The sequence below is a fragment of the Corynebacterium sp. HMSC064E07 genome (assembly GCF_001815745.1).
Taxonomy (GTDB): Bacteria; Actinomycetota; Actinomycetes; order Mycobacteriales; family Mycobacteriaceae; genus Corynebacterium; species Corynebacterium jeikeium_D.
Window position 1 is genome coordinate 1 of sequence record NZ_KV821796.1, and the last position, 57,671, is coordinate 57,671.

General features: G+C 58.1%; 50 protein-coding genes (1 of these 50 running past the window's edge). 25 read left to right on the forward strand and 25 right to left on the reverse strand.

What is annotated here, in order from left to right:
• Positions 1–188: 188 nt before the first annotated feature.
• Positions 189–1,466, reverse strand: coding sequence for an MFS transporter (locus tag HMPREF3053_RS00935; RefSeq protein ID WP_049193091.1), 1,278 nt, complete (start codon positions 1,464–1,466; stop codon positions 189–191).
• Positions 1,467–1,727: 261 nt separating this feature from the next.
• Between HMPREF3053_RS00935 and HMPREF3053_RS00940 the strand changes: the two genes are divergently transcribed.
• Both HMPREF3053_RS00940 and HMPREF3053_RS11245 read left to right on the forward strand, forming a co-directional pair.
• Positions 1,728–3,296, forward strand: a complete 1,569-nt coding sequence (locus HMPREF3053_RS00940) for an NYN domain-containing protein (RefSeq protein ID WP_070549570.1) — start codon at positions 1,728–1,730, stop codon at positions 3,294–3,296.
• A 29-nt stretch (positions 3,297–3,325) separates the two neighbouring features.
• Positions 3,326–3,451, forward strand: coding sequence for a hypothetical protein (locus HMPREF3053_RS11245; RefSeq protein ID WP_255456202.1), 126 nt, complete (start codon positions 3,326–3,328; stop codon positions 3,449–3,451).
• 44 nt (positions 3,452–3,495) lie between these two features.
• Here HMPREF3053_RS11245 and HMPREF3053_RS00945 read toward each other — a convergent pair whose 3' ends face one another.
• A complete protein-coding gene (locus tag HMPREF3053_RS00945; protein WP_070429053.1) occupies positions 3,496–4,341 on the reverse strand; it encodes a PspA/IM30 family protein in 846 nt (281 codons plus the stop codon).
• 161 nt (positions 4,342–4,502) lie between these two features.
• Between HMPREF3053_RS00945 and HMPREF3053_RS00950 the strand changes: the two genes are divergently transcribed.
• Positions 4,503–5,804 (forward strand): serine hydrolase, encoded by a 1,302-nt coding sequence (locus HMPREF3053_RS00950; protein ID WP_070549571.1) that lies wholly within the window; start codon positions 4,503–4,505, stop codon positions 5,802–5,804.
• Between the two features lie 105 nt (positions 5,805–5,909).
• Here HMPREF3053_RS00950 and trxA (HMPREF3053_RS00955) read toward each other — a convergent pair whose 3' ends face one another.
• From trxA (HMPREF3053_RS00955) to HMPREF3053_RS10965, 10 genes are all read right to left on the reverse strand, one after another.
• On the reverse strand, positions 5,910–6,290 hold the full coding sequence (gene trxA, locus HMPREF3053_RS00955; RefSeq protein WP_016421700.1) for a thioredoxin: 381 nt from the start codon (positions 6,288–6,290) through the stop codon (positions 5,910–5,912).
• A gap of 142 nt (positions 6,291–6,432) precedes the next feature.
• A complete protein-coding gene (locus tag HMPREF3053_RS00960; protein WP_070602147.1) occupies positions 6,433–7,281 on the reverse strand; it encodes a fumarylacetoacetate hydrolase family protein in 849 nt (282 codons plus the stop codon).
• An 89-nt stretch (positions 7,282–7,370) separates the two neighbouring features.
• The gene (locus tag HMPREF3053_RS00965) at positions 7,371–8,567 is read right to left on the reverse strand and encodes an acyltransferase family protein (RefSeq protein ID WP_049189420.1); all 1,197 of its coding nucleotides are present in this window, start codon (positions 8,565–8,567) and stop codon (positions 7,371–7,373) included.
• Between the two features lie 142 nt (positions 8,568–8,709).
• Positions 8,710–10,302, reverse strand: coding sequence for a replicative DNA helicase (gene dnaB, locus HMPREF3053_RS00970; RefSeq protein ID WP_049170075.1), 1,593 nt, complete (start codon positions 10,300–10,302; stop codon positions 8,710–8,712).
• Positions 10,303–11,037: 735 nt separating this feature from the next.
• Positions 11,038–11,490 (reverse strand): 50S ribosomal protein L9, encoded by a 453-nt coding sequence (rplI, locus tag HMPREF3053_RS00975; RefSeq protein ID WP_005511982.1) that lies wholly within the window; start codon positions 11,488–11,490, stop codon positions 11,038–11,040.
• Between the two features lie 100 nt (positions 11,491–11,590).
• Positions 11,591–12,157 (reverse strand): single-stranded DNA-binding protein, encoded by a 567-nt coding sequence (locus HMPREF3053_RS00980; protein WP_005511984.1) that lies wholly within the window; start codon positions 12,155–12,157, stop codon positions 11,591–11,593.
• A gap of 121 nt (positions 12,158–12,278) precedes the next feature.
• On the reverse strand, positions 12,279–12,566 hold the full coding sequence (gene rpsF / locus HMPREF3053_RS00985) for a 30S ribosomal protein S6 (RefSeq protein WP_005511978.1): 288 nt from the start codon (positions 12,564–12,566) through the stop codon (positions 12,279–12,281).
• Positions 12,567–12,877: 311 nt separating this feature from the next.
• Positions 12,878–13,069, reverse strand: a complete 192-nt coding sequence (locus tag HMPREF3053_RS00990; protein WP_016421704.1) for a hypothetical protein — start codon at positions 13,067–13,069, stop codon at positions 12,878–12,880.
• Positions 13,070–15,547: a transglycosylase domain-containing protein gene (locus HMPREF3053_RS00995; protein WP_049170079.1), complete on the reverse strand. Its 2,478-nt coding sequence runs from the start codon at positions 15,545–15,547 to the stop codon at positions 13,070–13,072.
• An 11-nt stretch (positions 15,548–15,558) separates the two neighbouring features.
• Positions 15,559–15,930 (reverse strand): DUF5318 family protein, encoded by a 372-nt coding sequence (locus HMPREF3053_RS10965; RefSeq protein WP_224783765.1) that lies wholly within the window; start codon positions 15,928–15,930, stop codon positions 15,559–15,561.
• A gap of 258 nt (positions 15,931–16,188) precedes the next feature.
• On the opposite strand from HMPREF3053_RS10965, the gene HMPREF3053_RS01000 reads away from it, so the two are divergent.
• The 4 genes from HMPREF3053_RS01000 (at position 16,189) to HMPREF3053_RS01015 (ending at position 19,838) form a co-directional block, all read left to right on the forward strand.
• Positions 16,189–17,274: an inositol-3-phosphate synthase gene (locus tag HMPREF3053_RS01000; protein ID WP_016421706.1), complete on the forward strand. Its 1,086-nt coding sequence runs from the start codon at positions 16,189–16,191 to the stop codon at positions 17,272–17,274.
• 521 nt (positions 17,275–17,795) lie between these two features.
• Positions 17,796–18,287, forward strand: coding sequence for a MarR family winged helix-turn-helix transcriptional regulator (locus HMPREF3053_RS01005; RefSeq protein WP_016421708.1), 492 nt, complete (start codon positions 17,796–17,798; stop codon positions 18,285–18,287).
• Between the two features lie 158 nt (positions 18,288–18,445).
• Positions 18,446–19,378 carry a universal stress protein gene (locus HMPREF3053_RS01010; protein WP_070767129.1) on the forward strand — a complete coding sequence of 311 codons (933 nt, stop codon included), beginning with the start codon at positions 18,446–18,448 and terminating at the stop codon, positions 19,376–19,378.
• 46 nt (positions 19,379–19,424) lie between these two features.
• Complete coding sequence (locus HMPREF3053_RS01015; RefSeq protein ID WP_049170083.1) at positions 19,425–19,838, forward strand: hypothetical protein; 414 nt, start codon at positions 19,425–19,427, stop codon at positions 19,836–19,838.
• Between the two features lie 155 nt (positions 19,839–19,993).
• Here the strand turns inward: HMPREF3053_RS01015 and leuS are convergent, their stop codons facing one another.
• Positions 19,994–22,912: a leucine--tRNA ligase gene (gene leuS / locus HMPREF3053_RS01020; protein ID WP_070767130.1), complete on the reverse strand. Its 2,919-nt coding sequence runs from the start codon at positions 22,910–22,912 to the stop codon at positions 19,994–19,996.
• Positions 22,913–22,972: 60 nt separating this feature from the next.
• On the opposite strand from leuS, the gene HMPREF3053_RS01025 reads away from it, so the two are divergent.
• The 4 genes from HMPREF3053_RS01025 to HMPREF3053_RS01040 all read left to right on the forward strand — a co-directional run bounded on the left by HMPREF3053_RS01025 (position 22,973) and on the right by HMPREF3053_RS01040 (position 26,781).
• Positions 22,973–23,584, forward strand: a complete 612-nt coding sequence (locus tag HMPREF3053_RS01025) for an SdpI family protein (RefSeq protein WP_049193099.1) — start codon at positions 22,973–22,975, stop codon at positions 23,582–23,584.
• Between the two features lie 72 nt (positions 23,585–23,656).
• Positions 23,657–24,640, forward strand: coding sequence for a bile acid:sodium symporter family protein (locus tag HMPREF3053_RS01030; RefSeq protein WP_049193100.1), 984 nt, complete (start codon positions 23,657–23,659; stop codon positions 24,638–24,640).
• 108 nt (positions 24,641–24,748) lie between these two features.
• A complete protein-coding gene (locus tag HMPREF3053_RS01035) occupies positions 24,749–25,879 on the forward strand; it encodes a DUF695 domain-containing protein (protein ID WP_016421714.1) in 1,131 nt (376 codons plus the stop codon).
• Between the two features lie 14 nt (positions 25,880–25,893).
• A complete protein-coding gene (locus HMPREF3053_RS01040; protein ID WP_049170092.1) occupies positions 25,894–26,781 on the forward strand; it encodes a serine hydrolase family protein in 888 nt (295 codons plus the stop codon).
• Positions 26,782–26,832: 51 nt separating this feature from the next.
• Here HMPREF3053_RS01040 and HMPREF3053_RS01045 read toward each other — a convergent pair whose 3' ends face one another.
• The 4 genes from HMPREF3053_RS01045 to HMPREF3053_RS01060 all read right to left on the reverse strand — a co-directional run bounded on the left by HMPREF3053_RS01045 (position 26,833) and on the right by HMPREF3053_RS01060 (position 30,058).
• Entirely contained in the window at positions 26,833–27,183 is a 351-nt protein-coding gene (locus tag HMPREF3053_RS01045) for a branched-chain amino acid transporter permease (RefSeq protein WP_070767131.1), read from the reverse strand.
• Positions 27,180–27,863, reverse strand: a complete 684-nt coding sequence (locus HMPREF3053_RS01050; protein WP_049193116.1) for an AzlC family ABC transporter permease — start codon at positions 27,861–27,863, stop codon at positions 27,180–27,182. Before HMPREF3053_RS01050 ends, HMPREF3053_RS01045 begins: the two co-directional genes overlap by 4 nt.
• Before the next feature lie 111 nt (positions 27,864–27,974).
• Positions 27,975–28,616: a YqgE/AlgH family protein gene (locus tag HMPREF3053_RS01055; RefSeq protein WP_016421725.1), complete on the reverse strand. Its 642-nt coding sequence runs from the start codon at positions 28,614–28,616 to the stop codon at positions 27,975–27,977.
• Positions 28,616–30,058, reverse strand: coding sequence for a CCA tRNA nucleotidyltransferase (locus HMPREF3053_RS01060; protein WP_016421726.1), 1,443 nt, complete (start codon positions 30,056–30,058; stop codon positions 28,616–28,618). Before HMPREF3053_RS01060 ends, HMPREF3053_RS01055 begins: the two co-directional genes overlap by 1 nt.
• A gap of 160 nt (positions 30,059–30,218) precedes the next feature.
• On the opposite strand from HMPREF3053_RS01060, the gene HMPREF3053_RS01065 reads away from it, so the two are divergent.
• The 7 genes from HMPREF3053_RS01065 to HMPREF3053_RS01095 all read left to right on the forward strand — a co-directional run bounded on the left by HMPREF3053_RS01065 (position 30,219) and on the right by HMPREF3053_RS01095 (position 41,467).
• The gene (locus HMPREF3053_RS01065) at positions 30,219–31,076 is read left to right on the forward strand and encodes an NUDIX domain-containing protein (RefSeq protein ID WP_172954592.1); all 858 of its coding nucleotides are present in this window, start codon (positions 30,219–30,221) and stop codon (positions 31,074–31,076) included.
• Positions 31,077–31,082: 6 nt separating this feature from the next.
• Positions 31,083–33,620, forward strand: a complete 2,538-nt coding sequence (locus HMPREF3053_RS01070) for a hypothetical protein (protein ID WP_049170095.1) — start codon at positions 31,083–31,085, stop codon at positions 33,618–33,620.
• 27 nt (positions 33,621–33,647) lie between these two features.
• Positions 33,648–37,256 carry a murein biosynthesis integral membrane protein MurJ gene (locus tag HMPREF3053_RS01075; RefSeq protein WP_049170098.1) on the forward strand — a complete coding sequence of 1,203 codons (3,609 nt, stop codon included), beginning with the start codon at positions 33,648–33,650 and terminating at the stop codon, positions 37,254–37,256.
• A 235-nt stretch (positions 37,257–37,491) separates the two neighbouring features.
• The gene (locus tag HMPREF3053_RS01080; protein WP_224783764.1) at positions 37,492–38,055 is read left to right on the forward strand and encodes a sigma-70 family RNA polymerase sigma factor; all 564 of its coding nucleotides are present in this window, start codon (positions 37,492–37,494) and stop codon (positions 38,053–38,055) included.
• Positions 38,056–38,219: 164 nt separating this feature from the next.
• A complete protein-coding gene (gene trxB / locus HMPREF3053_RS01085; protein WP_049170102.1) occupies positions 38,220–39,158 on the forward strand; it encodes a thioredoxin-disulfide reductase in 939 nt (312 codons plus the stop codon).
• 393 nt (positions 39,159–39,551) lie between these two features.
• Positions 39,552–39,872: a thioredoxin gene (gene trxA, locus HMPREF3053_RS01090; protein ID WP_016421730.1), complete on the forward strand. Its 321-nt coding sequence runs from the start codon at positions 39,552–39,554 to the stop codon at positions 39,870–39,872.
• Between the two features lie 410 nt (positions 39,873–40,282).
• Entirely contained in the window at positions 40,283–41,467 is a 1,185-nt protein-coding gene (locus HMPREF3053_RS01095) for an N-acetylmuramoyl-L-alanine amidase (RefSeq protein ID WP_048733139.1), read from the forward strand.
• Positions 41,468–41,493: 26 nt separating this feature from the next.
• On the opposite strand, the gene HMPREF3053_RS01100 is transcribed toward HMPREF3053_RS01095, so the two are convergent.
• From HMPREF3053_RS01100 to rpmH, 8 genes are all read right to left on the reverse strand, one after another.
• The gene (locus tag HMPREF3053_RS01100) at positions 41,494–42,447 is read right to left on the reverse strand and encodes a hypothetical protein (protein ID WP_049170104.1); all 954 of its coding nucleotides are present in this window, start codon (positions 42,445–42,447) and stop codon (positions 41,494–41,496) included.
• Positions 42,448–42,458: 11 nt separating this feature from the next.
• Positions 42,459–43,736, reverse strand: a complete 1,278-nt coding sequence (locus tag HMPREF3053_RS01105; protein ID WP_049170106.1) for a ParB/RepB/Spo0J family partition protein — start codon at positions 43,734–43,736, stop codon at positions 42,459–42,461.
• 21 nt (positions 43,737–43,757) lie between these two features.
• Complete coding sequence (locus HMPREF3053_RS01110; RefSeq protein WP_048733133.1) at positions 43,758–44,714, reverse strand: ParA family protein; 957 nt, start codon at positions 44,712–44,714, stop codon at positions 43,758–43,760.
• A 278-nt stretch (positions 44,715–44,992) separates the two neighbouring features.
• A complete protein-coding gene (rsmG, locus tag HMPREF3053_RS01115) occupies positions 44,993–45,628 on the reverse strand; it encodes a 16S rRNA (guanine(527)-N(7))-methyltransferase RsmG (RefSeq protein WP_224783766.1) in 636 nt (211 codons plus the stop codon).
• 320 nt (positions 45,629–45,948) lie between these two features.
• Positions 45,949–47,097 (reverse strand): membrane protein insertase YidC, encoded by a 1,149-nt coding sequence (yidC, locus tag HMPREF3053_RS01120; protein ID WP_049170108.1) that lies wholly within the window; start codon positions 47,095–47,097, stop codon positions 45,949–45,951.
• A gap of 86 nt (positions 47,098–47,183) precedes the next feature.
• Positions 47,184–47,516 carry a membrane protein insertion efficiency factor YidD gene (yidD, locus tag HMPREF3053_RS10815; protein ID WP_080969543.1) on the reverse strand — a complete coding sequence of 111 codons (333 nt, stop codon included), beginning with the start codon at positions 47,514–47,516 and terminating at the stop codon, positions 47,184–47,186.
• Positions 47,476–47,856, reverse strand: coding sequence for a ribonuclease P protein component (rnpA, locus tag HMPREF3053_RS01125; RefSeq protein WP_049170110.1), 381 nt, complete (start codon positions 47,854–47,856; stop codon positions 47,476–47,478). The genes yidD and rnpA overlap by 41 nt, the downstream gene beginning before the upstream one ends.
• Before the next feature lie 20 nt (positions 47,857–47,876).
• Positions 47,877–48,014, reverse strand: coding sequence for a 50S ribosomal protein L34 (gene rpmH, locus HMPREF3053_RS01130; protein ID WP_005511646.1), 138 nt, complete (start codon positions 48,012–48,014; stop codon positions 47,877–47,879).
• 694 nt (positions 48,015–48,708) lie between these two features.
• Between rpmH and dnaA the strand changes: the two genes are divergently transcribed.
• The 7 genes from dnaA to HMPREF3053_RS01165 all read left to right on the forward strand — a co-directional run.
• The gene (gene dnaA / locus HMPREF3053_RS01135) at positions 48,709–50,457 is read left to right on the forward strand and encodes a chromosomal replication initiator protein DnaA (protein WP_049170112.1); all 1,749 of its coding nucleotides are present in this window, start codon (positions 48,709–48,711) and stop codon (positions 50,455–50,457) included.
• A 502-nt stretch (positions 50,458–50,959) separates the two neighbouring features.
• Positions 50,960–52,150, forward strand: coding sequence for a DNA polymerase III subunit beta (gene dnaN, locus HMPREF3053_RS01140; protein WP_048731377.1), 1,191 nt, complete (start codon positions 50,960–50,962; stop codon positions 52,148–52,150).
• Positions 52,151–52,159: 9 nt separating this feature from the next.
• A complete protein-coding gene (gene recF / locus HMPREF3053_RS01145; RefSeq protein ID WP_049170115.1) occupies positions 52,160–53,359 on the forward strand; it encodes a DNA replication/repair protein RecF in 1,200 nt (399 codons plus the stop codon).
• Positions 53,360–53,364: 5 nt separating this feature from the next.
• Complete coding sequence (locus HMPREF3053_RS01150; RefSeq protein ID WP_049170117.1) at positions 53,365–54,027, forward strand: DciA family protein; 663 nt, start codon at positions 53,365–53,367, stop codon at positions 54,025–54,027.
• A gap of 289 nt (positions 54,028–54,316) precedes the next feature.
• A complete protein-coding gene (gene gyrB / locus HMPREF3053_RS01155) occupies positions 54,317–56,356 on the forward strand; it encodes a DNA topoisomerase (ATP-hydrolyzing) subunit B (RefSeq protein WP_016421743.1) in 2,040 nt (679 codons plus the stop codon).
• A 74-nt stretch (positions 56,357–56,430) separates the two neighbouring features.
• Positions 56,431–57,327, forward strand: coding sequence for an alpha/beta fold hydrolase (locus tag HMPREF3053_RS01160; protein WP_370449400.1), 897 nt, complete (start codon positions 56,431–56,433; stop codon positions 57,325–57,327).
• A gap of 47 nt (positions 57,328–57,374) precedes the next feature.
• On the forward strand, positions 57,375–57,671 hold the start of the coding sequence (locus tag HMPREF3053_RS01165) for an alkaline phosphatase family protein (protein WP_070767132.1). The gene runs 1,656 nt beyond the window's last position; 297 of the gene's 1,953 nt are visible here — the first part of the coding sequence; the start codon lies at positions 57,375–57,377; its stop codon lies off the right edge, out of view.

Consider the following 57,671-nt stretch of genomic DNA (forward strand, 5'->3'; position numbering starts at 1 on the left):
ACATCAGCCAACCAAACACATAAACTGCCTGGCCACGCTGACCTCCAGATACATTACACACATGCCCCCATTTAAGCGAATCCGCTGGTAGAACCTGGAAAACGAATCACTTTAGTTAACTCTGTACGCCAGATTTGAGCCTTCCTACGGCTCGGGCGCTACTTTTCAGCAACTCAGAAATCGACCAATTACTTAGTCAGAGCCGCCTTGTCACCTGCGAGTCGTCGCCAAGCAGTGGCAGACGCGACCCCCATCAGCGCACCCGCACCCAGAAACACGCTGCCTGCACCCATCGCGGTAGCACCCAAACCAGCAACCGGCGGCAGGATGACCTGCGCCAAGCGGTTACCCATCAGTCGGATGGATAGCGCCTGAGCGCGCACCTCGGCATCCACCAGGGAGCTCACCCACGTCATTGACATGGGCATGACAAAACCCCATGCCAAGCCACAGATACCAACCGCGACAACCATCAGCCACGCACTCTGTAGCCACGGCATTGCCAAAAGCGGCAGGACACCGGCACAAACTGCAATGATAAGGACTCGATTGCGATTAGCTCGGTGCAAAACAGTCGGCATGAGGGCTCGGGAAATAATCGCGAGGCCACTACGCGCACCAAGGATTGCCGTCACCTCGGCAACACTAAAGCCCAGTTCGCGTCCCAGCACCGGCACATATGCCGTCAACAGGTCAATGGCTACGATGACCGCAATTGATACAACCATGGCGCTGGACATGCCGTCGATACGCAGGATGCTTAGGACCGATGCGCCGCTGGCTTCGGCCTGCGCCGGCCGCCTCTTGTCCATCCGGCTGCGGTCGCTAACAGTCGACGCCGGGGATTGCTCAGTTGAGCTAGCAGCTTGCACTTCGGCGGCTGCATTCGCTTCGTGCCGTCGATAAGCAGTTGCGACCGGCCAGCCGATGATCAGGGCGACCGCGCCGATTCCCGTCATCGTCCAGAGTGCGGAAGTGGTGGCGGTCATGGCGCTGCCGTCGTGGTTGGGAGTGAGCAGACCTGCACCGACGATGCCGAGGAACTGCCCGACGGAGATCCCGAGCGTGAAATAAGCAAAGAGGCTATCGAGCCCGGCGACGCCGCCACGCAGGTGCGAAACCATGCCTTGAGCGGCGATGAGCGTGGTCATGTGGGCAAAACCCAGGGCCACGTAGCCGAGCAGAAGAATAGGTAGGTTGGGCGAGAGCGCCATTACTGCTGCAGCAATGACAGTGGCGACGAGACCGGAGTACATGACTTCGGTGGCGCGATGACTGTCGACAAGCTTGCCGGCGGGAAGCGCAATAATAAGAGGTACAAGTGAAAATGCGGCAGTGAACCAGCCGACGGTGGCGGCGGAACCGCCAAAATCGAGGACTCGCCAAGAAAGCAGCACGCGACCGCCGTTGAAAACCGCTTGTCCCAACACAGTAATGAGAACCAATAGGCCGAACCAGCGTCTCATACCTGTTTGTAACTCCCCTTCTCCTGTGTGGTCGTACTCTTCGCGGGGCGATTTCTTTGCACGTCAATACCTAAATTGATCGGTGCCTTCTCGTCGACTCGCACTCCTGCCAACCCGCGAAGAGCGGTCAAAGTGATGCGGCTTATTAAGAATAGTCCCTGAAGTTAAACATGTTTAGCGCATAGAATGAATTATTCGGGCATCCTTGTCGATGTAACCGGTTTGCTTATTTAGTTAATAAAGAATCAGGAATTAGGAGCCATGCTTGAACGCACATTGGTGTTCGTCGATACGTCATATTTATTGGCGAGCTTTTACAACTCGTGGGAAACCGGAGCCCGCGGGCAATTAGAAATCGACCTTAGAGAAGTAGTTAGTGTCCTTGACCGAATGATTAACCAGCAGCTGAACCAGCCAGTTCAGCGGCAACTTTGGTACGACGGCATCCCGGAGTCGGGGCCGCATCGTTACCAGCGCTCACTGCGCACGATCGATGGTGTGCAGCTGCGCGCAGGTCAACTCATTGAATGGGGTGACCGACGGACGCAGAAGGCCGTCGATACTCGGCTCGTCGCAGACATGGTTGTCGCCGGCCTGCGCAACCAAGTTTCCGATATCGTGCTGGTCTCGGGCGATGCGGACATGCTGCCCGGCGTCGCCGAAGCTTCGGCTGCCGGTGTGCGCGTGCATCTCTACGGCTTCGGCTGGGACTCCATGTCCGGTGCACTTCGCCATGCCTGCGATTCGACGACAATCCTCGATCCCCGCGAGGACTTCGCCGACGCCATGCAGCTCAATGTCCTCGAAGGCCCAATCCCACCGGTCGTCCGCACGAATAAGCCGCTGGGCGATGCCGAACCAATCGAAGATCTCGGCGCTACCTGCGTGCCGGATACGCGCATCACTCCTCCGGGCGAGGGCTCGCTTGACGACGGCACGGAGAACACTCCCTCCGCCGCCGACGGTGACGCTGCTTCGCCGGAGGCCGGAACTCCGGAGGTTCCGCAGGACCAGCGCGTTGTGCCATCCCCCACGGCTGACAGCGACTCCGACTGTCGCAGCGAAGACAATGCCGCAGCCACGCCGACGGCCAAGGCCGACTCGCCGAAGTTCAACGAGGTCGAGCACGCGGCCAAGATGGGTGCCCGGGAAATCCCGGCGCAGGCTGAGCACCGCGCTGAGGTAGAGCGCACCGGCGGTTCGGAAGCTACACGGGTGGATTCCGCTGCTTCGGGCGTTTCGGCTGCCTCACCAGCGCAGCCAACGCAGCCAGCACAGCCTTCTCCAGCGACCATGCCCGGCGCGACAGTCAACACTGGCAGTGGGGCTGGTAACGACACTGTGAACAACACCGGAGCCGAGCATGCAGGCGCGTCTGCCTCCGATTCCGCGTCGTCGACTGCAACCGGCAGTGGGGAGTCGGCGACGGAGTCGTCGACAAGCGAAGACGGTGCCAACACGAGTACGCCGAAACCAAGCCCGCGGCCGAATCCTTCGATGATGGCGCCAAGGAGGAAGCTGCGTAGTCGATACGTGCCCCTGCCGAACGAGGTGTGGGCATCCGCGGGTTTTCAGACGCCGTTCGATGTGGGACAGCAGTACGCGAACTGGTGGTACGAGAATATTGCAAACGAGCAGGCGCGCGATAGTGCCCACTTGCTCTCTGGTGGTGGGCTGCCACCGGACATTGATCGTCCGCTGCTGCAGTTTGCGTGCGAAACCCTGCACGAATACACGCTGACGGAGACGCAGCGCGTCAATCTGCGCGATGGTTTCCACGCCGGTATCCGCGGAGTGCTGCTCGCGCGGAAGAACGGCGAATTGGAGTAATAGCGCGCCTCACGGATTCGGCAGTTTCGGTGGCTTCAGCACTGCTGGCGCTACTGTCGCTGCTGGCGCTACTGTCGCTGCTGGCGCTGCTGGTGCGAGAAAGTGTCGGGGTTTATGTCAGTTTAGGGTGGTTTTTCCCGCTCAAACTGACATAAACCCCGACACTTTCTTGTTGACGATTGTTGGCAACTGGTGAACGCTACTTCGCTTCGTCTGCGTCCGTTGTGGTGTCCTCAACGGCCTCAACGGACTCGGCGGACTCGGCGGCCTCCAGCTCGCCGGCGTTATCCTTCGCGGCAGAACCGGATTCGAGAGCAGCGTTTTCATTATTCATCTGGGCACGAATTTCGGCCAGACGCATGTCAGCAGCGGCATCGCGAGTCGAAGTCTCGATCTCAGCCATACGACCTGCCTGTGAGGATTCCGCGAGCTCCTGAGCGCCCAACGCATTGGCGTAGCGGCCTTCAATCTTCTCACGGACCGAATCCAAAGTCGGCACATTCGGATCCTCGGAAATACCCTGCATGCTCTGGAGAGTCTTCGACGCGGTCTCTTGCATCTTGGCCTGATCGGCCTGCGACTCCAGCTTGCGGATATCCTGCTTAATCTGCTCGTAGCGAGCCTGCGACTGCTGCGCCTGACGCTGTGCCTCCTCAGCAGCAGATACGGCCTGCTGGTGGAGCTGCGTAGTATTTTCCAGCTCCTTTTCAACATTCACCAGCTGGGTGGCAAACACCTCAGCAGTGCTTTCCATCTTCTGTGCAGTGGCCTCATCGCCCTTGGCACGAGCTTGATCCGCATTGGCGAGTGCCTGCCGGGTGTTCTCGGTAATCTTGTCACGCTCAGAGGTCAACCGCCCCAGCTGCATTTCCAGCTGATTGCGGTTGCCGATGATAGCCGCAGCCTGACGCTGAATCTCCTGATGGCGCTGACGCTCGGCCTCAGCTGCCTGTGCAATCTGAACCTTAGGATCCGCATTGTCCTCGATCTTCTTATCGAACGAAGACATCATGTACTTCCAGCCCTTGGCAAATGGATTAGCCATGCAAATCCAACCTTCCTCAACATATGCGGAATAACTAATCGGAACCGAGAAGATTCCATCTCTTAAAAAATTGTACGTGAGCTAGCTCGCTCTCTCTCGGCAAACGGAAAGAGCTGGTTACCGACAAGCAAGACTCCCCCAGAGTTGTAAACTCTCTAAACATGGTTCATTGCCCTCAACGCACGTACCGCGGACTGGCCGCGAGTCTCGCCGCGGTAATTACTCTGTCAGCAACTGCGCCGCTGGCTAACGCGACAGTCACCGCAACTGCTGACTCCACCGATACCGGTGCATTTTCGCAGGTAGTCGTAGCAGCTCCATCGTCAACGGAGCCGGCTAAGCCCTCCGACGCAAAAACCAAGAAGACCACCGAAAAGCCAACTGAAAAGGCTCCCGAGAAGAGCACAGGGCGAACCGCAGAGAAGTCGGCGGAACAGTCGGCTGAGAAGTCGACCGAGAAAACCTCTTCACCGACATCGGAAACGTCCTCGACGGAGCCGTCGGAAAGCACTGTGAAAAGTGAGCCGAAGGAGTTTCCCCCACTTGTGCCAGGGGCGAAGACCCAGTGGGGCCTTGGCGTGCAAACTCGTCTCGACGAAGTGACTGAGAAGTTCGACGCTAAGGGCGGCATGCTCGGCATGGGCATTCTGGATCGCCAGACCGGTGAGTTCATCTGCAACTCACACTGTGATGATGTTTTTCGCCTCGCCAGCCTGATGAAGGTATTCGTCGCCGACGTTGTGGCCTATTCCAACTACACGCAGCCGAAGAAGGGCGAGATTGTCGCTGGCCAGGGTGATATGCCGGTTGAGGGCAACCCCGACGCCATGCTGCGCGACGACATGATTCGATACTCCAACAACGAAGCAACTGACGAGCTGTGGGATTCCTACGGCGGTGTACGCATCGTTGACAATGTCCGACAGCGCTACGGCCTCTCGGATAAGACTGTCGGCTCACCTATGTGGGGAGCCACCACCAGTACGCCAGCCGACATGGTTGCCTACTTTGACCGGATGCTGAGCGAAGAAGGCGGGCTGAGCGACACGGAGACCAAATACATGCGTCAGCTGATGTACTCACTGCCGCGCTACTCCTACGGCGATGCAGACCAGAACTTCGGTCTGCGTGCAGCGCTACCGAAGGAAACGATTGCCAACAAGTCCGGTTGGTACGAAGAGCAGCACACCACTGCCGGATTCCTTGGCGACGATGACCGTTACGCTATCGCGGTTCTGGGCAAAAACCTGACCGCCAACGAACTCACCGAAGCTGTCAAGCACGTGTTCCCAGACGGGCAGGTTCTGCCAACAGGTGAGAAGGAGACAAAGCACGCCCGCACCAGCGCACCACTGTCGATTGAGGAGGACTCAAACAAAGTCGCTCCAGCCCTGTGGGCGCTAGTAGCAGCACTCGCTGGCTTTGGTATTGGCTGGCTCATTCGTGGCCAGCGCGCGGACTAGATACAAAAAGCCCCCCGCGCGCTTGAGGGCTAGTTCAGGCGCGGGGGCTTACGCGGAAGTGCTCCAAGTCGGAAAACGCACAGTATGCGGGCTGAACCGCAGAGTTTACTCGGTAGCGCTATCCTGTGCGGCCTGCTCGGCAATTTGCGCACGGACATCATCCATGTTCAGCTCCGAAGCCTGGCCAACCAGATCGCTCAGGGCGGCCTCCGGCAGCACACCAGAGTGCTGGAACAGCAGAATTCCCTCGCGGAAAACAAACAGCGTCGGAATCGACTGAATGCCCAGGGCGGCCGAAACCTCCTGGTTGGCATCGGTGTCCAGCTTTGCGAACACTACCTCTGAGTGCTTCTCGGAAGCCTTCTCATAAATCGGGGCGAACTGGCGGCACGGACCGCACCAGGATGCCCAGGCATCAACGAGCACAATGTCGTTGTTCTGAATGGTCTCGGCGAAAGTCTCGTTCGTAATATCAACAGTTGCCATGGGTCTAACTCCTCTTACTCTTTAACGTCGTGTTCTAACTTCACGTTCTTTACGTAGGTTTTTACCCGTTAGTCTCCCACAACGCACGCGGGGGTCGTTTCATTCCCGCCGGGTTCGCGGGAACGTCGTAAAGCGGCGCGTGCTAGTGGTTGATGCGGACAGTGTTGGCCTGTTTACCCAGGCCATCGATGGTGATGACCATTTCCTGACCATCCTGAAGGTAGGTCTGCGGGCTCATGCCGTGGCCAACACCCGCCGCCGTTCCCGTGGAGATGACATCGCCCGGGTTTAGCTGCACGAACTGTGAGATGTAGGCGATCAACTTTGCCGGGGAGAAAACAAGGTCCGCAATCGGTGCATCCTGGCGCAGCTCTCCGTCGACGTATGTGCGCACCCGCGCGGAGTCCGCATCGAAAGCATCGGCCGTGAGCATCCACGGCCCGAAAGCACTGGCGCGCTGCAACGTCTTCCCCTGTAGCCACTGCGCGGTAGCGTACTGGAAATCGCGCTGAGTGAAGTCATTCATAATCGCGTACCCAGCGATAGCGTCCTGTGCCTGCTCCTCCGACACCCGCAGGCAGGTCTCGCCGACGATAACCGCGAGCTCGCCTTCGTAATCGAGCTTCTCCGCGCAGGCCTCCGGCACTCGGATATCATCCTTCGCACCGGCGACGGCATCGGCAAACTTCGCAAATAACGTTGGCACCTCGGGGCGCTGGTGCCCCATCTCGTCGATGTGCGCGGCATAGTTCAAGCCGACGCAGACGATTTTGCCCGGCCGCGTAATCAGCGGTGCGAACGCCCACGCGCTCTCCGCCATGACGTTGTCAGGGTTGTTCCCCGCCTCCGCCAAGAGTTCTTCCGCTTCACGACGCCACGTTGGCCGCGCTAACACATCTCCGAGACAGTGGTCATCAAAAAGGACCGCTACGCCGTCGCCGAGAACAGCGGCGCGGGTTGCACCCTGGTATCGCAACGTTGCTAGACGCATGGCTTTCTCATTTCTTCATGGCTATTCTCTGTGTCACTTCTGCCGCCTGATCGGCTCCCGGTTCCACGCTACCGCCTTGTTGAGCTGAATTAGGAAGCAGGTTCGCTCTTAGGCTGCCGCGGAGCCTCGCCTTCAGGCAGGGAAGAAGGATTCTGACTGCGCTGAAGGGCACGCTGCCCCGGCGTAGTCATGCGCACTACCCACGCAGGACGGACAAAGAGCCACCCGGCACCGATGGCAAGCAGCAACCTGTGCAGACCAAGACACAGCATCGCCGCAATGATAGTCACCAGCGGCGTCATGATGACCAAATGTGGGTCCTTCGGCAGAATGAGGTCACAAATAATCATGACCACAACCAACATTGGAATGTGCATGAGGAAGATAGGCAGCGTTCGGCCGCCAACCTTTTCAAAGGGCACAACTAGGCGAGTGTTCTGCAGCATCGCCATAATATTGATTGCAGCCAGTGCGCCAGTGGTGGACAGGTACACGCGGGTGAAGCCGACGTTGCCTTCGTTAAAGCTCGAGTAGGTCGCCTGCACCCAGATCGCCACCGACAGGAACGCCGTCAGCGTCACTAGCAGTGAGAGGCCGCTGCGACGCTGTGCCATCCGGAAAATCCAGGGCGCACCGTACATGCCCAGCACGTAGAAGAACAGCATCTTGGTGACAAAGTCCCACGACCAGCTGGACGAGGCAAAAGGTGCCCATGCACTAATGAGGCCTGTAACGATGAGCTGAATCACCGGATGTACCCAGCGAAATGCTCGTGTGAGAATTGCGAACAGCGCCAGCGCCCACAGGAACCAAAGGTAGGAAGTTGGTTCGATGATCGCGTGAAGCGTGTTGTAAATTCGCGGCCCCCACGCGCTGTGGTCCGTGATCGGCGGCGGAGATACTATGCCATCGGCATCCACGTGCGTATACGGCATGAGGAAAAGCACGAAGTCACGCAGTGGAACCCAAATCACGTAGAGATAGACCATCACCCAGATTCGGCGATTGGCTAACTTATGCCACGACTCCTTAAGTGCCTTGCCGGCGAACAGCCCAGATAGCAGGAAAAACAGCGGCATACGGATTGGTCCGAGGAAGAAGTTAATCCCCGCCCACTGCGCCGTGTAGTAACCGTGCGCTTGCAGCTCTGTGATGGCATGGCCAAGCACAACTAAAAGAATGCACAGCCCCTTAGCCGCATCTACCCAACCGACGCGCTGTTTCGGCGCACTCTTCTGCCTTTTCGCTTTGGCCTCCGCTGCCACGGGAGCGGCAGTTGGTGACATAGTGCTTCCCCGCTTCCCGACGACTCCGCGTAACCCTCAAAACCTTCAAAACCATCAACGCACGAAAACTCGCCCTATTGACTGTCACTCACCTTACCTAGCCACCCGGATTGCACTAATTCTGGGTGGCTAGGCCAGGCACCTAGAGAGAACCGCTGGGCTCCTCCGCCAGGTTGGCGAACCTGGAGTAATGCAGCTGGTGGGCCACAGCAATGCTTCCGGTCGGTCCACCACGGTGCTTTGCGACGATAATATCCGCCTCACCAGCACGTTCATGGTCAGCCTCCTGCGAGTCCGGCCGGTAAATCAGCATGACGATATCGGCATCCTGCTCCAGCGAACCCGACTCACGCAGGTCCGAGACCTGTGGCTTCTTATCTGTGCGAGCTTCCGGACCACGATTCAGCTGCGAAATTGCAATCAGCGGTACCTCGAGCTCCTTCGCCAACAACTTGAGCTGACGGGAGAACTCCGAGACCTCTTGCTGCCTGGACTCGACTTTTTTACCCGAGCTCATCAGCTGCAGGTAGTCGACCACGATCATCTTCAGATCGTGCTTCTGCTTCAGCTGACGTGCCTTCGCGCGAATTTCCATCATGGTCAGGTTCGGCGAGTCATCAATAAACAGCGGAGCATCACGAATCTTGTCGCCGACCTCGACCAGCTTTGTCCAGTCCCGCTCATCCAGGTCACCGGAGCGCAAAGATGCCATGTTGATCTTCGCCTCTGCGGACATGATGCGCATCATGATTTCGTTGCGCGACATTTCCAACGAGAAAATTGCGCTGGTCATGCCGTTGCGAATCGAGGCCGAACGCATGAAGTCCATTGCAAGCGTGGACTTACCCACACCCGGACGGGCCGCAATAATCACCATCTGACCTGGGTGAAGGCCATTTGTCAGCTTGTCCAGGTTGGTAATCCCCGTCGGCACACCCTGCGCCAGACCGCCGTTTTGGGTAATAAGATCCAGTTCCTCCAGCGTGTCATCCAGGACATCGGCGATGGGAACGTAGTCATTCTTCGTGTTCTCACGTCCAACGCTGAAAATGAGCTGCTGCGCCTCATCCACCAGCTGCTCCGGCTCCGTGTCCTCCGCGCCCGCATAGCCAATCTGGGCGATTTTCGTGCCGGCCTCTACCAGGCGACGGATTGTCGCCTTCTCCGCAACAATGCGGGCATAGAACTGCGCATTCGCCGCCGTTGGCACCAGGGAGGCCAAGGTGTGCAGGTACAGCGGACCACCGATGCGCTCCAGGTCTCCAGTTCGATCCAGACGACCTGCCAGCAAAATGGGGTCAATTTCCGAGGACTCACCGTAGAGGTGCAAAATCGCCGAGTAAATCGTCTGGTGCGCTGGCCGGTAGAAATCCTCCGGCGTCAGCTGCTCGTACACATCCGCAACGACCTCTGAGTTCAGCAGCATCGCGCCGAGCACACTCTGCTCCGCCTCGATATTGTGCGGCGGGGTGCGCTCAAAAGTCGCGCCCGCGACCGCACTCGCACGAGCGCCACGACCACGGTCTCGCTCCCAGTCCCGCGCCCCAGATCCGCTTGCCGACGATCCGTTGCCCGAGCTCTGCGAGAAGGAATACTCCTCCGGTGGCGCATCCTCTACCGGCGGTTCCGGGGGCAGCGGAACGTCATCGAAGGAATCATCGTGGGAATTTACCGAGTAGGAGGACGCCTCGTCCCCTGCTCCGGAATGACCACCATCACCTACAGGCTGACTCATCGTGAGCAGCTCCTCCCCTTCTGGACCACTTAGGTGCCTTTTCAACCCTGTTGCTGACTGACCGTCACACTCAATATGTCTGTTCCGACCGCCAGCAGTGGACACCTGACTACCTACCGCAGTTATACCTGTTCGAGCGGATTGATGGACCTGTAAAAGTACCCTTGGAGTCCCCAGAAAACAATCTTCTACGGTGTTTATCCCCGAAGTTATCCACAGCACCTGTGGATAAGCCTGGGGAGAACATGTGCACAATCAAGAAAAGTCCAGGTGAACGGTCCGTAACCCTAAACCGCCGCTTGAATGTTAACGGGGGTAGCGGAGTTTCAATCCGAAAATATTCTATCTACGCAGGTCAGTGCGTATTTGCCTTAATCCTGCACAAATGTAATCCTCTGCTACCCCTTTAGCATCGATGCTGCTCATGCGGAGATTATTAACGATGAATTAATAAAAATCTCGCGCTCTCCAGAAAAGTTATCCACGGCAGCCAGGCAAGTTACCCACAGGTCTATCCACAGCAATCGTCGTTAGCCTGTGGACAAGTCGTAGACGCTCTTTCCAGCACCTGCGTAAAAGGCTTTAAACCAGCCTTAAACCACGAAAAGCCCCGACCTTTCACTACGAAAGATCAGAGCTTCACGTGTGCTGTTGTCATTGGGCCTCAGAGCCCGCGCAGTCTTTAAACGCGGTGCTCGTCAGCCGCCGTCAAAGTAAAAACTCTAAACCGCGAACTTACGCGGCGACGACCTGTACGGAAACATGCGCGGTAATCTGCGGGTGCAGCGCGATGTCAACGGTGTGCTTACCAAGGGACTTGATCTGGCTCGGAGCAAGCACGACTGCGCGCTTGTCGATAGCCTGACCGGAAGCCTTACGAACTGCATCGGCGATGTCACCCTTGGTGACAGAACCGAACAGCTTGCCATTTTCCGAAGCCTTCACAGCAACGGAGACGTTGTCGAGCGAATCAATCTTCTGCTTGACTTCACGTGCATGGTCGAGGTCGCGGATAGCGCGAGCCTCCTGGGCACGACGAATGCCCTCGATCTGCTTTTCTGCGCCGCGGGTGGCAACAATTGCCAGTCCGCGAGGAAGCAGGTAGTTACGTCCGTAGCCGGCCTTGACCTCAACGATGTCGCCTGCGACACCGAGCTTGTCAACGTCGGCGGTGAGGATCAGCTTCATGATCCCTGCCTTTCGCTGGATATGTCTTTAAAAGATTTTGAGAATTGTGGATGCTAAATCTGCTGCAAACTAGTCACGTAGTGCCGTGGCTGGAAGGAGTTTAGAACGGAGGCTCATCGCCGCCGAAGCCGCCACCGGCCGGAGGAGCTGAGTTCCACGGATCTTCCGCAGGAGCTCCGCCACCAAAACCGCGATCGCTCTGTCCACCCTGGTTGCCCTGGTTTCCACCAAAGCCACCGCCGAAACCACCACCGGCATTTCCACCCTGGCCGCGGTTGCCGCCGCCAAAGTTTCCACCGCCGTTGCGTGGAGTGCGCGTGACCTGAGCTCGAGCGAACTTCAGGGACGGGCCCACCTCATCGACCTCAACCTCAAAGACGGTACGACGCTCGCCCTCGCGGGTCTCGTAACTGCGCTGGCGCAGACGACCCTGGACGATGACGCGCATGCCCTTGGAGAGACTTTCGACAGCGTTCTCCGCTGCCTCACGCCACAGGCTGCAGGTGAGGAACATGCCCTCGCCGTCAACCCACTGGCCATCTCGGTACACCCGCGGAGTCGACGCAACGCGGAAATTCGCCACGGCGGTGCCATTCTGGGTGTACTTAAGCTCCGGGTCAGCAACCAAGTTGCCAACCACCGTGATTTGTACGTCTCCCTGAGCCATGCTTCTTCTCCTCGGTTGTATTCTGTCGAGCTGATGATGGGGCTTTCGCCCGCTATCCTACGACTTTCGCATTACCGGTGTGTCCCATTCGAGCACTCTGGTTACGCAAATATGACGCAGATTAACGATCAACCCGCAGCACCTTGGTGCGCAGGATGCTGTCGTTCAGATTCAGACGACGGTCGAGTTCCAGCACGGTTGCGGACTCGCAGGTGAGGTCGACGACAACGTAGATGCCGTCTTCCTTCTTCTCGATCGGGTAGGCGAGGTGGCGCTTACCCCAGATGTCCACCTTCTCCACCTTGCCGTTCTCCTTGCGGACAACGTCGAGGTACTTCTCCAGGGACGGGCCTACGGTGCGCTCATCCTGAGACGGATCGATAATAATCATTACTTCGTAGTGACGCACGGACCTCATCACCTCCTATGGTCTAGTTCTTGTATTTCGGCTACACAGCGTGGTGCGCTGGCACTGTCTTTCATGCCAACCGCTATGCAGCAGGAGGATCGTTGCGTCAAGCAACCCTGCCAGGGTACCGCAGGCAGAGGTATATGTCCTAATCGCAGGCGCCATCGGCAAGCAGTACTGGCAAGCGGTGTCAGGGCGCCGAATAGAAAGAGACGCACACAGAGCTACTGCGTGCGCCTCTTTGAATTGTGAAGTTGTCGCGTGCTTGGTGGGCAGTTAACGCTCTAGCAACTGACTACCTGGCCTGCGTCCTACATTGATGTCGAGGAAGCATGTGCCAACGCAATAATCACCGGAATGACTGTCGCGAATAGGAAAGCTGCCAGGCACAGAGCCCAAATGATTGCCGGTTTCCACTTCTGCATGAAGCCCCAAAAGGCCGTGCCGAACATCAGGAAGCCAATCGCGACGCAGACGATGGTGAAAATCACCCACGTGTCCACTTACTGTCCACCTCCAGGGTTACCGGGGTCTCCGCCGCCTTCATTGCCACCGCCGAAACCACCGCCTCCCGGAATCGGGATGGGCAGTAGGTCAGCGATTCCGCCGCCACCGCCTCCGCCATCGCCACCCGGAACCGGAAGCGGTGCAGGCTGCTCCTCGGAGGACTCAGAGGTCGACTCCTCGGCCGACTCCTCTTCTGTGGTCTCCGGGGCATAGCCCTGGTCATAGCCAGAGTCAGAGGTCGACGGCGCCTGGTACTGCGGCGCACCTGCGACACCACCGATTGGCTCCGGCTTGGTGAAGTACTCAAAGTCCTCGTTAGACAGTGCGTTATCCATGGTGTACTTCCACAGATCGCCCGGGGTTTGCGAGCCGTACATGATGCCACCATAGGAGTTGTAGAGCGCCGAACCATCGACGTTGCCAACCCACACTGCAGTCGACAGCTGCGGTGTCGAACCGATCATCCACGCATCCTTGTTCTGGCCGGTGTCACCCAACTGCGTAGTACCGGTCTTGGCGGCCGACGGGCGACCACCACTCAAGGGCTTGTTGCTGTAACCGGCAATAGGCTCCATGGCCGATATCATATTGGTGGCCACTGCCTTGGAAACTCGACGGTCGCCCTTGTCAGCGTTGGACTCGTAAACAATCTCGCCCTTGGAGTTTTCGACCTTCTCTACGAAGTGAGTCTGCTGATAGACGCCATCGTTAGTCAGGGTAGCCAGACCAACGGCCATATCCAGCGGACGTGAGAGGTACTGACCCAGGGCGATACCGTCCTGCGAGTGACCGTTGTCATCCATCAGAGTCTTTTCAATACCCGGGATGGACTCAGCCACGCCCAGACGATGAGCCATTTTGGCGGTGTCATCCGGACCATTCTTCAGGTCGCGCTGCAGGCGAATAAACGGGGTGTTCAGCGACTGCTTCAGGGACTCATAAAGCGGAAGCACGCCACCGCCGGCACCGCCGTCGTTGTGCAGAGTGACGTTACCGGACTGCACAGGTGCCGAAGAGTACTGCGCGGTCAGTGGAATACCTTGATCGAGAGCTGCTGCCAGCGCAAAAATCTTGAAAGTAGAGCCGGTCTGCAGACCGCTGTTTGCGTAGTCCCAACCAGTCGGATCGTCGCCACCGTAGTAGGCGCGGACAGCACCGGTCTTCGGCTCCACCGAAACGATGGCGGCACGCAAACCCGTTGACTGATCGACGTAGTTTTCCATCGCATCCAGGGCAGCCTGCTGCACCGTCGGGTCAATGGTCGTCGTAATGCGTAGACCGCCAGTGTTGACCTCCTGCTCGGAGATACCTTCGCGCTCCAACTCAGCCAGAACCTGATTCTTAATCATGGCAGCCGGGCCGGGCTCCGGAGCCTGCTTCGGCGCCAACGCCGGATCGATGGTCTCCGGGTACTGCATTCCCGCGCGGTCCTGCGGCGAGACGATGTTCATCTCCACCAGGCCATCGAGGACGTAGTTCCAACGCTGCTCAGCCTCCGGGCGGTTAGTCCACGGATCCAGTGCAGATGGACGCTGAATCGAGGCTGCCAGCACAGCACCCTCTTCGGCATTCAGCTCACCGACTTCCTTACCGAAGTAGGCCTTCGACGCTGCCGCGATACCGTATGCGTTACGACCAAAGTAAATCGTGTTGAGGTAGGCCTCAAGGATTTCGTCCTTAGTCCACTCCCGCGCCATCTTCGCCGACATGACCAATTCCTTGGCCTTACGGGTCAGCGTGCGCTCATTGCCCACCACAGCATTCTTGACGTACTGCTGCGTAATGGTCGAGCCGCCACCGGCACTGGAATTACCAGTCACGACTCCCAGAGCCGCACGGGCATAACCAGTCAAGGAGAAACCCGGGTTGGTATAGAAATCACGATCCTCAGCTGCCAGCACTGCATTGCGTACAGCATCCGGCACCTTGTCGATAGTGATGTTGCTTCGGTTACCGCCCTCGGGGACGATGCGCGTGATTTCCTTTTCACCACTGCGGTCATAAATCACCGCAATCTGGCTATTGGCCAACTCCTCTGGCTCCGGCACGTCCGTTGTCGCATAAGCAACACCGAACACAACTACCGGCAACAGCACGACCAGCGCCACGGCTAGACCGAGCCACGCTAAAATTCGCCGCTTATTATCAGTCGGCTGTTCTTCTTGCGCCATCGAGCTTTCCTCTTCATGGTCATCTGGTTCATGGTCATCTGGGGCGTACTGCCCCTTCTCCGGGTCCGGCTCGCTTGCCGACGTCATCTCTGAACCGGTAGCCAGACCCTCGTCACTGCCACCGACCGAAACAGCATCAATGCTGTCGCTGGAATCGTCGTCAAGCGATGCGTCATCGGAGCGTGCGTGCGTATTGAAGGAATCAGCATCCGGCTGATCCCACCACTCGCCTGATGAATTAGAACCCTGGCCCTCGTGAGGGCTGTTAGGACCGCCTGGGCTATCGGGTCGATCATTGCTCACGGGTGCTCTCCCTAGTTTTCTGACTCTTCTCGAGCTGCCTGAAGTGTCCGGGTCAGGAAACTCCACTTGCAGTCGGGGCACACCTCAACTTCTTTGACGGTGCACGAACCATATTCATTAACTATTGCGGATAATTCGTTTTCAGTACAAGCAGAGCCGGAACGACGGCCCAAGTTTTCTCCGAACACCCAGAATACGAGTCGGAGGTCGAATTTGCGACATACTGGGCACTCTTCCTGGGACTTTCTGCCGTGAAAACGCGCGGCAGCGACCAGCCGAGCATCGGCATCACAGAGTGATTTTCGTGAAATCTCCCCTGCACGCCACTGCTCCAATAACTGCTTCTTGAGCAAGGAGTGATCGATCTCGCCCTGCCATGTCATCACGAAGACAGATTAGCAGGCGCGTGCGGGCTGATTTCACCCCCGCTTTATCGGTACACACATGCCCCCTCACGGTTCGGGCATCGGCAAAAAACGCATAAAGGTATAACGTCACGCTCGTTACCTCAATGCGTGCACCCACTCACGGCCGCACCGCTGGCGTAAGGCCCTGGTGCGGGTTCTGATGCGAGTTCCCGGTGTGAGTTCCCGGCGCGAGGTCAAAGCCTCCGAGCACATAGTTTCAAGGAGAATTACCAAATGAGTTCAATTCGCGTCGCTATCGTCGGCGTCGGCAACTGCGCCTCCTCCCTGGTGCAGGGTGTCGAGTTCTACCGCGATGCAAAGCCCGATGAGACCATTCCTGGCCTCATGCACGTCGTCTTCGGCGACTACCACGTCTCCGATGTCGAGTTCGTCGCAGCTTTCGATGTTGACGACAAGAAGGTCGGCAAGGACCTCTCCGAGGCCATTGTTTCCTCCGAGAACTGCACCATCAAGATTGCCGATGTCCCGACTCTCGGCGTTGAGGTTCAGCGCGGCCCGACCCTGGATGGCGTTGGCAAGTACTACGCGGACACCATCGACGAATCCCCGGCTGAACCGGTCGACGTTGTTCAGGCGCTGAAGGATGCCAAGGTCGATGTCCTGGTCTCCTACCTGCCGGTCGGTTCAGAACAGGCTGACAAGTTCTACGCACAGTGCGCCATTGACGCTGGTGTAGCTTTCGTCAATGCCCTGCCGGTCTTCATCGCTTCCGACCCGGAGTGGGCCAAGAAGTTCGAAGACGCAGGGGTTCCGATTGTCGGCGACGACATCAAGAGCCAGGTCGGCGCAACCATCACCCACCGCGTCATGGCCAAGCTATTTGAGGACCGCGGTGTCCGCCTCGAGCGCACCCTGCAGCTCAACGTCGGCGGCAACATGGACTTCAAGAACATGCTCGAGCGCGACCGCCTCGAGTCCAAGAAGATCTCCAAGACCCAGGCCGTCACCTCCAATCTCACCGGTCCACTGGCCGGCAAGATCGATGACCGCAACGTCCACATCGGCCCGTCCGACTGGGTGGACTGGCTGGATGACCGCAAGTGGGCCTACGTCCGACTCGAGGGCAAGGCCTTCGGCGAGGTGCCGCTGAACCTTGAGTACAAGCTCGAGGTCTGGGACTCCCCGAACTCCGCTGGCATCATCATCGATGCTGTTCGCGCTGCCAAGATCGCCAAGGATCGCGGCATCGGCGGCCCGGTCTACGCCGCTTCTTCCTACCTGATGAAGTCCCCGCCGAAGCAGCTTGCCGACGATGTTGCGCGAGCACAGCTCGAAGCATTCATCAAGGGCGAAGACTAAAAGGTACAAGCACTCAAAAGTACAAGCGAGCAGCTCCGAGAGCATGTGCCTTGAAAAGTGCCAGCCGGTTACCCATGCGGTAGCCGCTGGCGCTTTTGTGCTTCTCTCTCCCCTATCCTCCCCGCGTCTCTTCCACGCCTTCTCGCCCTACTCGCTGCTGCGCCCATCTCGTCCCCGCCATGGATGCGTGCGCTGCAGTCGTCGTAAAGCAGACAGCAATACACCCGCGAGGATGAATCTGCGAGACATATCACAAGCCAAAAGCATTCGCGAAAGTAGCCGTATGGCTACCTCCAACCCAACGTTCTAAGTACAGAAGAAGTGACACTTTAGGGGGTTTCTGCCAGCACCGAAAAACCTTATACGCAGATAGGTTTAATGTTTTGTACTGGGGTTTTAGATGTTTGGTGGAAAATTCCTGGTGATTTCATCGCCGAAATCACCAGTTGTAGAAAAATAAATAGCACCCCAAATAAATTTCGTATTGGCAACTAGCACTGTTCGCATATAACATCGTCGCTATGACATTATCTTCGGGCTCGATTGGCAATCCTGATGCCGTTACTCCTCTGTCGCTCGCTAAGCGCATTCGCCCTCTCCTGACTCGCGCTGAGCTGCTCTACAGCCGCCGCTCCTCGGAGTCCCAGCTCAGCCGCGCGCAGCTGTCCATCATGATGACCCTGGAGGCACTGGGCGCCTGCCGTATCAGCCAGTTGGCTGAGGCCGAGGCCATCCGCATGCCCACCGCCTCCAACGCCGTGCACCACTTGGAGGTCGCCGGCATGGTGGAGCGCGTCCGCGACAGCAAAGACCGCCGTGGCGTCCGCGTTGAACTGACCGACCGTGGCCGTGAAGAGCTGCACCGTGTTTCTGAAGAGCGCAATCAGCAGATGGCGGAGATGTTCAGCACGCTGACCCAGGAAGAGCTGGAATTTGGTGCTGGTCTTGAGACGATTCTGTCCAAGATCCTCGAAAACTACCCGGAGCACCCAAAGACAAACCCAAGCGTCTAGCCTCTTTTCCAGCTAGCCCTGCCCGCTTTAAGCCCACAGGCAGGATACATAGCTTTTACACGTCCTCGGTGCCGTTTTAAATATGCCCGCCTATCCACGTAGGCTATTACCCAGAAGCACCACTTGGATATTTCTGAGTAATCACAGGAGGATTAGCGATGGCTTCCCGCCCGCTTCGTATCATGATTGCGTGGCGTCCAGGCGAGTACGGCACCGAAACGCTTGCTTACGCCGCTTGGTTAGCTCGCACCACGAAGGTGCAGATTCGCGTTGTCAGCGCACTGTCGCGCGGCTGGCCGCTGACCTCACTGGCTCGGTTGAGCACCAATGACTCCTGGGTTTCCCACGAAACCGAGTCTCTTGAAAAAATCATCAAGGATGAGCTAAAGCTCGCTGGCCTGCGCAAGGGCATGCTTGACGACGAGGCCGTACGGATTATCGAATCCTCCAGCGAATCCACAACTATCTGCAACGAAGCCGAAGAATTCGAAGCCGATGTGGTTTTGCTTGGCACGCGCCGAAGCAATACCAAGGACTGGACCGCCAAGAACCGCAGTCGCTTTACCGCAGGATCGACCTCGGATGCGCTGCTGCATTACTCGCCAATCCCGCTGGGATTGGCGATCCCCGGCGCGAAGCTTTCTAAGCACGGTGTGACCCGTGTCAGCATTTGCTACATTGACACCCCACAGTCGCACCACGCATTGAATAAGGCTGCTGACCTGGCATATCGCTGGGAAGTTCCCCTGCGTTTGGTCTCGTTTACGCCGCGTGGTGCGACCATGTACCCGACGGAGAACGGCTACGGCCCCTCCTCTGACCTGATGATTGAGTGGCGCGAGCAGGCTATGGGCCTGCTCGACCGCGGTATCGACCGCGCGCATACCCGTTACCCAGACCTTTCCATTGATGCGGAAGTAGCCTCCGGCAACGGTTGGGAAGAGGCCATTCAGTCCATCAAGTGGAAAAAGGGAGACTTGCTCGTTTTGGGTTCGTCTACTCTTGGCCCATTCGGGCGAATTTTCATCGGCTCGTCGACTAACCACATCGTTCGCCACAGCCCAGTGCCAATGCTGATTACTCCGGCCTAGTATGGCAGGCACATCAGACGGCATTTAGAGGCGAGGGGAGCAGAAGGTGGATAATTCATCGGAACGCAGTACACCAGAGCGCAATGAGGATGAAATCTTCGACGAGCTTGAGCGCAAGATGTATTCCGGCAAGCGCGCCTACATCTACACCGCGGGTGTGATTCTTACGACGCTGCTCGCGGGCCTCATTATTGGCATCGCCGGCGCCATTGTCGGTGGCCCCACCTGTGATGCGGGTAAGTCCAGCTTCCTCTGCTCCCGCACTTGGGAGATCCTTTTCCCCGTTGTCCCGGGCGTAATCTCCCTGGTCGGCTGCCTTTTGGGCTTTTGGCAGACCTACGTGGAGTGGAAAAACTTCCGCAACTGGCGCGCGTGGCTCGCTATGTGCTGGGTGCTCATGCCCTTCACTTTGATGTGGATGCTCTCCACATTCGGTGTCCTGATTCTGGGCGTTAAGTAGGGGTAAGAGGCGGCCAGCTTCGGAGCCACCCCTTGAGGCTTTTGCGAGAAAGCCTCATGCGAGAAAGTGTCTGGGTTTATGTCAAATTCGAGCCGATTTTAGGCTTCAAACTGACATAAACCCAGACACTTTCTTGTATGCACTGGCCTCCCTGGCTACTTCTTCACAACCAGGTTGACCATCTTGCCCGGAACGACAATGACCTTCACGATATTGCCACCGGCGTTTTCCACAGCTGCGACAACCTTTTCGTCGGCACGCGCGGCGGCCTCGATGTCCTCGCGGGAAGCATCGGTAGCCACGTCAATGCGAGCGCGAACCTTGCCGTTAATCTGAACTGGCAGCTCGACGGTGTCGTCGACCAGCCACTTCTCGTCAACTGCCGGCCACGGGCCGTGTGCCAGGGACTCGGTGTGGCCGAGGCGGCTCCACAGTTCCTCCGCGATATGCGGCGCGACCGGACCAAGCATGAGGGCCAGCGGCTCCACGGCGGCGCGCGGTGCACCGGCCGAACCGTGGGTCTTAGTCAGGTAGTTGACGTACTCAATGAGCTTTGCGACGGCCGTGTTGTCACGCAGCTCTGCGTAATCGGAGGTAACCCCTTCCACGGTGCGGTTGAGGGCCTTGAGGTCGTCGTCGGAAAGCGCTGCGTCCGTGACGGCGAGCTCACCGGAGTCCTCATTGACCACCAGGCGCCAAGCGCGCTGGAGGAAGCGCTGCGAGCCGACCAGATCCTTCGTCGCCCACGGGCGGGAGGTGTCCAGCGGACCCATGGCCATCTCGTAGACGCGCAGGGTGTCGGCGCCGTAGTTGTCGCAGACCTCGTCGGGGGAGACAGCGTTCTTCAGGGACTTGCCCATCTTGCCGTACTCCTGGAAAACTTCCAGGTCAGAGCCGTCTTCGGCGCCGCCTGGGATGAGGAACTTACCATCGCGCTCAACAACCTGATCGGCCGGCTGGTAGACACCACGGGCATCGGTGTAGGCGTAAGCCTGGATGTAGCCCTGGTTGAACAGACGGCGGTACGGCTCCTTGGAGGTCACGTAGCCGAGGTCGAAGAGGACCTTGTGCCAGAAGCGGGAGTAGAGCAGGTGCAGCACTGCGTGCTCGACGCCACCGACGTAGAGGTCGACGCCGCCTGGGTCGTCCTTACCGTGAGTCTCCGGGCGAGGGCCGGTCCAGTAGCGCTCGTTTTCCAGGTCAACGAACTCCTCAGCGTTGTTCGGGTCGATGTAGCGCAGCTGGTACCAGGAGGAACCTGCCCAGTTCGGCATGACATTGGTGTCACGGCGGTACTTCTTCTTGCCATCGCCGAGATCGAGCTCGACATTGACCCAGTCAGTGGCCTTGTCCAGTGGAGCCTTTGGCTCGGTGTCGGCGTCGTCCGGGTCGAAGGTGACCGGCTTGTAGTCCTCGACCTCTGGCAGCTCGACCGGAAGCATGGACTCGGGCAGCGCGTGGGCGTGACCGTCCTCGTCGTAGACGATGGGGAAGGGCTCGCCCCAGTAGCGCTGGCGGGCGAACAGCCAGTCGCGCAGCTTGTACTGGACCTTCTCGTGACCCGCACCTTCCTTCTCCAACCACTCAATGACGGTGGCGATGGCGGTGTCCTTGTCCAGGCCATTGATGTCCAGGCCGGAATCATTGGCGGAGTTCACGCACGTACCGTTACCGACGTACGCCTCCTTTGCAATGTCACCACCTGCGACGACCTCGCGGATTGGCAGACCGAAGGCAGTGGCGAACTCGTAGTCGCGCTCATCGTGGGCCGGGACAGCCATGATGGCACCGGTGCCGTAGCCAATCAGGACGTAGTCGGAAATGAATACCGGCACCTGCTCACCGCTCACCGGGTTGGTGGCGTAAGCGCCCAGGAAGACACCGGTCTTTTCCTTGTTCTCCTGGCGTTCCAGGTCGGACTTGGAGGCAATTGCGGCGCGGTAAGCGGCGACGGCCTCGGCTGGGGTTTCCTTGCCGAAGGTCCAGCGCTCATCCACGCCCTCGTAGGAACCGCTGCCGGCTTCAACCAGCTGATCCACCAGCTCGTGCTCAGGAGCGAGCACCATGTAAGAGGCTCCGAAGAGAGTGTCCGGACGAGTGGTGAAGACCCTGATCTTGGTGGAGACCTTCGGGCCGACCTCGGCTGTGAAGTCGACCTCGGCACCGCGGGAGCGGCCGATCCAGTTGCGCTGCATGGACTTGACCTTGTCCGGCCAGTCCAGCAGCTCCAGGTCGTCGACCAGGCGGTCAGCGTATGCGGTGATGCGCATCATCCACTGGCCCAGCCGCTTGCGGAACACCGGGAAGTTACCGCGCTCCGAACGGCCCTCGGCGGTCACTTCTTCGTTGGACAGCACAGTGCCGAGGCCCGGACACCAGTTGACCATCGAATTCGACTGGTAAACCAGACGGAATTCGTCGACTGCTTCGCGCTGCTCGGTCTCGCTGAGCTCAGCGTAGACGCGACCGTCCTTGGTATCCATCTCGCCCGACTCCAACAGTGGAATCAGCTCATCGATGCGACGGGCCTTCTTCTGATCCTCATCGAACCAGGCGTTGTAAATCTGCAGGAAAATCCACTGCGTCCACTTGTAGTAGTCCTGGTCAGTGGTCGCGAAAACACGGCGGCGGTCATGGCCAAGTCCCAGGCGGCCCAGCTGGCGCTCCATGTTGGCGATATTCGCTTCCGTCGTCACGCGCGGGTGCGTACCGGTCTGGATTGCGAACTGCTCCGCCGGCAGACCGAAGGCGTCGTAGCCCAGGGTGTGCAGCACGTTTGCGCCCTGCATGCGGTGGAAGCGCGCGAAGACATCGGTGGCGATGTATCCCAGCGGGTGGCCTACGTGCAGACCGACACCGGACGGGTACGGGAACATGTCCTGGACGAAAAGCTTGTCCTTCGGCGGAGTCGAACCGTCGGCAGCTGCCAAATCCCCCACCGGGTTGGGGGCGTAGAAGGTGCCGTTATCTTTCCAATACGCCTGCCACTTTCCCTCTAGCTGAGTCGCCAGCTCGGGGGAGTAGCGGTAGTCGGTGGCTTCTGCCGAGGACGAGGACTTTTCGCTGTTGGTCATGGTCTCACAGTCTAATAGGTGCGTTTGGCACGTGCTCAACCACCTATATAAATTGGAAGCATGATTGTCATCCCTGTAATTACCCTGGTTCTGGCTGTTTGCATAGCCGTTGTCGCTGGTTTGGCATGGTCGGCGAAGCTACCGGGTAATAACTGGATCGGAATTCGTGCGCCTGAGGCTCGAAAGTCCCAGGAAAACTGGGATATTACGCACCGCGTCGCCGGCCCGCCGTGGGCTGTGTCCGCTGTCGCTTTCCTCGGTGCCACCATGCTCGGCTTCCTCGCCATCCGCCCGGAGGCCTCTGGTTGGATGTGGCTGTGGTACGCCGTCGCTCTGCTCGCCGGTATCGCCATGCTCGGCATTGGTGCGGCTATCGGCTCGCACACCATCGCGCTTTACGACGCCAAGGTCTCCGCCGAGTCCGGCTCCGGTTGTGGGTGCGGCGACGGTGACAGCGGCTGTGGCTGTGGCTCCGCCGCCACTGATGCCACCGACACTGCGGCTGATGATGCCTGCTACTCCGACAACCCGGCAGCAGACTGCGGTGTCTCCGGTGGCTGCAGCTCCTGTGGTCTGGAAGGACTGTGCACGGACAAGGGCTCATCCGCGAATGCCACTTTCAAGCCTGTGGACAAGGATGCGCTGCGCAAGGCAGCTGAGCAGAAGAAGTAAGAAAATTATTGCAGAGAAAAGCTTCTGCAAAATAGTAAGACACCCTCTGGTTGCCCACTAAGCTATTTGTCCATGTGGCAACGAATTGTGAATTGGCGTCCAGATCCCCTCATCGTCGGTATCGTTGCTGCAGCGATACTGGCGATTATTTTTCCTGCAAGCGGCACTACCGCTGAGGTTTTCAGCTGGGCCACAAAGATCGCCATTGGCTTCTTGTTCTTCCTCTATGGCGCGCGCCTGAGCCCGCAGGATGCGTTGGCCGGTGTTAAGCATTGGCGGCTGCACATAACCATTCTGGCTTTCACATTCGTGCTGTTCCCAATCCTCGGCCTGCTGATGAAACCCCTGGATTGGATTCTTTCTCCTGGCCTCTACCTGGGCATTTTGTACATGACGCTGGCACCGTCGACGGTGCAGTCGAGTGTGAACTTCACCTCCATCGCCAAGGGCAATGTCGCCGGCGCAATCGTCAGTGCCTCGGCATCTAACCTGCTGGGCATTGTGGTCACACCGGTGCTGGTGATGCTGTTGATGGCCACCGGTGGCGGCGTTCATGTGGATTCGTCGGTGTTCTTGGATATTTCGCTGCAGTTGCTGCTGCCATTCGCAATCGGCCAGCTCACTCGCCGTTGGACCCTGAAGTTTGCCGCCGCGAAGACGACTAAGAACGTTGACCGCCTATCTATCGCAATGGTCGTTTACGCAGCCTTCTCCCAGGGCATGGTGCAGGGCATCTGGTCGAAGGTGCCGGCAGGGGACATTGTCATCCTGTGTGTGCTTTCGGTCGTGCTGGTGGAATTCGTTTTGCGGTTGTCCGGATTCATCGCAAACAAGTTGGGCTTCGACCGCAAGGACCGCATTGCGATTCAGTTCTGCGGTTCGAAGAAGTCCCTGGCCACCGGTCTGCCCATGGCTGCCGTTATCTTCGGTGCCGATGCCAGCCTCTACATTTTGCCGCTGATGATTTTCCACCAGATTCAGCTGATGATCTGTGCGGTCTACGCCGCTCGCTGGGGCAAGGAAGCAGAAGCTGAGCCGGAGCCACAACCCGCTTAACGCGGTCTAGCGCATGGACCCGAGGGGCGAATCCGGCTTGGCACATATACTGGGGCGCACAACATATGGTTCGGTTTTAAACGAGCAAACGAAAGTGTGAGATTCAGCATGGCTAACGAGAATCCGGCTCCGTTCTCCCCGGAACAGCGCGCCGCAGAAGAGACCGCAATCAACGAGTTCTGGTCGTGGTGGAACTCTTTTGGCGCCGATGCGCTCGACTCGATGTTTAGTGTCCAGCTCGGTATCGATGGTGCTCCGAACGCCGCCGATGTGGACATTATTGATGTCCAGAAGGAGGTCGGCGGCCGCATCGCCGCTATTAATGACCGGCTCATCTGGGGGTTTGAGGCTGGCGCTCCGTATTCTCGCCACCTTCTGACTGTTAGCGCTGCGGGTGACCCTGAGCTGCGTCCGGTCGCTCGCCGTTGGCTGGAGGCCGCGCCTGACGACGGCGCGGTGTGGTCTTTCACCGACCTCCGTCAGGCGGATCCGGCGATGAAGCTGTCGCTGGGGGATGTCGCGGCCACGTTGGTTGCACAGGGTGCTCTCGAGGCCGATGCTCCCGCCGAGGTCGATCCGGCAGACGCCCGCGTGGCTGTTAGCAGTGGTCATGGGGCAGTGGACGTTCGCCTATTCCACCCGCTGTTCCCGGCAATTGCTCAGTTGGAGGACGGTGAGCGCTTGGTAGCTCAGCTAGGTTTCACACTGCTGCAGCTGGCTCTGGGAGAGGAGGACTTCGGCCTGTGGCTGCGCGGTTTCGCCTTCGCTGGCGAGGAGCCGGAAGATGCTATCCCGCTACCGGAGCTGGGCGGTGTCGTCGAGCAGCTCGCGGAAGAGTGCCCGGAGTGGCTCACCATTGATGCCGAAGCCAACGGCCAGCCGCTCGTCGTCGCTACTCGCGCTCCGATTACGCAGCTGGTGAGCCCGACTATGACGCAGCATGTGCTGATTCAGCTCATGCTCGCTCACATTGACGACAAGGGCTTGCCGACGGACGAGTCGAAGGAATCCCTCTCCGAGTTCAATACCGCTGCCGCTGAAGCCATCGCTGAGGACAAGGGTATTTTTGTCGCAACTGAGCAGTCCGACGGTATGGCTCTGCTGCACTTCTTTATTGACCCGGCATCTGATGCGGAGGCGGGTCTGCGAGCTGTTGCGCAGACGTGGACCGACGGAGAGCACGTTGTCGACACCGCTTACGATCCAGCTTGGCAGCGCGTCGGCCACCTGCGCGTGTAGATTGGTTTTTTGTTATGAACGCTCGTCATCGTCTTACTCCACGGCCTTCCCGCGCGATTCGCATGGGTCTTACCGGTGTCATCGCTGTCACCAGCCTTCCGCTGGCAGCTGGAAACGTCGCTGCGGCTCCGCAGCCAAAACTGACTCCGCAGGGCACTATTGATGCTCCGGGGCGAACCCAGATCAGCTTTACCCACACCCCAAGTGGCACGCACTACGGTACGGCGAACGAGAATGAAGCTCGTCCGGGGCTTTCGATTGTCAAGCTCTACATTGCGGACTACGTCTTCAAACATGGCACAGAAGCGGACAAGGCGAAGGCCACAGAGATGATTCGCTACTCCGATGACAATATCGCCAGTGAGCTCTATGGCCGTTACCCGGATTCCATCAACGCCACTGCGCGTGAATACGGCCTCAGCAACACCCACGATGCAGGTCACTGGGGAAATTCAACTACGTCCAGCGCGGACACTGTGAAGTTCCTGGAGGCCAAGAAGCGTGAGAACACTTCTGACCCGGTTCTGGTTGCTATGAGCACCGCGTCACCTGTGGCAGCGGATGACTACCGTCAGGATTACGGCACCGCCACGCTGCCGGGTGTTATTGGCACAAAGTGGGGTTGGTCCGATGACCGCCAGAGCGTTCACGCCTCGGCATCCATTGGACCTGACTTCAGCGTCGCTGCTAACACCTACGGCACGAAGGAAACTCACACCAGCGATGTTCAGAATGCCTTCGACGGCACGCTGGGCACTCCATCGCTGCCGGACATCCCAGGCGTCCCGAACCTGCCCGAGAGCCCAAATCTCGGCGAACTACTGAATCTGCCGGAATCCCCGCAGCTGCCCCAGATTCCGGGACTACCGGACTTCACTGGTCAGGTACCGGCACAGTTCTAGCCACTGCCGCTAGCCACTGGTCCGCTGGCACCGTCCCACACACAGCGCACCTCACGCGACAAGGTTCACGAGGACCATATACAGCGCCGTGCCTACAAAAATCGAAATCACGGTGTTGCGCCGCCACCAGTGCAGGCCAACGGTGACGGCCAGCGCTACGGGCACGGCCCAGGCAGCGCCGGGGTCGCCACTCTCACCGCTGAGTCCTAGCCGCCCGAAGACGGTGTAGGCAACCAACGCCACCATGACTCCAACCGGCATGGTCGTGCCGAGGAACTCGAACAGGGGAGACCCCTTCAGAGTGCGCACGAACGCAAACGGCAGCGCACGCAGCGCAACTGTCACCGCTCCCATCGCAAAGAGCGCGGCAAGCACATAGCCGGAATCGGGCAACGCAGTCATGCTCGCTCTCCCTCCGTCGTACGCGGCTTGCTTGCCGACGTCATGCGCATCACCCGATCCACCCGCGGTGACCACACGCGCAACAGCAGCAGGCCGAAGTACATCAGCAGTCCGATAACCAGCATCTGGTTCGGGTTAATCAGCCAGCCCACCAGCGTGCAGACGATAGCGGACAGGGGCAGTGACCAATCCTTGGAAGTCTCAAACGCGTCCATGGCCAGCACCGTAAAGAGCGCCACCAGTGCGAACTCGGCACCGCGGATACCCTCGGGCAGTGCTGCGCCGGTTAGAGCCCCGACAATACCGGAGCCCACCCACAGTAACTGACAGAGAATCTGAATCGTCAGCAGTCGGTGGCCCGACATCTTTTCGTCCGCATTTGCCGCAGAGACGATGGCATACGACTCGTCGGTAAGCGCGTATGTGGAGTATGCGCGACCGAGACGAGACTGTATCCGGTCGCGTGGGAACGTCAGCCCATAGAAGACGTGGCGGAAGTTGACCATAAAGGACGTCACGGCACAGCCGAGCAGACCCGTATGCGCCATAACCAGGCCGACAGCGAGGAATTCCATCGACCCCGCGTAGACCACGAAGGAGAAGATGGGTGCCCACCACCAGCTAAAGCCAGTTTGTGCAATAAGCAGGCCGAATGCGAGCCCCAGCGGAATGAGGCCCATGCCCACAGGCAGTGTCTGCCGGATGCCGGCAGCTATGTCGCTGCGGTCGCTGTTTCCTGTGGCGCTACTTCCTTCAGCCCTGTTTCCTTCGGTATTGATGTGCTCACTCATCTAGTTGTCACGTACATCTACGGGATAGGTGCCATACAGTGGCAGCGGCCAGGGCTGACGGCGCATGCAATCACCCCAGATGTCCGCGGCAGCAGGCGCGAGTACATCTGAGGGCAGGGCAGGGGCGACGTACCAGTCACCGCGCTCGAGCTCGTCTTCCAGCTGCCCCGGATCCCAGCCTGCGTAACCGGCGAAGATGCGTGCGCCATCTATGCGGTCGCGTACGCCCTCCGGCTCCGCACCGAGGTTGACCAGCGCAAACCTGTGAGCGATGCGTTCCATCAGCGGGGCACCGGTAATACTGTCGGTCTCCTCTGGGAGGGTGGCACCATTTCGCACCACACCAATGCAGATTGGCTGTGTCTGGTTGACCGGACCCCCGACGTAGAGCACCGGCGGCTTGGCCATCAGCGGCGCCCAAGGCTCGAGCACATTGTGCACCGGCGTCTGCGAACGCTGTGTGAGATCGACACCAAGGGTGCCGTGTTCATCGTGCTCAATAAGGAAAATCACCGAGCGGGAAAACTCCGGCGAGAGCATGCCGGGTGCTGCGAGCAGCAGCATCCCGGCAGCCGGGTCGTTGCGCTCAAGGCTGGTAAAAAGCCGGTCGCCGTAGAGATTTTCCGGATTAATCGATGCCATTAGCTCTCACTTTCGCTTTCAGCCTGCTCACCGGACTGCTCGTACCACCATTTCTTCAGCGCCAAGATAGCATCCTCACGCTCCAACGGACCGGACTCCAATCGCAGCTCTTTCAGGTAATTCCAGGCCTGTCCGACTTCCTTGCCGGGCTTCAGGTCCAGAATTTCCATGATTTCGTTGCCATCCAGGTCGGGGCGGACGCGTGCGAGGTCCTCCTGCTCAGCGAGCTCCTTGATTCGCGCTTCCAGGCTGTCGCAGGCGCGTGCGAGGCGTGCTGCTTTACGACGGTTTCTTGTCGTACAGTCGGCCCGCACGATTTTGTTGAGTCGTTCCAACAAATCTCCGGCATCGTTGACATAACGTCGCACCGCCGAGTCCGTCCACTTGCCTTCGCCGTAGCCGTGGAAGCGCATGTGCAGGTAGACCAACTGCGAGATTTCGTGGTTGGTCTTCTTCGGGAACTTCAGTTTCCGAAGGCGGCGTCGCACCAGCTTCGCGCCGACAACTTCGTGCTGGTAAAAGGTGACGTTTCCCTGCTCGTTGTAGGCACGGGTAGCGGGTTTGCCGCAGTCGTGCAGCAGTGCCGCCCAGCGCAGTACGAGGTCCGGTTCACCGGGTTCTTCCTGGTCAATAGCTTGCCGCATGACCTGCAGAGAGTGTTGGTAGACATCCTTGTGCTGGCGGTGTTCATCCTGCGTCATGCGCATGTCGGAGATCTCCGGCAGCACGCGGTCGGCCAACCCCGATTCCACCATCAGGTCGATACCTCGGCTTGGGTCCGCACCCAGGATGAGCTTGTTCAGCTCGGTGGAGATGCGCTCGACCGTGATGCGGTCAATTTCGCTGGACATTTCCTTCAACGCCTTGAGCACACGCGGTGCCACGTCGAACCCCAGCTGGGATGCGAAGCGGCAGGCACGCAGCATCCGCAGGGGGTCGTCGCCAAAACTGACCTCCGGCGCCCCCGGGGTGTCCAACACACCCGCGACAAGATCCTCGAAACCTCCGAGCGGGTCGAGGAAGGTGCGGGTGCCGTCACCATGGAGCTCCACGGCGATGGCGTTACAGCGGAAGTCACGGCGAATTAGATCGCCCTCCAGCGTGTCACCGAAAGTGACCTCCGGATTGCGGCTGACCTGGTCATACGTATCCGCACGGAATGTGGTGATCTCCACCTGACGGCCATGCCGTTCCGCGGAGAGTGTGCCGAATTCAATGCCGGTATCCCAGACAATATCCGCCCAGTCATCGAGGATCGCGCGCGTCACTTCCGGGCGCGCGTCGGTGGTGAAATCGAGATCCACGCCCAGTCGCCCTAAGAGAGCATCGCGCACAGAACCGCCCACGAGGTACAGGCGATGGCCGGCTGCACTAAACGCAGCTGCCAGCGAATCGAGGATCTCAGACTCCTTGGCGATCGCCTGATCCGCCACTGCCAGCATTGCCGTCCTGCGCACCTTTGGGTCCGCGTCAGCAGCCGCCGGAGTAGCACCGGGAGGTGTAGTCCCCCCGGGCTGGTCACCATTTGTCGTTGAAGGAGTCGATTGTGTCACGACCGACACAATACCCGCTTATACCTATAAACCCGGTAGTCTAAGTGGAATGAACAACGTGGTACGCAATGACAACTCGGCGGCGAAGAGCCGTCGACGTCGTCGGCGACCGCGCAGAAGAGGTGGCGTTTCCTCGTCCACCAACACGAGCAACGCTACTACCAGCGGAAATTCTGCAAAACGTAGTGGCTCCGGTGCCAATGGCCCCCAAAAGGCCAAGCCAAACTCCGGTGGCGCCAAGAAAAATTCCAAATCACCGAAGTCGGCACGACCCTCGAAGCAGTCGAACAACCGCGGTGGCCGTAAGAACGGTCAGGATAGGAACAATCGCCGTCGTCACGCACAGACGAAGCGCACGAACAATCGCCGCGCGCACTCGTCGCGCGCGCAAAATGCAGCGCCGATGCAGACCTCGATTGAGACTTCGGCGGGCGGACTGGTCGTCTCGGGGCTTGCCGAGGCGGTCGGAGATGGCGGCAAGGTCAACCTGTCACGGATTTATGTCGCGCTCATTGGTCGGCACGATCGTCGCGGGCGCCTGCTGTGGTCGATGCCTAAGGGCCATGTCGAACCCGGCGAAGCTTTCGATTCCACCGCCGAACGTGAGGTGTGGGAAGAAACGGGCATTCGCGGCGAGGTCATCGAAGAGCTCGGTGTGATTGACTACTGGTTTGTCTCCGATGGCACGCGAATTCACAAGACCGTGCACCATCACCTTCTGCGCTACGTCGATGGCGATCTGAACGACGAAGACCCCGAGGTCACCCAAGTCATGTGGGTTCCTGTGGATACCCTGGTGGAACGGTTGGCCTACGCTGACGAACGCAAACTGGCCCGGCGCGCGCACAATCTGCTGCCCGATCTCGCCCGCGCGGAAAAGCGAGCAGGCCGGCAGACGCCGAGGTGATTGCGCATGTTCAGGTTGCAGTTGCCAAGAAATGTTGTTCGTAAAGTCACGGCCGCCACCGCAGCGCTCATACTGTGCTTGCCGACGACCGTTGCGCCCCCAGCTTTTGCGCAAGATGAGCAGTTGTGGGGCAGTGGCACCAATCGTGTCGGTGAACAGGGCCCCCTTCGGCTTTCGATAACCAGCTTCACTCCGCATGTCGCGGCTCTACATTCGACGCTGACCATCAAGGTGCAGGTGCACAACACCTCCGATGCGGATATCAGCAATGTTGCGCTGCGCCCACAGCGGGCCGGCGCACTGGCTTCCTCTGCAGATGCGCGGACGATTCTCGCTGAGCCTGAATCGGTGTTTGATGTGGCTGGGACCTTCAGTGCCCCCATCGAGCTGAAAGCGGGGGAGAAGCGTGAGGTTACGCTAAGTGTTCCTATCTCCGCACCGGCTCCAGAAGGACTCGACATCACGGAAGCCGGCACGTTTCCGCTGCTCATCAATGCTAACGGGCAACCGGCAGATGACATCGACCGCCTGCTGGCGGAAACACGCGCACTGCTTCCGGTGACGGATCCGCAAGCGGAAGGTGATGAGCCGGAACCGCCTGCCGGTGATCAGAACGACAACGATGAGACCGACAATTCCGATGCGCCCACCCGCCGCGACCCAGTGCCGTTTTCGCTGATTTGGCCCATCAGCCAGCCAGTGCCACTGGTCGGCGGTGAGACCGGTGACGCACCCTCGTCGCCGAATCTCATCCTCACCGACAATTCTTTGGCCGAGTCTCTCGAACGCGGTGGCCGCCTCGACGGTTTGCTCACCTCGTTGGAAAAGGGCTTTGCCGGCCCGGATGGGCAGAGGTTGCGGGAATCAACCTGCATCGCCATCGACCCGGAGACCCTCGACGCAATCTCCAGGATGACCCGCGACTACTGGATTGGCACCAGCCGCCCAAGTCCTGTGGAGTCCTCTCCGCGACTGCGGGATTCCTGGGGAAACGCGGATGACACCAATCTCACGCATATGCCCGCCAGTGACAATGCTGCCGCCTGGCTCAATCGGCTGCACGATCTCACACAGGACACCTGCACACTGTCACTGCCGTGGGGCGGCACCGATGCCAGCGCCGTGGCTCGCGTGGGGGATCACGAGCTTTCGATGGAGGCACTCGCCGCTGGTCGGCAGACTATCGCCAAGCATTTGGACGTTCAGGCACTGCCGGGCCTCTATTTGCCGGCCGAGGGATACGTGACGTCGGAAAGCGCCCCGCTGTACTCGGCGGCGACGGCCCTGAGCGGGACCGCCCCGGAGCGCGCATTCGAAGACCGCGTAGATACCGGCGAGGCGATGCCACCGTCGCCCACTCCACCCGAAGCCGCGCACGACACCACCGTGTTAGTCGCAGACAACACCGCCGTCACCGCCGATGGTCAGACACTGCGCCCCGGCCATAGTGGCGTGCTTGCCGACGGTAGCCGCGCCTTCGCCCTCCCTGGGGCACTGACAACCTCTCTGGCTGCAACAGGACGGTCTCCCCAGACTGTGGCGTATTCGAATCTGCTCGGACGCTACGATTTCCGAATCGACTCCGAAGCTGCACGGATGCAGACAGCGATTGGCACTCTGTTCCAATCATTGACTGATTCGGATGACCCTCGCGCGGCTGTGGTGGCAGCACCGCCGTCCGGTTGGGATCCACGCGCTAGCGACGCTGAAGATTTCATGGCTGCGGTCAGGAAAGCCGTGGACGATAACCTGGCTGAGCTGACTCCGCTGATGGACTCCATCACCGCTTCAGCTCACGACCTGGATGCGGGCTCGGTTACTCCAATTGACAAGCTTGCCGATCCCGCGCCAGTGAGTGAGACGCTCGTGGAGAAGGCTCAGACGGCCTCCCGCGAGATCACCGACCTGACCACAATCATGTCCAACGATCCCAATGTCGCGCTGACGCGGTATGAATTCACCCGTCCCCTGCGGCACGACTTGCTGCGCTCGTTTACAACTCTCGGCCGGCGAAATCAGCTGCAGTCAACTGACGTGCAGCGGCGGAGCGAAGAACTCAGCGACCAGGCACTGATTATGAATCGACGCCTGCGCAATTCGGTGACGTTGGTAGCTCCCGGCGGTGTCTACACCCGCGCAACGCAGCTGTCGCCGATTGCGGTGCTGGCTCGTAATGGCCTGCCGCTGCCGGTTCCCGCGTTCGTGCGCGTCGGCGCTGGAGATTCGGTGTTGGAGGAGAAGTATGAGGCCGCCATCCCCGCCAAGGGGTCGGTGACTGTTCAGTTCACTCCGAAGTCGGGTGATGATGCAGAATCCACTCCGGCGACCAATGCTCCAGAGGGAGACCGGCCACGGGATAGTGGAGACAACTCCCACAACCTGTTGCTGTGGCTCGAATCACCTGGCGGCACGCCGATTTCTCGATCAGTGAGTATTTCCGTGCAATCGGGCGCTTCGGTTGGGGTTTTGGCTATCGTGACCCTCGTCATCGTCACTGTTGGTGGGTTTTTTGCCGCAAAACGGTCTCAGTACTTTCGGAAATAGACCCCCTTTTAAGCAACAATAGGACATGTGACTGACTCAGACGCGCATAAATCTGGACTTCGAGGCCGCATTCGTCGCCCCGCGCCACCGGCCCCAGTTCCGGCGGCGCGGCCAACGGCTGAATCTCAGCCGGCCGAAGCGGCCCCGGACCTAACTCGCGTATCCGGCCATAAGGCAAATGCCGATACCGCCGCTGACGCGATGACGGAATCGGCATCACCATCGCCAGCAAAGGCGGCAACTGCGACAGCAACCGCTTCCAGCGATTCCTCCGCAGGCTCGACGGCGGACGCAAATCAGGGACAGTCGAACTCGGACATCGTCGCCTCCACGGGCTCGATGGCAATCGCTACCCTGATTTCGCGCATTACGGGTTTTTTGCGAAACCTGCTCATCGGCGCGACGCTGGGTCCGGCTGTGGCTTCAGCCTTCAACGTCGCCAACACACTGCCGAACCTGATTACGGAAATCGTCCTCGGCGCAGTGCTGACTTCTCTGGTGGTGCCAGTGTTGGTGCGCGCGGAGAAGGAGGATCCAGATCACGGTGCCGCCTTCATTAGACGTCTCTTGACTGTCTCTATGACGCTGTTGGCAGTGGTGACGGTGCTGGCGGTGATAGGTGCGCCACTGTTGACCAGATTGAGCCTTAACGAGGCCGGTAAGGTCAACGTTCCGCTGGCAACGTCATTTGCGTTCTTACTATTGCCGCAGATTATCTTCTACGGCATATTTGCGCTGCTCATGGCGGTGCTAAACACCAAGGGAATCTTTAAACCCGGTGCGTGGGCACCTGTCGCTAACAACGTCGTGGCCATTGCCACGCTCTTGCTATATCTGTTCCTGCCCGGCCAGTTGAGTCCGGATTCGGACGGTTCACTCTCCGATCCGCACATCCTGCTTTTGGGTCTTGGTACCACCCTGGGTGTCGTCATTCAGGCAGCCATCATGATTCCCTACCTCAAGCGCGCGGGCATTGATTTGCGTCCGCTGTGGGGTATCGACGACCGCATCAAACAGTTCACCGGCATGGGTGTCGCGATTATCACCTACGTGGCAATTTCCCAGGCTGGTTACTTCATCACCACCAATATTGCCTCGACTGCCTCCAAGGCAGCGCCGACGATTTACCAGCAGGCTTGGCTGCTGTTGCAGGTGCCCTACGGCATCATCGGCGTTACCTTGCTGACCGCCATCATGCCGCGACTGTCCCGCAATGCAGCCGACGGCAACGATGGGGCAGTGGTCCGAGATCTGTCCATCGGTACCCGCCTGACCATGATTGCGCTGGTGCCGATCGTTGCCTTCTTCACCGCATTCGGCCGCCCCATCGCCGTCGGTCTTTTCGCGTATCTGGAGTTCCCCCGCGAAACCGCAGAGATTCTCGGCTGGACGCTGTCCTTCTCGGCGTTCTCGCTTATTCCATACGCCATTGTGCTTTTGCACTTGCGTGTTTTCTACGCCCGTGAAGAGGCCTGGACCCCGACTTTCATCATCCTCGGCATTACCACCGTCAAGGTGATTCTGTCGTTCTTCGCTCCTCGTCTGGCTTCTGACGATGAGACCGTCGTCGTGTTGCTCGGTGCCGCCAACGGTTTCGGTTTCGTCGCCGGCGCAATAATTGGCTTCTTGCTCTTGCGCCGCACTCTCGGACACTTGGACAGTAAGGCGACCGTCCACACCGTGCTGTGGGCACTGGGGGCGTCGCTTGTCGGTGTCGCCGTTGCTTGGGGCGCATTCGCATTGACCGACCTTGTGCTGTTCGATTTCTTCGGTTCCTTCGGTGTGCTACTGCAGACCATCGTCACCGGCGTGGTCTTCCTCATCGGTACCGGCCTGGTGCTCGCTCAGGCTCCATTGGAAGAGGTCCGCGTTCTGGGTGGCTTCCTCGGCCGCATTCCGGGTCTACGTCGCTTTGCTCCGCAGCCTCATGCAGCCGACAATGCCGTCGCCGACCGTGAGGATATGGAGCGCGAACGTGGCTTCGCCGCTGATGCTTTCTCGATTGCCCCGTCGAACCTGATTGGCGAGGCCACGGGTCTGGCAAACGAGGGCTTCACCGCTTCGCCGCTGTTGCCGCCGATGCCGACGCAGGGTTCTCGCCCGACCCGCTATGTACCCGGCGAGATGGTCTCAGGTGGTCGTTTCCGTCTGCGTTCTGAAGTCGCGACCTACCCAGGTCTGCGCCTGTGGCGCGCCATGGATATGGGAGATCCCGACAACTCAGATGTCGCACTTGTCTTCGTCGACACGATTGCACTGCCGTACTACGACACTTCGCCATCGGTTGCCGCCCAGAAGATTGCCACGACGACCAATGAGCTGCGTGACCTGGCTGGCACCGGGATGTCCCGCATTCATAGTGTGGCGAAGACACGCACCGAGGTGCTCATCGTCGCCGACTGGACCAGCAGTATCGGTATTGAGCGGTTCGATCAGGCCGCCCACCCGGATGCCCTGGCACTCGCAATAGCATCACTTGCCGAGACAATCGCCGACGCCCACGAATCTGGGCGCTGCCTTGGCCTGACAAACAAGCCTGGACAATTGCGCATCAGCAGCGACGGCCACATCTACGACGCTTTCCCCGTCGTTTTGCCCGATAGCTCGCAACGTTCGGACTACAGCGCGTTGCTTTCTGTCATCGACGAGCTGTTCTACAGCGTGACGAACATCCCCTCCGATATTTCTGCTGCTATCGACCGCGCGAAGCAAACACGCCCGGAGGACTTCAATGGGCAGGAGTCGCCAGCTCGCACGCTCGCCGAGGACTTGCGCGCCGCAGCGCTGGGCCCCGATTCTTCGGAGTTTCTCGCAATCGACCCCGACACCGGTGCGCGCGAATCCGTCGATGCCGGCGGTGCAGCCCAATCAAACGCTCATCACACCAAGAATCGCACCCGCGCATTCAGCACCGGCGCAGTCGTTGTCGGCGTAGTCATTGTCGGTGCACTCGTCGCCGCGGGCATCTTTGGTCTGGTTAACCGTTCCTCGGACGCACCGATTAACTCCGAGTCCGTACGACGCGGTCCGGCTCCGGTCACGACGCTCTCGCTTGCCGACGCTAGCGAGTGGCAAGCCGACACCGACAACCCTGCAGCAGGTCCGGACAATCCGGACATGGCTGAGCTGACCATCGATAATGACGAGGAAAGCTTCTGGGTAACTTCTACTTACCTCAGCCAGTTCGGCAATCGCCCAGAGGACTTCAAACCTGGCGTTGGTATTCGGGTCACTCTCGATGAACCGGCAACCATTCGAGAGCTTAAGGTCGCGGCGACCCCGGGCGCACACATTGAAGTTCGCGGCCTACGAGATGCTGACTCGACGAACTTGGATGACACAACGGTTCTCGGAAGCGCTACTGCCACCTCAGGTACGACGACCATCGAAATCGATAGCCGCGACACTGAGTGGAAGAACCTTGTTGTCTGGATCTCCGGCTTGCCGACGGCTGCGGAAGCGGTAGCCGACAGCGACTCAGACACTGACGCTGATACAGATGCTGATACAGATGCTGAGTCGCAGAATTCCGATGCGGACAACCCACTTGTCGGCGACCGCAATCTGGCTGAGCAATCTCCGGATTCGTTGCTGCCAGTTGCTATTGGCGACATTCAGGTGCGTGGTACGGAATAACGCTCTGAGCTTGCCTTAGGTGGCAACAGTTCAAGTTGTCCCAAGTTATCCACAGCTACTGGGACGTTTTGAAATTCATCCACAGCCCGCGGTCTCCACGGCAGTTTTGCCAAGCGGAGAGCGCGGGTTTCGTGTTTGCATAGGAGCCATGAACTTTGGGGGAAGAAATCGAATTGGGGACAGTCACCGTAAGGCCCGCATGGGTCGGCGACTGGGGGATTGTGGCGTCGTCGGTATGCAAAAGCATGCATCTGCGGACGAGGTCGATCGTGAATTATTGAAGGCGCACCTGGCGGGGGATCGTCGCGCGTTCGCGGTGTTGGCACGGCGTTATTATCCGCAGTTGGTAGCGATGGCGCGGCGCTATCGTCGGGATGATTTCGATCCCTTGGATGGGGTACAGGAGGGGCTGGCGCGGGCAATTGCGGGGGCGGCGAATTTTCGCGGGCGTTCGACGGTGGCGACGTGGCTGACGTGCATCGTGAAGAATGCGTGTATTGACCACAACCGCGGTCGTTTCGGGGAGATCCCTCTCTGCGATAAGGAGGAGGATTTTGAGACGTTTATGAGTTCACAGCCGATTCCCTGCCCGGATGTTCCGCTACGTGTGACTATGGCCGCCGCATTGGAGCAGCTGCCAACGGATCAACGGGATGCCCTGCTGTACTTGGACATCTTTGGATATTCGCTGCAGGAGACCTCTCGCAGTATTGGGCAGCCGAGCGGGACGTTGAAGTCTCGGCGGGCGCGGGCGCGTCGTACGCTTCGGCGACAATTGGAAGAAGTGCAGGTGGCCTAACAACTGCGGAGCAGGGGAGAGGCTGGGGGAATAGAGATGGCTAACCTCACGTTGGTTGAGGTGGCTGGTTCCGGTAATTTCTTTCCCGGAGCTGAAAAATTTGCTTACTACTGAGCATCACTGTGCGCCATGTGATGTGAGAGATAAAAATTATAGGAGTCTTCATGAGCGATATCGTTCACGACCTGATCATCGTCGGTTCCGGTCCCGCCGGTTACACGGCTGCCACCTACGCAGCCCGTGCCGACCTGAAGCCTGTGGTGTTCGAGGGCATCGAGTTTGGCGGCCTGCTTATGACGACTACCGATGTGGAGAACTACCCAGGTTTCTCCGAGGGCATCATGGGCCCAGAGCTGATGGATCAGATGCGCGCACAGGCAGAGCGCTTCGGCGCTGACCTGCGCATGGAGATTGTCGATCGCATGGATCTCACCGGCGATATCAAGTCTGTCTGGGTTGGCGAAGAAGAGCACAAGGCTCACGCTGTCATCCTGGCAACCGGTGCCGCTCCGCGTTATGTCGGTGCTCCGGGTGAGCAGGCGCTGCTTGGTCATGGTGTCAGCGCCTGTGCCACCTGTGATGGTTTCTTCTTCCGCGACCACGATATCGCCGTCATCGGCGGCGGTGACTCCGCAATGGAAGAGGCAACCTTCCTTACCAAGTTCGCCCGCTCGGTGACGATTGTCCATCGCCGCGATGAGTTCCGTGCGTCGAAGATCATGGTCGAGCGCGCGCAGAACAATGACAAGATTCGCTTTGCGACGAACAAGGTTGTGTCCCAGGTTCTTGGTGAGGACAAGGGTTCGGTTACCGGTCTCGAGCTGGAAGACACCGTCACTGGTGAGAAGTCCGTCCTGGATGTGACTGCCATGTTCGTAGCAATTGGCCACGAGCCACGTTCGCAGATGGTTCGCAATCAGCTGGATTGCGATGAGAATGGCTACATTCAGGTAGCCGCTCCGAGCACCCAGACCTCTCTCAAGGGCGTCTTTGCGGCGGGCGATGTTGTTGACTCGCATTACCAGCAGGCAATTACCGCCGCTGGTTCTGGCTGCAAGGCTGCGCTGGATGCTGAGCACTACTTGGAAACTGTTACTCGGTAGATGACAGCAGGGCAGTCGCACTAGCTGGATAAACACCTAATAGTTGGGGTATCGCAATTGTTGGATAAGCCCTACGATTGCAGATATCCAACTATGGGGAATATCCGATAGTCGGTAAGCCCAATTGTTGTTAGCTGTAGCTCAATCAGGGTGCAGCGGGACGTGTTATAGCCCGGTACGCCCCGTACTCATCGAGCACTTGCAGCGTTCTCAAGAACACCATTAATTAACAATTTAGTACTTCACTCGCACCACCGGAAGCCCTAATTTTTGACGCCTTGAGCGCCAAATCCGTACGCGAGGCTGAAGAAGCTAGGTTGAAAAATTAGAATCAAGACCACAAAACAAAACCACTAAGAACTCAAACGAGCTCATTCTAAGGAGAAGAATTTCATGGCTCCGGTAACCGTCACCGCCAACACCTTTAAGTCCGATGTCCTCGAATCCGATAAGCCGGTGCTTGTTGATTTCTGGGCAGAGTGGTGTGGCCCGTGTAAGAAGATTGCTCCCGTTTTGGACGAGGTTGCGACCGAGCTCGATGGCAAGGCCGTCATCGCCAAGGTCAACGTCGATGAGGAGCGTGCACTGGCTGGCATGTTCCAGATTATGTCCATCCCAAGCCTGCTCCTATTCAAGGACGGCAAGAAGGTCGAAGAGATTCGCGGAGTCCGCCCGAAGGGCGAAATCACGTCGCTCATCGAAAAGCACCTTTAAAAGAACTTGGGGTTGCTCCTTATCCGATACGAGGTTACGACTGCCCACCCGTCACTTCGCCACTGCCACCTTCGTTGGACACACCCCATTATGATGTGACTGAAGTTGTGGTTGTGATTTAGAGTTAGTCCTGGGGTTCTGCCGTCGGGCTAGCCGACGCGCCCTCGTAACAATCAATTCGCGCCTGCGACCTGGTAATCTTGCTGGAAATGGCGGTTTACGTCTTCCTTAATACCGTGAAGGAACCAGGTTGCCGCCAACTTGAGAGGTATTGCTGACCATATCCTCTGAGAGTGCGCGGGATTTCTTAACTGAAGTTTCGTTTAGCTCACTGGCCAGTAATACTGATTAAGTGTTGTGAGGACCCACAACGGCCTAAACATAATTGTGGAGTTCGGAAGGGAGTTTTCGTGCCAGAGTTTCTGAAGGTGGGCGATAGGTCACCTCGTGTAGCCGAGGTACGTTCTACCCTGGCTCGTCTTGGGCTTCTGCCCAATTGGGAGGGCTCAGCCGCGGAGGAGAACTCGCCTCAGTGGTCTGGTGACGATGACCTCTTTGATGAGGACATGCGCAACGCTCTTCTGGCGTTCCAACAGTCCCGCGGTGTCTATGCCGACGGGATTATCCGCGACAGCACCCTGCGCCTACTGCGAGAAGCCTCGTACACTCTGGGCACCCGCGTACTGTCCTACGATCCACTGTCACAAATGACCGGTGAGGACGTAGGCGTTCTCCAAGCTACCTTGCAGGAACTCGGCTTCCACGATGCCCGAGTAGACGGCCACTTTGGCCCGAAGACCGATGCCTCTGTACGTGAATACCAGCTCAATTACGGGCTGGAGCCCGACGGTATCTGTGGTCCCGTTACTCTCCGGGCGCTCAGCTACTTGGGCAGGAGGGTTACTGGTGGCTCTGTAAACGCCTTCCACGAGAAGGAAATACTGCGCACGATGGGGCCGAAGCTCTCTGGAAAGCGCATTGTCATTGATCCAGGTCTTGGGGCAGGGGAGCCCGGCATTGTGGTCGACGGCCCTTACGGTCAGATTTCTGAAGAAGAGATTCTTTGGGATTTGGCCTCTCGCATTGAGGGTCGCCTTGTCGCGGCAGGTGCAGAGACTATTCTGTCTCGTCCTCGTACCGACAATCCGTCCATCGAGGATCGCGCTGAGATGGCCAACGCATTTGGCGCTGACGTCTTCATCTCCCTGCAGGCTGACCACTATCACAACAACCGCGCCAGCGGTATTGCGACCTTTTACTTTGGCTCGATGAAGGGCTCCAACTCCATTCTGGGCGAACAGCTCTCTGGCCTTATCCAGCGAGAGATTGTTGCCCGTACGAGCCTGGTAGACTGCCGCTCGCACGCCCGTACCTGGGATCTCCTCCGTCTGACCAGGATGCCCACGGTGGAAGTCGCCGTTGGTTACCTGACCAACGAGGATGACGTCGCAATTCTTTCTTCCCCAGATCAGCGGGACGTAATTGCCGAATCTATCGTTGTCGCTGTAAAGCGTCTGTACCTGGGCGATGAAGAGCAGCAGCCAATGACCGGCGCTTACAGCTTTGCGCAGCTGATTGAAGAGGAAAAAGCCTAAACACGGCTGACCAATGAAACCCAGCGCTAAAGACTGAACAGCTTTGAGCGCATAAAGGGTTCTTTCGCACTTAGATCCAACGCATGGCCGATTTCTTCGTCCCAGTCCAATTCCGCATCCAACTCGATACGGAGTTTCGGATGAATCGGATGTGGAGTCACCACCCGAAACCCGGAGTCAAGAAGGGTTCGCGTACGAATCAAATCACCGGCGTTATGGTTAATCGCCGCCAACGAATCTGAAATACACGGCTTTGGATTCAGCTTTTCTTCGAGTTGCGCTTCGAAATCAGCGATTAGATTCTCCGTACCGTCGTCAGGCGTTGGCGACGACGGCGTGGATGCCGACATAGAATCCGCCGTGCCACTGCAACCAAACGCTTCTACCGCTGAAATCCCGCGCAGCGCGAGCTTGTGCAGAGCGGTCACAATGAGCACGCGGAGCATGTCATCGTCAACCTCTAAAGCGTTGTAATGCAGACTCGTCAGCGCAATCGCATCCGGCGATATTGGTCCGGAAGGCATGGAAAATGTCGTCGGGCAGAAGCGTGGCGGAGCAAAGAGCAGCGTGCCGACGGTCTCAAGTTTCCCATCGATAAGTGATGCCGGTGGCTTTCGTCGTAGTGAATATCCGCACGGTCCCCAGGAAAGGTAGACGGTATTGAGCCATGCTTCCTTCTCCAAGCGCACCTGGGCGGCTAAATCAGGGCTTAAATCGCCATTTAAGAGGCTTTCACTAGCTCCGCCTGGCCGAGTAGGGGGTTGGCCGTCCGAATGCTTTAAATCACCGTTGAGCGCTTCATCCTCTTCTGGCGTGCTGGGGTCCAAATTAGGTTCGCGCGGCTCAGTCGAGAACTGGGGTAGGGCAGTTGCTGTACGGATATGCTCCATGCCCTGTTCCCAAAACAGGCTTAACATCGTCTCTGGATAGATTCCTTCGATGTCGGCCAGCGAAATTTTCTCGATGAATACTTCAGTCACAGTAACCGGGTTTACTCTTCGTCGAGATGCATCAGTGACATGATGCGATCAAAGTCCTCGAGGTTGCCGAATTCGATAACGATTTTGCCCTTACGCTTGCCCATCTGGGCAGTCACCTTCGTATCAAAAGAATTGGACAGGCGGTCAGCCCAATTGTGAAGGACCTCCGGCTGCGGAGTGGGCTCGCGGTGCTGCTTTTTCGGTCGCTCGCCGGCATTGAGTAATGTCACTGCTTCTTCGGTCGCACGGACGGATAGTCCTTCAGCAACAATTCGCTCGGCGAGGCGCTGCTGTTCTTCCTTACCTGCCTTAACTCCAAGCAAGGCACGTGCGTGACCAGCCGACAGAACACCGACCGCTACTCGTCGCTGTACCTCCACCGGCAACTGCAAGAGTCGAATCATGTTGGTAATAACGGGCCGCGAGCGACCGATTCGATCCGCCAGCTCTGCCTGAGTTACACCAAACTCTTCGAGTAGCTGCTGGTACGCAGCGGCCTCTTCGAGTGGGTTCAGCTGAACGCGATGGATGTTCTCTAGTAGGGCATCGCGAAGCATGTCCTGGTTTGGAGTATCGCGAACGATGGCGGGAATCGTGTCGACCCCAGCTCGCTGAGAAGCACGCCAGCGCCGTTCACCCATGATGATTTCAAACTCGGGTTGCGGCGCGTTCGGATCTTCCTTGCGCGCTGCCTCGAGTGCGGCCGCACGACTATCCTCAGAGATTGGTCGTACGATAATCGGCTGCAATAGACCGAACTCACGAATAGAGTGAGCGAGCTCATTTAGGGGCTCCTCATCGAAGACCTCTCGTGGCTGCTTCGGGTTCGGCGTGATCAGCTTCAAGTTGATTTCGCGATAGGTCGCGCCAAACTCGTTTGCGGCCGAAGTGTCAACATCGGTCGGCTTGGCGCCGCTATGGTCCGCTACTCCCGATGTCGTCGAGGGCGATGTTTCACGTGAAACATCGCTACACTTACCAATAGTCTTATTGTCACTGTGACGTTTCTGCGCCTCATTGGTATGAGGTTTGCTCTGGCCGGATTTTGCAGATTTTCCGGCGTTTTTCCCTTCAGTCAACGAGGTGCCGGATCCCGTCGCGGCTGCCCCCAGTACGTCGGCAACTCCGCTACTTCCAGGCTGCTTCGTCCCCTGGGTACGGCGGGGACCGAAGATAATATCCGCGGCACTCTCACCTACCGAGGGGTTAGCCGCCGGAGCAGTTGGGATCAGCGCGGCGATACCGCGACCGAGCCCTCCCTTGCGGTTCTCCTTTTTTTGATTCGACATCGGTAACTACTCCTAGTGGCTTTAATTTGTCTCAGTGGAATTGGACGGGGTAGGGGAGGAAGCTGGTTTTTGCCCAATCGCACTTCCACCCGAAACTGCTGAATAGTCGCCACGCGTTGCCAATTCCTTCGCGGCGTCAAGATAAGCAACTGCGCCCCGAGACCCTGGATCGTAGGAAATTACGGTCTGCGAATATCCCGGCGCCTCCGATACCTTCACAGATCGAGGGATGAGATTACGTAGCACAACCTCACCGAAGTAGTTACGAACCTCATTGGCAACTTCTTCCGAAAGCTTGGTGCGGCCATCGAACATAGTGAGCAGCACAGCAGAAATATGTAGCTCCGGATTGAGATGCTGACGAATCATCTGCACGTTATTCATCAGCTGAGTCACACCCTCCAAGGCGTAAAACTCACACTGAATCGGGATCAAAACCTCGTTGGCGGCAGTCATCGAATTCAGAGTCAACAGACCGAGCGAAGGAGGGCAGTCAATAATGAGAAAGTCAAAGCCGTTGTCAATCAGGTACTGATCTGACACTGCATCGAGAAGTCGGCGCTCACGGTTCAGGAGCGAGACCAGCTCAATCTCGGAGCCCGCCAAGTCCAATGTCGCTGGCACACAAAAGAGATTCTCAGATTCAGGGGAACGCTGGATGACATCGTCAATCTGTAGTTCGCCAATTAGAAGCTCATACGTCGACGGGGTCCCGGAAACATGCTCAATCCCCAGGGCCGTAGAAGCATTTCCCTGCGGGTCATTATCGATGACTAGCACCTTGAGACCATGCCGCGCGAGCGCCGACGCGATGTTGACTGCCGAAGTGGTCTTGCCCACGCCACCCTTCTGGTTGGCGATAGTAATACGGCGCGGGCGTTCGGGGCGTGGAAGCGATAAACGGTTCGGGGCCTTAACTTGCGCTGCCCGTTGAGCTGCCGCAGCGATGGGTGTGTCTTGCCAGGACTTCCGGCTCATTAACTATTCCCCTTACAAGCACAGCAATCACCAATCATGGCCACTGGAGTGCGAATAAAAACTTAGTAACTATCTGCAAAAGCGTAATCATCAAGCCCCAACAAGCGTTAGACGCCGACGATTGTGGAAATGTTTCACGTGAAACATCCACCTTGGCCGGTAGGACTTTGCCATACCGCGATACTTATCCCACTCTAGCCCGACGGCACTACGCGCCTCAATGTCGAAACCAAAACACAAGCGAACCGGCAGTGGAGTAGGGGAGGGGGACTTACAACCTACTTCTTCTGAATAATCACGGCGTACGTCGAAGTTCCCAACACGGAACCGCCAACCTCTACAACGCGGGGATTAGTTCCCTTCGCCTTGGCAATAAGCTTTGCGTCCCGATCAATCTCCTCTTGCGCAGTTCCACCCTTCAGTGCAACCATCGCGCCTCCGGATTTAACTAAAGGAAGCGACCAGCCCGCCAATTTCCCAAGAGGGGCAACAGCGCGAGAAGTGACGACATCTACTTGGCCAACCTCAGCGCGAACCACTTTCTCCTCAGCGCGGCCGCGAACCACGGTCACATTGTCCAGCTCGAGATCTTCCACAACCTCGTTCAAGAAAGTCGTACGGCGCAGCAATGGTTCCACAAGAACCACCTTCAAATCTGGTCGTGCAAGAGCAAGCGGAATCCCGGGCAAGCCTGCCCCCGAACCAATGTCCGCAACTAGAAGCCCTTTGCCTATCGCTTCTCCAACTACCGCAGAATTGATAATGTGCCGATCCCACAGCTTTGGAGTTTCACGTGGCCCAATCAAACCTCGGACTGTAGCCTCCTCAGCCAACCATGAATGGTAGCGGTATGCTCGATCGGCATTCCCTCCAAACACGGTATCTATCACCGAACGCAGATCCGGATCGACCAAACCTGCGGAGGCTTCTTGATTATCGACGTCTTTCGCGGAGTTACTCAACAGTTCCACTAACCTTTCCAATGGGGCAGCTGTGCCGTCACCCGTCGAGCTTTTCATTACCCCTAGTGTACGACAGTGCAACAGCCATGTTTCACGTGAAACATTGACCGGAGTTGGATGCCAAACTCCAGGCCCCACAGAAAATTACATGCCTGTAATAACAGCGACGTTGTCTGCGCGATAGAGTACCAAGGCAAGCAAAAACGCCCCGCATCAACTGCGGGGCGTTTCGATTAATTAACTTATGTAGACGAAGGGCGATTCCACTTCAGCTATTTCTTTTTCCGCTTCCGGTTCTTCCGATTTGCGGGTTTCTGTCCTGGCGCTGGCTTCGAGACTGGGCCCTGCTGTCCCTTCCCCGAATTACCATCCGGAAGATGGCTAGAAGCCTTGTTCGCTGCAGAGGCCTGACCGGACTGCGCCTGCTGCGCATTCTGCGCTGCCTGACGCTTGCCACCCTTCTTCGGATTGATTGGCTTCTGGCCAACCTTCGGAGCGAGCTTCTCCTGTGCCTCGCGCTTGGCAGCCTTCTTAGCTGCGACAGCTTCCTTCTCTTCCTCATCCAGCTTGCCGAAGATGTAGCGCTGCTGGAAGTAGGTCCAGACGTTGTTAGTCACCATGTAGACAAGAAGGCCGATGTGCCAGAAAGCACCGGTAACAAGAATCATGATTGGGAAGAACCAAAGCATCATCTTGTTCATCATGTCCATCTGCTGACCCATAACGCCTTCCTGGCGCTTCACCAGACCGGCTTCCTGGCGGGCACGCGTGCGGTCAACAGACATGCGAGCGTTGAAGTGCGTTGCAAGTGCCGCGATAACAATCAGCGGAATGGCAACGATCATGATGTCCATGCGGGTGAAGTCCGCAGGCGTACCAGGCACAGTAAAGGCTGCGTATTGATCCTCACCCATACCAACCGAACTGGACAGTGGAGCATTGAGCACACGAGCCAGCAGGAAGGACCGCACCTCATCTACACCGAAGACGTAGTTAGGCGTATTCCAGTTCTGCTCCACCGACATGCCGAGCGCATTGCCCGTCGTACCCGTTCGGTTGAACGAACGCAGCACGTGGAAAAGGCCAATGAACACAGGCATCTGAACCAGAATCGGCAGACAGCCGCCGAGCGGGTTGACACCCATTTCCTTCTGTAGCTGGCGCATAGCAAGAGCCTGAGCCTGCTGATCGTTCTTGTACTTCTCCTTGATGGCCTGCATCTCAGGAGCGAACTGCTGCATCTTGATGGCAGAACGCTGCTGGTTCAGCATCGGCTTAAACAGGAGGATACGGATGGTGACCACAAGCAAAATAATGGCCAGCACCCAGGAGATACCCGAGGAGGGATCGAATAGGAAACCTGAGGCCTTATGCCAGAACCACAGGATGGCCGAAATCGGCACATACACGAAATTGAGCACGGTCTAAGATCACTCCGTTCTTTAGGGGACAGCGCACTCGCGCCTTCGTCTACAAAGCCCCGTCAAAGGCTAAGCATTACTAGAGGTTACCTGTGCATTCGCCTCAACCACGAACCCAGGCCGGGGAATGTGGCAGGAACTGGATCCCAGCCACCCGGATGCCAGGGTGCGCAACGGAAGATGCGCAAGAAAGTCAGCCACAGGCCACGAATAGCTCCGAAACGGCGCACAGCCTCAAGACCATATGCGGAGCACGTCGGTTCAAAACGACATGTGCTCGTGGGCTTCAGATTAGAGATACGACGGCGGTAGAAGAGAATCGCCCTCTCAGCCACACGTGCGCCGGGGGTCTGAGCGAGGGGGCCGTCGTCAAGCGAATTAGCGCCGACGTTCGTATGTGGCGAGTGCCGATTGCACATCGTGGGACAGCTCCTGGCTGGTGGCTGTGGCAGATGCAGGCAGCGCGCGAACGACAATGTCCATGGTGGACGGAAGATTCTGCGCGGCCGCGGCCATAACATGGCGGAGCCTGCGGGATACAGCGTGACGAGTCACGGCGTTGCCCACAGCTTTAGATACGACAAGACCGACACGCGGACCACCAAACCTGGCAATCTGCGTATCGGTCTTATCTTCACCGCCAGAAGCGGCGGTGTCACGAATATGCAAGACCAAGGTCTTGCGTCCGATTCGGCGTCCACGTCGTACGGTGACCGTGAAGTCACGCGAAGAACGCAGCTTATTGCTCTGAGGGAGCACCGAAATCGGTGTCCTCTTGCTTAAGCGGACAGGCGGGCACGGCCCTTGCTGCGGCGTGCTGCCACAACGGCGCGACCGGAACGGGTACGCATACGGGTACGGAAGCCGTGCACGCGTGCACGACGGCGGTTATTCGGCTGGAACGTCCGCTTCGACACGGTTGACACTCCTTGAAACTCAAACGACCACGAGTCCACGCTGAACACACCGCAGTAAACTCCTCGCTTCGAGTGCGAGGCAGCGATGCGTCTGACGCATTCCCGTGATGCACGGAAAAATTACTTACCGACAGATTGAAAGCTACATGCGTTCTGTCGGGTCCAAGCACAAGCTCGGACTCATATCTCAATGGATATGAAACACCCAGATAGGTTACGTCGAATCGAGCGAGAAATTCAAATCAACACGCCGGATTTACCTGGAGAATCATTTTCCAAGTTTTCCGACGGTACCGATGTTGACCTGTGGAAATACTAACCTATGCACTGCAATCCACAGGGCGTTTATCCCATCAGCTGTGGATAACTTCCACACCATGAATCACAGCGAGCAGGGGAAATAACGTGTTTACCTAGGTAAACGCAGACTAGGGGGCTATTTTTCATTGTGGGCAAACTGTGGATAAACTGTTAGTCAATTAGCGACAAGGTTTATCCACAGGTGTGGACAAACATGTGGAAGTCCTGCTCGGGGCGTATAGCACCTTGTGTAGAAACACCCCACAGGGCGAATTACAAGAAATAGCCCCCAAATGGGCAGATATGGCGCTCTCGCCATGCCAAAAACACTCCACAAAAACAGGTCGCCTCGATAAATTTGATGAACGTAAACATGTAAAAGGACATTCACACAGTGAGCGAACAACCAGAATTGCCAGGTGGACTCTGGGAGCAGGTCGTTTCTATCCTGACTTCACCAGAAGGTGCGCCGGAGTTGGGCATTGCACCACTACGCCCGCCACACAAGGCACTGCTGCGGTCAGTGACGCACACTGGTGACTTTCCAGGTTTTTTCCTGCTCAGCACTCAATCGCCAGTGGTGCAGGCACTGGTAAAAGAAGAGCTCAAGGGCATTATCGAGGCCGTCTTAGCCTCGCTGACCGGCGAGGAGTTGGAAACGGTCATCACCGTTGCCGATCCTGCTGACGACGCTGAAGATAGCCAGGCAGCAGAGACCACTCAACCATCTGCACAGCACTCGGGGCAGATGCCATCTGCAGCTTCGCGTCCGCAGCAGGCTCAGCGTCAACAGCCAAACCAGCAGCACCAACAGCAATCTGGCCGCAACTACCCGTTCCCCAGTGCAGATGCGAATGACTTCAATCGCCACGAGCAGCACCAGGGATCGACGCAGACGCCACAGGTGCCGCAGACACACCAGCAGAATGTCCATAATCAGCAGAGTGCCCAGTCACAGCACCGATCGATGGACGCAGTGGATTCAATGGCGCAGGGGCTTTCGCACTCATCTGCCGAGAATCCGATGACTATTGCTGATCAGCGCCAGGTCACAAGTCCTTTCCGCTCCGAGAGCCACGGCACTCCAACCGAGATGAGCATGCCTTTCGAGGAGCCCACCCTCAACCCGAACTACACCTTCGAAACCTTTGTTATTGGTCCGCAGAATAAGTTCGCCGCCGCAGCCGCCGTCGCTGTTGCAGAGTCTCCGGGGCGCACCTACAACCCGCTGTTTATCTCCGGCGGTTCGGGTCTTGGCAAGACGCACCTGCTCCACGGCATTGGTCACTACGCCAAGCATTTGTACCCTAACCTGCGGGTTCGTTACGTTTCTTCGGAAGAGTTCACCAACGACTTCATTAATTCCGTGCGTGACGACGCCCAGGAATCCTTCAAGCGTCGCTACCGCGATTTGGACATGCTCATCATCGATGACATCCAGTTCTTGGAGGGCAAGGAAGGTACACAGGAAGAGTTCTTCCATACGTTCAATGCCCTGCACCAGTCCAATCACCAAATTGTGCTGTCGTCGGACCGCCCACCACGCGAGCTTAAGACCCTGGAGGATCGCCTTCGTACCCGCTTCCAGTGGGGGCTCAATCCGGATCTGCAATACCCGGACTTGGAGACGCGAATCGCAATTCTGTCGAAGAAGGCACAGCTGTCTGATTTGGTCGTTCCGCATGATGTACTCCAGTACATCGCGGAGAACACCTCGTCTTCTATTCGTGAGCTCGAGGGGCGTCTACTGCAGATTAGCGCTCACGCATCCATGATTCATGAGCCTGTGACCTTGAAGTTTGCGCAGGAGATCCTCGGTGCCGACGAAATCGAGGTGCAGATTACCCCGGAGATCATCATCTCCACCACCGCTGAGTACTTCGACCTAACGGTTGCGGATTTGGTGGGCCCGGGTAAGACTCGCCCGGTCGCTCATGCTCGCCAGATCGCGATGTACTTGACAAGGTCCTTCACTGAGCTTTCGTTGCCGTCGATTGGCCGGGAGTTCGGAAATCGTGACCATTCGACGGTTTTGCACGCTGAACGCAAGATTGTTAAGGAAATTCAGGAGAAGAAGCCCTCAAAGGACCAGGTCAACGACCTGACTACACGCATTCGAGACCGAGCTCGCGGCACGGCTTAAAAACCTTGGGCTCGGCGTGCGGAATTCTTGTTATTAACTGCGGTTTTTCCGTGCACAGAGCTGTGGACAACTCGTAAATTTTGTGGATGAAAGATGAAGCCCGAACACTATCCACAGACACCCCAAGTTATCCACAGTTAGACGCACTGGTTATCCACAGCGCGAAATCAGTGAAGACCAGCGGGAATCATGTAATTTCACAATGTGCACACCCCCTATTACTACTCCCGACTTTAAAAATCTCTAGAAACTTCTAGATAAAAGGGGGCCAGCGCACAACCTCTGGCAAGCAACCTCTCGCGCACAACTTCATAAATGCCAAGAACGAGCAAGAACTAGGATTAAGCACTAGACGGACTACAAGAATGCCAGTGAGGTCTTTGGCAGTCTGCAGTAGAGTTGTACGATGGAATCTTTGTAACTCCAGTCATGTGCGCTGACATAGCGTGCTGACAACACAAAAGACGGCTAATAACAGACATCCAATACCGGTGGAGGAACGATGGAGCAGACCGAAGTCCGTATTCGCGCGGCTAAGGACGATCTCGCGGGTGCGGTGAGCTGGGTTGCTCGTAACCTGCCTGCACGCCCGACTCAGCCGATTCTGCGTGGCATGATTTTTCTCGCGGATGACAATGGTCTGCAGCTCGCTGGCTATGACTACGAGGTCTCGACTCAGATTCGTATTAGCGCAGAGGTCGATGAGCCCGGTCGCTTCGCCGTCAATGGCAAGTTGGTTTCTGACATTGTCTCTAAGCTGCCGAATAAGCAGGTAGAGATGCACTTTGATGGCACGAAGGTCATCGTTCGCTGTGGTTCTTCCCGCTTCGAGCTACCAAGCCTGACCTTGGAGGATTACCCTCAGCTACCAGAAGCTCCGGCTGCTACCGGCACTGTCGATGCCGCTCTGTTGGCTGAGGCTATTGGTCAGGTCGCTATCGCTGCCGGCAAGGATGAGTCGCTGCCGATGCTGACCGGCATCCGGATGGAAACCGAAGGTAACGAGGTCACTCTCGCTGCCACCGACCGTTTCCGCCTGGCGGTTCGCAGTTTCGAGTGGGAGCAGATCCCGGAGGGGGAGACCAAGCTGCTCATCCCGGCAAAGACCTTCGCGGAGACTGCCCGCACTCTCGATACCACTTCCAGCGAGCCAGTGACCTTGGCATTCGGCGACGGATCTGATGATCGTGAGGTCGGCTCCGAAGGTCTGCTGGCTATCCTCGCCGATCCTCGTCGCACTACCACGCGACTGCTGGACGCCGAGTTCCCGAAGTTCCGTCCGCTGCTGCCGAAGCAGCATTCCTCCATGGCTGTTGCTCGTGTTGACCAGCTGCAGGATGCCATCCGTCGTGTGTCTCTGATGGCGGATCACGGTGCGCAGATTCGCATGGACTTCTCCGACGGCCAGGTTGTCCTTTCCGCTCATGGCGACGAGGTCGGTCACGCAGAAGAGACTGTGGCCTGCAACTTCTATGGGGAACCACTTCTGATCGCCTTCAACCCGCAGTACCTGCTCGAGGGGCTCAGCGCTGTTCGCTCCCACCGCGTTCTGCTGGGCTTTACGCAGCCGTCGCGTCCCGCGATTCTCATTCCAGAGCCGGAAGCTATCCCGGAGCTCGGTGAGGACGGCTTCTACCCAACGCCGGAGACCGACTTCACTTACCTGCTGATGCCTGTGCGCCTGCCGGGCTAGTTTGCGGCTATGCACATTCGGTATTTGTCCTTGCGGGACTTCCGCTCCTGGCCGGAGTTGGAAGTCGAGTTCACGCCTGGAATTACCGTATTTACCGGGCAAAATGGCTACGGCAAGACCAATATTGTTGAGGCCGTTGGATATCTCTCCACGCTCGGCTCGCATCGAGTGTCTACGGATGCTCCGCTGGTTCGTTCGGGGACCCCGTCGGCACGCATTTCGGCGACGGCAGTCAATGATGGCCGCGAGCTGACGGCGCATCTGCTCATCAATCCGCATCGCGCGAATCAAGCGCAGATTAATCGCACGCGGCTGAAGTCTCCGCGGGAGCTGCTGGGGATCGTCAAGTCGGTCTTTTTCTCGCCCGAGGATCTCACGCTGGTCAAGGGCGAGCCCGCTTCCCGTCGCCGATACATCGATGATTTGCTCGCTTTACGACGGCCACTGTCCGCCGGTATCCGCATTCAATATGACAAGATTTTGCGTCAGAAGAATGCGCTGCTGAAGTCGGCGGGCTCGACGCTGCGCCGTGGCTATTCTTCCTCGGAGGGGCAGGCCGCACTGAGCACGCTGGATACCTGGGATGCGCAATTGGCGCAGGTGGGAGCGGCGTTAATGGCTGCGCGCATGGATTTGATCGCCGAGCTTTCCGAGCATGTCAGCGAGGCCTATGCCACGCTTGCCCCGCACTCGCGCCCAGCCACGATTGCCTATGCGCCGAAGGTCGACAGCCTGGATGGCGGGCCATTGCCCAGCGAACCGGAGCTGCTCGAGGCACTGCTGCTGACGAAGATGGCGGAGCGCCGCACCGCGGAGATTGAGCGCGGTTCCTGTCTCGTTGGTCCGCATCGCGATGATCTCGACCTCATTCTCGGCAATGACCCCGCCAAGGGCTTTGCTAGCCACGGCGAAACCTGGTCTTTTGCACTCGCGCTGCGTCTCGGCGCGTACTTTTTGCTCCGGGCCGATGGACCCGACCCGATTTTGGTGCTTGACGACGTGTTTGCGGAGCTCGACCGGCATCGTCGGGAAGCTCTCATGGAAATCGCGCAGCAGGCTGAGCAGGTGTTGATCACCTCGGCGGTGGGGGAGGAGTTGCCTCAGGCACTGGTCGAGGATTCTTCTGTCACTCATCACACGGTGACGGTGGCGCAGACTGAGCAGGGGAGAATCTCACTGCTGGATGAAAACCCAGTCGCGGAAGAGTGACGGGTATGGTCGAGAACATGGAGCCGGATAACTCACCGGAAGAAGAAAAGGACCTGATCAGCGACGCTTTCTTCCGCATGCGCGATGCCGCTAAGGAGGGCGGTCACAAGTTACCGAATCTCCAGCGGCCACCGAAGAAGAAGGGCTCGTGGTCTGGCCTCGATAGCCGTGTGCCTGTGAAGGCCGCGGAGGGGATTGTTGCGGACGTCGATAAGCAGCGGGCAGCGCAAGCAGTGGTACGAGATCGTGCCGGTACGGTGATTTCGCCGAGCTTATTGAAGGAGGCGGGGATTCGGCTGTACCGGAAATATGACCGTCGACCTGCGCCGATTGGTGCGGTGCTGAATAAGGCAGTAGTTGATCGCGGCTGGCAGATCCATATTGCCCACGGTGTGATCATGACGGAGTGGGATTCGATGGTCGGCAAGGTTGTCGCGGAACACTCCCAGGTCAAGGAGTTCAAGGACGGCACTTTGGTGGTCGAGTGCCAATCGACAGCATGGGCAACACAGCTGCGGCTAGCACAGCGACAGGTTTTGAAGTCGATTGCGGAACGCGTCGGGGATGGAGTGGTTGAGGAAATTAAGGTGCTTGGGCCAAAAGCGCCGAATTGGCGCAAGGGCAAATTGCACATCGAGGGCCGAGGACCGCGTGATACTTACGGGTAAAGGTCGGTAAACGGTCTACGAATACCCGTCGGTATGCGTAAAACTGCGAAATTTGGTCCTTTGAGCGCATCGGCTATATCCACAGTAGGGGACTACGTTGGGGTAAGATGGGCAGGAGAAAACCGGCAGGCGGTTCTTGAGACGTTATCGACTTCCAAACTAGCCAGACCTATCTAGTAGTCCTATGTAGTTCTGGCTGGCGCTGATAGCGCTTGACCGCCGGCCTATTTTTCGCGCGCTGACGAATGTTGCGCGGGGAGAGAACCAAGAATAGGAGACGCGCCGAACCGTGGCTGCTACCGAACATCAATATGACGCCTCATCGATTACCATCCTCGAGGGCCTCGAGGCCGTGCGTAAGCGGCCGGGTATGTACATTGGCTCAACTGGTGAGCGTGGCTTGCACCACCTGGTGTGGGAGGTTGTAGACAACTCCGTCGACGAGGCGATGGCGGGTTACGCCACCGATGTTGAGGTCACTCTGCTGGAAGACGGCGGCGTTCAGGTCCGCGATAACGGCCGTGGTATTCCTGTCGAAATGCACCCGTCGGGTATGCCGACGGTGCAGGTGGTTATGACTCAGCTGCACGCCGGCGGCAAGTTTGACTCCGAGTCCTACGCTGTTTCCGGTGGTCTGCACGGTGTGGGTATTTCGGTGGTTAACGCGCTGTCGACGCGTATGGAAACCGAGGTCATCCGCGATGGCTACACCTGGTACCAGAACTTCGACCAGGCTGTTCCGGAAGAAATTATCCGAGGTAAGAAGACGCGCGGCTCGGGTACCACGCAGCGTTTCTGGCCGGACCCGGAGATTTTTGAGACCACCGATTTCAAGTTCGACACCATTTCTCGCCGCCTGCGCGAGATGGCGTTTTTGAACAAGGGCCTGACCATCACGTTGGTGGACAAGCGTGTCTCCGAGGAGGAGCTCGAGGCCGAGGCTCTGGCGGAGCAGGCGGAGACCGAATCCGCTGAGATCGCCAAGGATGCGGTTGAGGAGCAGAAGGAGAAGGCAGAGAAGACCACCAAGCCGAAGGAGCGCCGCAAGGTCTTCCACTACCCGAATGGTCTGCGGGACTATGTCGAGACTCTGAACAAGTCGAAGAACATCATCCACCCGACCATCATTTCCTTCGATGCTGCAGGTGACGGCCATGAGGTCGAGATCGCCATGCAGTGGAACTCGGGTTACTCCGAGTCGGTGCACACCTTCGCCAATACCATTAACACCATTGAGGGTGGCACGCACGAAGAGGGCTTCCGTTCTGCGTTGACATCGCTGATGAACCGCTATGCGCGTGAGCACCGCCTGTTGAAGGAGAAGGAAAACAACCTCTCCGGCGAGGACTGCCGTGAAGGTCTCGCTGCCGTGATTTCGGTGAAGGTCGCCGATCCGCAGTTCGAGGGCCAGACGAAGACGAAGCTGGGTAACACCGAGGTGCGTTCCTTCGTCCAGCGCATGACTAATGAGCACATCGGTCACTGGCTAGAGGCCAATCCGGCCGAGGCCAAGGCCATTGTTAACAAGGCCATTGCTTCGGCACATGCCCGTCAGGCGGCTCGTAAGGCTCGTGACCTGGTGCGTCGTAAGTCCGCGACCGATCTTGGCGGTCTTCCGGGTAAGTTGGCGGACTGCCGTTCGAAGGATCCGAAGCAGTCCGAGCTGTTCATCGTGGAGGGTGACTCCGCAGGTGGTTCTGCAAAGGCAGGCCGAAACTCGCTGTTCCAGGCCATTTTGCCGCTACGCGGTAAGATCTTGAACGTCGAGAAGGCGCGCCTGGATAAGACGCTGAAGAATAACGAGGTCCAGGCCATTATTACGGCGCTGGGCACCGGTATTCACGACGAGTTCGACATCGAGAAGCTGCGCTACCACAAGATCGTGCTGATGGCCGACGCCGATGTCGATGGTCAGCACATTGCCACGCTGCTACTGACGCTGCTGTTCCGCCTGATGCGTCCGCTGATTGATGAAGGGCACGTCTACCTCGCCCAGCCGCCGCTGTACAAGCTCAAGTGGGCCAAGGGTGAGCCGGGCTACGCCTACTCAGATGCTGAGCGCGATCAGCTGCTGGAAGAGGGGCTGGCTGCCAACCGCAAGATCAACAAGGACGATGGTGTTCAGCGTTACAAGGGTCTCGGTGAGATGAACGCCGCTGAGCTGTGGGATACCACCATGGATCCGGATCACCGCGTGCTGCGTAAGGTCGCCCTCGAGGACGCGCAGAAGGCGGACGAACTGTTCACCATTCTGATGGGCGATGACGTCGCTTCACGACGTTCGTTCATCACCCGTAATGCGAAGGACGTTCGCTTCCTCGACGTCTAAGCCGATACCAAGTCTGGTTATCGGCTTGTCGGTTCCCCTGACAAAACCTCCGTTCAGCCATTAATGTTTATGAAATGGAAGATACTCGGGGAAGCATGGTCAACGGGGAACCGCCAGTCGAGCCACGTATTGTGCAGGAGACATTGCCAGATGGCTCCGTGACCCCGATGGCGCTTCGGTTTCCCGAAGGTTCGCCTCGGGGCATTGTCGTTATTTGGCCGGGCTTTGGCATGGGTGCTCGCTACTACCGGCCGATTGCCCAAGAGTTACAGCGTCGAGGTTTTTGCGTCCTGACCTCGGAGTTGCGCGGCCAGGGTAACCAAACTGCGGTGGCCACCCGCCGTCACAATTGGGGCTACCAGGATCTCGCGTCGGTGGATTATCCCTTGGCGGTGGCTTGTGCTCGGAAGGAATTCGACCATCTGGCAGCAGGGGAGAAGCTTCCCGTTTATTTGCTGTGTCATTCCATGGGCGGCCAGATTGCTTCTCTGTATTTGGCCCGACCGGAAGCGGATGTGGCCGGCGTGGTGATGGTCGGATCCGGCACCCCGCACTATAGGTGTTTTACTGGCAACGAGTACAAGCGGCTTCGTTACGGTGCACCATTTATGCAGGTGGTATCCCAGATTTTGGGTTATTGGCCGGCAGGCAGGTTCGATGTGGCTGGTTACGGTCGGCAGGCTCGCAATCATGTGGTGGAGTGGGCGCGCTTCTCGCGCACGGGCTTTCTGCGACCACGGGGTGCAGACATCGACTATGCCGCTGAGATGCCGAAAGTAACTACCCCAGCGTTATTGCTGAACTGTGGCGGTGACCGTGATTGCCCAGCGGAATCTGCGCAAGCGCTAGCTCGGATGTTGCCTAAGTCTGCGAAGTACGAGTTCATTGAGCAGCGCCTTGGCCATAATCGGTGGGCGCGTGAGCCACAGGCTGTGGTTGACCGTTTCGAGCGATTTATCGAGGAGAATTAAGCGGCAGTTCGCCGGCTGGTAATCTGCGCTTCTTAACGTAGATGCCTATGGCAACTTCACCTAAAAATATATCTGAATTTTCCCGTCGGCACTTCCTGCAGACCGCCGCTGGAGTCGGTGCTGTCACCGCTGCGAGCACGCTGCTGCCGCCATCGTTGCTCCATGCACTCGCGCAGCCCCGACCGGCTGGCTCCCTCGACCAGGTTGAGCACGTTGTCGTGTTGATGCAGGAAAACCGCTCTTTTGATCACTACTTCGGCACGCTCCGAGGTGTGCGGGGGTACAACGACAATTCCGCTTTGCCGGGCGTTTTCAACCAGAGTGGGGTCAGTCCATACCTGATT

Coding starts and splice junctions, on each gene's coding strand:
- HMPREF3053_RS01055 (WP_016421725.1), bottom strand. CDS start 28,616: ATGGCATCGATTAATCCGGAAAATCTCTACGGCGACCGGCTTTTTACC.
- rplI (WP_005511982.1), bottom strand. CDS start 11,490: ATGAAGCTGATCCTCACCGCCGACGTTGACAAGCTCGGTGTCGCAGGC.
- HMPREF3053_RS01040 (WP_049170092.1), top strand. CDS start 25,894: ATGAACGCTCGTCATCGTCTTACTCCACGGCCTTCCCGCGCGATTCGC.
- HMPREF3053_RS00935 (WP_049193091.1), bottom strand. CDS start 1,466: ATGAGACGCTGGTTCGGCCTATTGGTTCTCATTACTGTGTTGGGACAA.
- HMPREF3053_RS01025 (WP_049193099.1), top strand. CDS start 22,973: ATGATTGTCATCCCTGTAATTACCCTGGTTCTGGCTGTTTGCATAGCC.
- dnaN (WP_048731377.1), top strand. CDS start 50,960: ATGGAGCAGACCGAAGTCCGTATTCGCGCGGCTAAGGACGATCTCGCG.
- recF (WP_049170115.1), top strand. CDS start 52,160: ATGCACATTCGGTATTTGTCCTTGCGGGACTTCCGCTCCTGGCCGGAG.
- HMPREF3053_RS01050 (WP_049193116.1), bottom strand. CDS start 27,863: ATGGGCCTCATTCCGCTGGGGCTCGCATTCGGCCTGCTTATTGCACAA.
- HMPREF3053_RS01010 (WP_070767129.1), top strand. CDS start 18,446: ATGGCTTCCCGCCCGCTTCGTATCATGATTGCGTGGCGTCCAGGCGAG.
- HMPREF3053_RS01030 (WP_049193100.1), top strand. CDS start 23,657: ATGTGGCAACGAATTGTGAATTGGCGTCCAGATCCCCTCATCGTCGGT.
- HMPREF3053_RS00940 (WP_070549570.1), top strand. CDS start 1,728: ATGCTTGAACGCACATTGGTGTTCGTCGATACGTCATATTTATTGGCG.
- HMPREF3053_RS01160 (WP_370449400.1), top strand. CDS start 56,431: ATGGAAGATACTCGGGGAAGCATGGTCAACGGGGAACCGCCAGTCGAG.
- HMPREF3053_RS01105 (WP_049170106.1), bottom strand. CDS start 43,736: ATGTCGAATCAAAAAAAGGAGAACCGCAAGGGAGGGCTCGGTCGCGGT.
- HMPREF3053_RS01035 (WP_016421714.1), top strand. CDS start 24,749: ATGGCTAACGAGAATCCGGCTCCGTTCTCCCCGGAACAGCGCGCCGCA.
- HMPREF3053_RS01005 (WP_016421708.1), top strand. CDS start 17,796: ATGACATTATCTTCGGGCTCGATTGGCAATCCTGATGCCGTTACTCCT.
- HMPREF3053_RS01070 (WP_049170095.1), top strand. CDS start 31,083: ATGTTCAGGTTGCAGTTGCCAAGAAATGTTGTTCGTAAAGTCACGGCC.
- HMPREF3053_RS01060 (WP_016421726.1), bottom strand. CDS start 30,058: ATGCTGGCAGTGGCGGATCAGGCGATCGCCAAGGAGTCTGAGATCCTC.
- trxA (WP_016421700.1), bottom strand. CDS start 6,290: ATGGCAACTGTTGATATTACGAACGAGACTTTCGCCGAGACCATTCAG.
- trxB (WP_049170102.1), top strand. CDS start 38,220: ATGAGCGATATCGTTCACGACCTGATCATCGTCGGTTCCGGTCCCGCC.
- trxA (WP_016421730.1), top strand. CDS start 39,552: ATGGCTCCGGTAACCGTCACCGCCAACACCTTTAAGTCCGATGTCCTC.
- HMPREF3053_RS01150 (WP_049170117.1), top strand. CDS start 53,365: ATGGTCGAGAACATGGAGCCGGATAACTCACCGGAAGAAGAAAAGGAC.
- HMPREF3053_RS01080 (WP_224783764.1), top strand. CDS start 37,492: ATGCAAAAGCATGCATCTGCGGACGAGGTCGATCGTGAATTATTGAAG.
- HMPREF3053_RS10965 (WP_224783765.1), bottom strand. CDS start 15,930: ATGACATGGCAGGGCGAGATCGATCACTCCTTGCTCAAGAAGCAGTTA.
- HMPREF3053_RS01065 (WP_172954592.1), top strand. CDS start 30,219: ATGAACAACGTGGTACGCAATGACAACTCGGCGGCGAAGAGCCGTCGA.
- HMPREF3053_RS00965 (WP_049189420.1), bottom strand. CDS start 8,567: ATGTCACCAACTGCCGCTCCCGTGGCAGCGGAGGCCAAAGCGAAAAGG.
- HMPREF3053_RS00960 (WP_070602147.1), bottom strand. CDS start 7,281: ATGCGTCTAGCAACGTTGCGATACCAGGGTGCAACCCGCGCCGCTGTT.
- dnaB (WP_049170075.1), bottom strand. CDS start 10,302: ATGAGTCAGCCTGTAGGTGATGGTGGTCATTCCGGAGCAGGGGACGAG.
- HMPREF3053_RS01110 (WP_048733133.1), bottom strand. CDS start 44,714: ATGAGCCGGAAGTCCTGGCAAGACACACCCATCGCTGCGGCAGCTCAA.
- HMPREF3053_RS00945 (WP_070429053.1), bottom strand. CDS start 4,341: ATGGCTAATCCATTTGCCAAGGGCTGGAAGTACATGATGTCTTCGTTC.
- HMPREF3053_RS00950 (WP_070549571.1), top strand. CDS start 4,503: ATGGTTCATTGCCCTCAACGCACGTACCGCGGACTGGCCGCGAGTCTC.
- yidD (WP_080969543.1), bottom strand. CDS start 47,516: ATGTGCAATCGGCACTCGCCACATACGAACGTCGGCGCTAATTCGCTT.
- leuS (WP_070767130.1), bottom strand. CDS start 22,912: ATGACCAACAGCGAAAAGTCCTCGTCCTCGGCAGAAGCCACCGACTAC.
- HMPREF3053_RS01000 (WP_016421706.1), top strand. CDS start 16,189: ATGAGTTCAATTCGCGTCGCTATCGTCGGCGTCGGCAACTGCGCCTCC.
- HMPREF3053_RS01045 (WP_070767131.1), bottom strand. CDS start 27,183: ATGACTGCGTTGCCCGATTCCGGCTATGTGCTTGCCGCGCTCTTTGCG.
- HMPREF3053_RS00980 (WP_005511984.1), bottom strand. CDS start 12,157: ATGGCTCAGGGAGACGTACAAATCACGGTGGTTGGCAACTTGGTTGCT.